The 57,671-nt window shown below is 27.9% G+C and carries 51 protein-coding genes (2 of these 51 cut by a window edge); 9 read left to right on the top strand and 42 right to left on the bottom strand.

Translation table 11 applies throughout. The features are described 5' to 3' along the window. The 8 genes from NG901_RS04090 to NG901_RS04130 all read right to left on the bottom strand — a co-directional run. A protein-coding gene (locus NG901_RS04090; protein WP_205449258.1) for an NAD(P)/FAD-dependent oxidoreductase crosses the window boundary here: on the bottom strand, positions 1-628 show its 5' portion. Its footprint begins 626 nt before the window's first position; the window shows 628 of its 1,254 coding nt (coding positions 1-628); it begins with the start codon at positions 626-628; the stop codon falls past the left edge of the window. A gap of 12 nt (positions 629-640) precedes the next feature. Further along, positions 641-2,071 (bottom strand): NAD(P)/FAD-dependent oxidoreductase, encoded by a 1,431-nt coding sequence (locus NG901_RS04095; protein WP_252212476.1) that lies wholly within the window; start codon positions 2,069-2,071, stop codon positions 641-643. Between the two features lie 150 nt (positions 2,072-2,221). Beyond that, positions 2,222-3,718, bottom strand: coding sequence for a glycerol kinase GlpK (gene glpK, locus NG901_RS04100; protein WP_252212477.1), 1,497 nt, complete (start codon positions 3,716-3,718; stop codon positions 2,222-2,224). Positions 3,719-3,817: 99 nt separating this feature from the next. Continuing rightward, complete coding sequence (locus NG901_RS04105; RefSeq protein WP_252212478.1) at positions 3,818-4,378, bottom strand: glycerol-3-phosphate responsive antiterminator; 561 nt, start codon at positions 4,376-4,378, stop codon at positions 3,818-3,820. 365 nt (positions 4,379-4,743) lie between these two features. Beyond that, the gene (locus NG901_RS04110; protein ID WP_252212479.1) at positions 4,744-6,045 is read right to left on the bottom strand and encodes a homoserine dehydrogenase; all 1,302 of its coding nucleotides are present in this window, start codon (positions 6,043-6,045) and stop codon (positions 4,744-4,746) included. A gap of 347 nt (positions 6,046-6,392) precedes the next feature. After that, positions 6,393-7,148 (bottom strand): metalloregulator ArsR/SmtB family transcription factor, encoded by a 756-nt coding sequence (locus NG901_RS17230; protein ID WP_309556219.1) that lies wholly within the window; start codon positions 7,146-7,148, stop codon positions 6,393-6,395. Between the two features lie 130 nt (positions 7,149-7,278). Next, positions 7,279-7,599: a rhodanese-like domain-containing protein gene (locus NG901_RS04125; RefSeq protein WP_252212480.1), complete on the bottom strand. Its 321-nt coding sequence runs from the start codon at positions 7,597-7,599 to the stop codon at positions 7,279-7,281. 167 nt (positions 7,600-7,766) lie between these two features. Further along, complete coding sequence (locus NG901_RS04130) at positions 7,767-8,465, bottom strand: DUF554 domain-containing protein (RefSeq protein WP_252212481.1); 699 nt, start codon at positions 8,463-8,465, stop codon at positions 7,767-7,769. Between the two features lie 182 nt (positions 8,466-8,647). Here NG901_RS04130 and NG901_RS04135 point away from each other — a divergent pair, with 182 nt between their 5' ends. Further along, positions 8,648-9,574, top strand: coding sequence for a phosphatase domain-containing putative toxin (locus NG901_RS04135; RefSeq protein ID WP_252212482.1), 927 nt, complete (start codon positions 8,648-8,650; stop codon positions 9,572-9,574). A gap of 78 nt (positions 9,575-9,652) precedes the next feature. On the opposite strand, the gene NG901_RS04140 is transcribed toward NG901_RS04135, so the two are convergent. From NG901_RS04140 to NG901_RS04235, 20 genes are all read right to left on the bottom strand, one after another. Further along, positions 9,653-10,606, bottom strand: coding sequence for a hypothetical protein (locus tag NG901_RS04140; RefSeq protein ID WP_252212483.1), 954 nt, complete (start codon positions 10,604-10,606; stop codon positions 9,653-9,655). 9 nt (positions 10,607-10,615) lie between these two features. Then, positions 10,616-12,106 (bottom strand): MBOAT family O-acyltransferase, encoded by a 1,491-nt coding sequence (locus NG901_RS04145; protein ID WP_252212484.1) that lies wholly within the window; start codon positions 12,104-12,106, stop codon positions 10,616-10,618. 160 nt (positions 12,107-12,266) lie between these two features. Then, the gene (aspS, locus tag NG901_RS04150) at positions 12,267-14,066 is read right to left on the bottom strand and encodes an aspartate--tRNA ligase (protein ID WP_252212485.1); all 1,800 of its coding nucleotides are present in this window, start codon (positions 14,064-14,066) and stop codon (positions 12,267-12,269) included. 225 nt (positions 14,067-14,291) lie between these two features. After that, positions 14,292-15,545 (bottom strand): histidine--tRNA ligase, encoded by a 1,254-nt coding sequence (gene hisS, locus NG901_RS04155; protein ID WP_252212486.1) that lies wholly within the window; start codon positions 15,543-15,545, stop codon positions 14,292-14,294. 40 nt (positions 15,546-15,585) lie between these two features. Next, positions 15,586-17,007, bottom strand: coding sequence for a coproporphyrinogen III oxidase (locus tag NG901_RS04160; RefSeq protein WP_252212487.1), 1,422 nt, complete (start codon positions 17,005-17,007; stop codon positions 15,586-15,588). A 9-nt stretch (positions 17,008-17,016) separates the two neighbouring features. Beyond that, positions 17,017-17,619 (bottom strand): MBL fold metallo-hydrolase, encoded by a 603-nt coding sequence (locus tag NG901_RS04165; protein ID WP_252212488.1) that lies wholly within the window; start codon positions 17,617-17,619, stop codon positions 17,017-17,019. 30 nt (positions 17,620-17,649) lie between these two features. Continuing rightward, a complete protein-coding gene (dtd, locus tag NG901_RS04170) occupies positions 17,650-18,099 on the bottom strand; it encodes a D-aminoacyl-tRNA deacylase (RefSeq protein WP_252212489.1) in 450 nt (149 codons plus the stop codon). A gap of 11 nt (positions 18,100-18,110) precedes the next feature. Then, complete coding sequence (locus tag NG901_RS04175; RefSeq protein WP_252212490.1) at positions 18,111-20,297, bottom strand: RelA/SpoT family protein; 2,187 nt, start codon at positions 20,295-20,297, stop codon at positions 18,111-18,113. 106 nt (positions 20,298-20,403) lie between these two features. Further along, positions 20,404-20,922, bottom strand: a complete 519-nt coding sequence (locus NG901_RS04180; RefSeq protein WP_252212491.1) for an adenine phosphoribosyltransferase — start codon at positions 20,920-20,922, stop codon at positions 20,404-20,406. Between the two features lie 40 nt (positions 20,923-20,962). Next, positions 20,963-21,826, bottom strand: coding sequence for a DHH family phosphoesterase (locus NG901_RS04185; protein ID WP_252212492.1), 864 nt, complete (start codon positions 21,824-21,826; stop codon positions 20,963-20,965). A 314-nt stretch (positions 21,827-22,140) separates the two neighbouring features. Then, the gene (gene secF, locus NG901_RS04190; protein ID WP_252212493.1) at positions 22,141-23,031 is read right to left on the bottom strand and encodes a protein translocase subunit SecF; all 891 of its coding nucleotides are present in this window, start codon (positions 23,029-23,031) and stop codon (positions 22,141-22,143) included. Continuing rightward, positions 23,024-24,280, bottom strand: a complete 1,257-nt coding sequence (secD, locus tag NG901_RS04195; protein ID WP_252212494.1) for a protein translocase subunit SecD — start codon at positions 24,278-24,280, stop codon at positions 23,024-23,026. The genes secF and secD overlap by 8 nt, the downstream gene beginning before the upstream one ends. A 234-nt stretch (positions 24,281-24,514) precedes the next feature. Further along, complete coding sequence (locus NG901_RS04200) at positions 24,515-24,889, bottom strand: TIGR04086 family membrane protein (RefSeq protein ID WP_252212495.1); 375 nt, start codon at positions 24,887-24,889, stop codon at positions 24,515-24,517. 61 nt (positions 24,890-24,950) lie between these two features. Continuing rightward, positions 24,951-25,226, bottom strand: a complete 276-nt coding sequence (gene yajC / locus NG901_RS04205) for a preprotein translocase subunit YajC (RefSeq protein ID WP_252212496.1) — start codon at positions 25,224-25,226, stop codon at positions 24,951-24,953. A gap of 107 nt (positions 25,227-25,333) precedes the next feature. Continuing rightward, entirely contained in the window at positions 25,334-26,473 is a 1,140-nt protein-coding gene (gene tgt / locus NG901_RS04210; protein ID WP_252212497.1) for a tRNA guanosine(34) transglycosylase Tgt, read from the bottom strand. A gap of 143 nt (positions 26,474-26,616) precedes the next feature. After that, entirely contained in the window at positions 26,617-27,642 is a 1,026-nt protein-coding gene (queA, locus tag NG901_RS04215) for a tRNA preQ1(34) S-adenosylmethionine ribosyltransferase-isomerase QueA (RefSeq protein WP_252212498.1), read from the bottom strand. An 18-nt stretch (positions 27,643-27,660) separates the two neighbouring features. Next, positions 27,661-28,695: a Holliday junction branch migration DNA helicase RuvB gene (gene ruvB / locus NG901_RS04220; RefSeq protein ID WP_252212499.1), complete on the bottom strand. Its 1,035-nt coding sequence runs from the start codon at positions 28,693-28,695 to the stop codon at positions 27,661-27,663. Positions 28,696-28,730: 35 nt separating this feature from the next. Next, positions 28,731-29,327, bottom strand: a complete 597-nt coding sequence (gene ruvA, locus NG901_RS04225; RefSeq protein ID WP_252212500.1) for a Holliday junction branch migration protein RuvA — start codon at positions 29,325-29,327, stop codon at positions 28,731-28,733. A 170-nt stretch (positions 29,328-29,497) separates the two neighbouring features. Further along, on the bottom strand, positions 29,498-30,079 hold the full coding sequence (locus tag NG901_RS04230) for a hypothetical protein (RefSeq protein ID WP_252212501.1): 582 nt from the start codon (positions 30,077-30,079) through the stop codon (positions 29,498-29,500). Between the two features lie 134 nt (positions 30,080-30,213). Further along, positions 30,214-31,083: a radical SAM/SPASM domain-containing protein gene (locus NG901_RS04235; protein ID WP_252212502.1), complete on the bottom strand. Its 870-nt coding sequence runs from the start codon at positions 31,081-31,083 to the stop codon at positions 30,214-30,216. Positions 31,084-31,308: 225 nt separating this feature from the next. Between NG901_RS04235 and NG901_RS04240 the strand changes: the two genes are divergently transcribed. Beyond that, the gene (locus NG901_RS04240) at positions 31,309-32,394 is read left to right on the top strand and encodes a glycerol dehydrogenase (RefSeq protein WP_252212503.1); all 1,086 of its coding nucleotides are present in this window, start codon (positions 31,309-31,311) and stop codon (positions 32,392-32,394) included. Between the two features lie 114 nt (positions 32,395-32,508). On the opposite strand, the gene speB is transcribed toward NG901_RS04240, so the two are convergent. The 6 genes from speB to speD form a co-directional block, all read right to left on the bottom strand. Next, positions 32,509-33,354 (bottom strand): agmatinase, encoded by an 846-nt coding sequence (gene speB / locus NG901_RS04245; RefSeq protein ID WP_252212504.1) that lies wholly within the window; start codon positions 33,352-33,354, stop codon positions 32,509-32,511. Positions 33,355-33,397: 43 nt separating this feature from the next. After that, entirely contained in the window at positions 33,398-34,537 is a 1,140-nt protein-coding gene (nspC, locus tag NG901_RS04250; RefSeq protein WP_252212505.1) for a carboxynorspermidine decarboxylase, read from the bottom strand. A gap of 235 nt (positions 34,538-34,772) precedes the next feature. Then, positions 34,773-35,972 (bottom strand): saccharopine dehydrogenase family protein, encoded by a 1,200-nt coding sequence (locus tag NG901_RS04255; protein ID WP_252212506.1) that lies wholly within the window; start codon positions 35,970-35,972, stop codon positions 34,773-34,775. A 54-nt stretch (positions 35,973-36,026) separates the two neighbouring features. After that, positions 36,027-36,890 (bottom strand): polyamine aminopropyltransferase, encoded by an 864-nt coding sequence (speE, locus tag NG901_RS04260; RefSeq protein ID WP_252212507.1) that lies wholly within the window; start codon positions 36,888-36,890, stop codon positions 36,027-36,029. Further along, on the bottom strand, positions 36,891-38,348 hold the full coding sequence (locus tag NG901_RS04265) for an aminotransferase class I/II-fold pyridoxal phosphate-dependent enzyme (RefSeq protein WP_252212508.1): 1,458 nt from the start codon (positions 38,346-38,348) through the stop codon (positions 36,891-36,893). A gap of 16 nt (positions 38,349-38,364) precedes the next feature. Next, on the bottom strand, positions 38,365-39,183 hold the full coding sequence (gene speD / locus NG901_RS04270; protein ID WP_252212509.1) for an adenosylmethionine decarboxylase: 819 nt from the start codon (positions 39,181-39,183) through the stop codon (positions 38,365-38,367). Positions 39,184-39,713: 530 nt separating this feature from the next. Between speD and NG901_RS04275 the strand changes: the two genes are divergently transcribed. Beyond that, positions 39,714-40,049: a hypothetical protein gene (locus NG901_RS04275; protein ID WP_252212510.1), complete on the top strand. Its 336-nt coding sequence runs from the start codon at positions 39,714-39,716 to the stop codon at positions 40,047-40,049. Between the two features lie 524 nt (positions 40,050-40,573). On the opposite strand, the gene NG901_RS04280 is transcribed toward NG901_RS04275, so the two are convergent. The 5 genes from NG901_RS04280 to hflX form a co-directional block, all read right to left on the bottom strand. Further along, positions 40,574-41,314, bottom strand: a complete 741-nt coding sequence (locus NG901_RS04280) for a YebC/PmpR family DNA-binding transcriptional regulator (RefSeq protein ID WP_252212511.1) — start codon at positions 41,312-41,314, stop codon at positions 40,574-40,576. Positions 41,315-41,736: 422 nt separating this feature from the next. Then, on the bottom strand, positions 41,737-42,384 hold the full coding sequence (locus NG901_RS04285; protein ID WP_252212512.1) for a YigZ family protein: 648 nt from the start codon (positions 42,382-42,384) through the stop codon (positions 41,737-41,739). Then, positions 42,372-43,799, bottom strand: a complete 1,428-nt coding sequence (locus NG901_RS04290; protein ID WP_252212513.1) for an aminotransferase-like domain-containing protein — start codon at positions 43,797-43,799, stop codon at positions 42,372-42,374. Before NG901_RS04290 ends, NG901_RS04285 begins: the two co-directional genes overlap by 13 nt. A 19-nt stretch (positions 43,800-43,818) precedes the next feature. Beyond that, positions 43,819-44,727 carry a nucleotidyltransferase domain-containing protein gene (locus tag NG901_RS04295; protein ID WP_252212514.1) on the bottom strand — a complete coding sequence of 303 codons (909 nt, stop codon included), beginning with the start codon at positions 44,725-44,727 and terminating at the stop codon, positions 43,819-43,821. Between the two features lie 232 nt (positions 44,728-44,959). Then, positions 44,960-46,777 carry a GTPase HflX gene (hflX, locus tag NG901_RS04300; protein ID WP_252212515.1) on the bottom strand — a complete coding sequence of 606 codons (1,818 nt, stop codon included), beginning with the start codon at positions 46,775-46,777 and terminating at the stop codon, positions 44,960-44,962. 547 nt (positions 46,778-47,324) lie between these two features. Here hflX and hpt point away from each other — a divergent pair. Continuing rightward, a complete protein-coding gene (gene hpt, locus NG901_RS04305) occupies positions 47,325-47,846 on the top strand; it encodes a hypoxanthine phosphoribosyltransferase (RefSeq protein WP_252212516.1) in 522 nt (173 codons plus the stop codon). Between the two features lie 74 nt (positions 47,847-47,920). On the opposite strand, the gene yunB is transcribed toward hpt, so the two are convergent. Beyond that, positions 47,921-48,568, bottom strand: coding sequence for a sporulation protein YunB (gene yunB, locus NG901_RS04310; protein WP_252212517.1), 648 nt, complete (start codon positions 48,566-48,568; stop codon positions 47,921-47,923). 101 nt (positions 48,569-48,669) lie between these two features. On the opposite strand from yunB, the gene NG901_RS04315 reads away from it, so the two are divergent. Then, the gene (locus NG901_RS04315; RefSeq protein ID WP_252212518.1) at positions 48,670-51,177 is read left to right on the top strand and encodes a transglycosylase domain-containing protein; all 2,508 of its coding nucleotides are present in this window, start codon (positions 48,670-48,672) and stop codon (positions 51,175-51,177) included. 282 nt (positions 51,178-51,459) lie between these two features. Continuing rightward, on the top strand, positions 51,460-52,860 hold the full coding sequence (locus NG901_RS04320; RefSeq protein ID WP_252212519.1) for an alanine/glycine:cation symporter family protein: 1,401 nt from the start codon (positions 51,460-51,462) through the stop codon (positions 52,858-52,860). Positions 52,861-52,950: 90 nt separating this feature from the next. Here the strand turns inward: NG901_RS04320 and NG901_RS04325 are convergent, their stop codons facing one another. Together NG901_RS04325 and NG901_RS04330 are read right to left on the bottom strand one after the other, a co-directional pair. Beyond that, positions 52,951-53,808 carry a hypothetical protein gene (locus NG901_RS04325; RefSeq protein ID WP_252212520.1) on the bottom strand — a complete coding sequence of 286 codons (858 nt, stop codon included), beginning with the start codon at positions 53,806-53,808 and terminating at the stop codon, positions 52,951-52,953. A gap of 71 nt (positions 53,809-53,879) precedes the next feature. After that, entirely contained in the window at positions 53,880-54,983 is a 1,104-nt protein-coding gene (locus NG901_RS04330; RefSeq protein WP_252212521.1) for a GNAT family N-acetyltransferase, read from the bottom strand. A gap of 368 nt (positions 54,984-55,351) precedes the next feature. Between NG901_RS04330 and NG901_RS04335 the strand changes: the two genes are divergently transcribed. The 3 genes in view from NG901_RS04335 to NG901_RS04345 are tightly spaced (at most 21 nt apart) and all read left to right on the top strand, a layout consistent with a single transcriptional unit that may run on beyond the window. Further along, positions 55,352-55,891 (top strand): helix-turn-helix domain-containing protein, encoded by a 540-nt coding sequence (locus NG901_RS04335; RefSeq protein ID WP_252212522.1) that lies wholly within the window; start codon positions 55,352-55,354, stop codon positions 55,889-55,891. A 21-nt stretch (positions 55,892-55,912) separates the two neighbouring features. After that, positions 55,913-56,965 carry a spermidine/putrescine ABC transporter ATP-binding protein gene (potA, locus tag NG901_RS04340; RefSeq protein ID WP_286673970.1) on the top strand — a complete coding sequence of 351 codons (1,053 nt, stop codon included), beginning with the start codon at positions 55,913-55,915 and terminating at the stop codon, positions 56,963-56,965. Beyond that, a protein-coding gene (locus NG901_RS04345; protein ID WP_252212523.1) for an ABC transporter permease crosses the window boundary here: on the top strand, positions 56,958-57,671 show its 5' portion. Its footprint extends 129 nt past the window's final position; the window shows 714 of its 843 coding nt (coding positions 1-714); its start codon is at positions 56,958-56,960; the stop codon falls past the right edge of the window. Before potA ends, NG901_RS04345 begins: the two co-directional genes overlap by 8 nt.

Raw genomic sequence — 57,671 nt, forward strand, 5'->3', positions numbered from 1 at the left:
ATAAGTATAGAGGAATATCATAATCATTTAAACATTGAACAATGTTTCTGTTTAATCCATTAGAATATGGACATAATTCAACAACAGCTTTAACCTTAGCACCTTCAAGTGTCATTCTTCTAGCCATTATTAATCCGATATCTCCAGATCCAAGTATTAATACTTCTTTACCTGGCATATATCCTTCCATGTTTATATATCTTTGAGCAGCACCTGCTGTGAATACACCTGCTGGTCTGTCTCCAGGAGTATTTATAGCTCCTCTAGTTCTTTCTCTACAACCCATTGCAAGAATTACTGCATTTGTTTTTAAAGTCATGTAGCCTTCTTCTGAATTCATTGCATGTACAGTTTTGTCTTCATCTATATTTAATACCATTGTATCTAATTTAACTTCTACATCTGTATCTTGTAACATATCAATAAATCTGCTTGCATATTCAGGACCTGTTAATTCTTCTTTGAAAGTGTGAAGCCCAAATCCATTATGTATGCATTGATTTAGGATTCCTCCAAGTTCTTTGTCTCTTTCTAATATTAATATCTTCTTGATTCCATTAGTATATGCTTCGTGTGCTGCTGCAAGTCCTGCTGGACCTCCACCAATTACTATTAATTCATAACTCATAATTAAAGCCTCCTACTTAGTTTTTCCTGTTAAAATGTAAGAACCGTCTTTTTCTTGTACTACTTCTTCTAATTTAACACCACATTCTCTTGCTATTATTTCTTGAACTCTTGGTCCACAGAATCCGCCTTGGCATCTTCCCATTCCTGGTCTACATCTTCTCTTAACACCGTCTAGAGAAAGTGTTCCAAATGATCTCTTTATAGAATCAACGATTTCACCTTCAGTGATGCTTTCACATCTACAGATCATTCTACCGTATTGTGGGTTTTTCTTAATCATTTCAGCTTTTTCTTCAGCTGATAATTCCATAAAGTGAACTTGATGTCTCTTAGCTATGAAGTTATCTTTCTTAGTTAATTTAAGACCTGCATTACCTAATATTTCAACTACTGCTTCAGCTACAGCTGGAGCTGAAGTTAATCCTGGTGATTTCATACCAGCAGCATCAACGAATCCTTTAACTTCATCATTTTCTTCAATTATGAAGTCTCCTGTACTTGGTGTTGCTCTTAAACCTGCAAAGTTTCTTATGCTTTCTCTGAAATTAATCTTTGTAGTAGTATGCATAGCAGATTCTCTTATAGCGTCTAATCCTTCACCATTTGTTCCTAAATCTTCTTTATCTTCGATATCTATAGCATCTGGTCCTATGATAAGGTTACCATGTATTGTTGGACTAACTAATATACCTTTACCCATTTTAGAAGGACAAGGGAATATTGTATGAGATACTATTTTACCTTGAGATTTATCCATTACATAATATTCACCAGTTCTTGGAGTAATATTAAATGTTTCTTTACAAATCATATTGTGTACTTTATCTGCATAAAGGCCAGCAGCATTTACTATATATTTAGCTTCTACTTTTTCTCCATCAGTAGTTTCTATTATAAATATTCCATTTTCTTTTTTGATTGAAGAAACTTCTTTTTTAAGTTTAATTTCTCCACCATTAGTTACACCGTTTTCACATAATGCAATTGTAAATTCAAACGGTCCAACTATTCCACCAGTTGGTGCATATAAAGCTCCATGAACTTCATCTGTAAGATTTGGTTCCATTTTTAATAATTCTTCTTTATCTATAACTCTTAGGTTTCTAACACCTATTTTAGTACCATTTTCACAAAGATCTCTTACTGTTTGCATTTCTTCTTCTGAATGAGCTACAACTAATGAACCATTTCTTTTAAACGGAACATCTAACTCTTTACAAAGATCTTCATACATTTCATTTCCTTTTACATTGTACTTAGCCATTAAAGTACCTATCTTTGGATCGAATCCAGCATGTACTATTGCTGAGTTAGCCTTTGAAGTACCCATTGATACATCCTTTTCTTTCTCTAAAACAGCTACTTTTAAGTTATATTTAGTTAATTCTCTAAATATAGAAGCTCCAATGACACCAGCTCCAATTATTGCTACATCATACATATTTTATCCTCCTTTTATATAACAAAAGAGCCAATCACAAACACAAATTACAAATAACAAGTAATCTGTCTTTGTGCTTGACTCTAATTCTCTAAGCACTTTTTATTTACTTTATATTTATATTATAACATAAATGTTTAGGTTTGTCTACTATTCTGCCCAACCTTTAACTCTTGAAACTGCATTTTTCCATCCTTTGTTTAGCTTTTCTCTCTTAGCACTTTCAAAAGTTGGTCCATAGCTCTTACTAACAGCCCATTTAGTTGCAATTTCTTCTTTAGATTCCCAGAATCCAACTGCAAGACCTGCTAAGTAAGCAGCTCCTAAAGCTGTAGTTTCAGTGATGATTGGTCTAAGAACTTGAGTATTTGAAATATCAGCTTGGAATTGCATTAATAAATCATTTCTACTAGCTCCTCCATCAACTCTAAGTGATGCTAATTTACATCCAGCATCTTCTGCCATAGCAGTTAATAAATCATTAGTTTGATAAGCTATTGATTCTAATGCTGCTCTAATTATATGATTTCTATTAGCTCCTCTAGTTAATCCAAAGATAGCTCCTCTAGCATACATATCCCAATATGGTGCTCCTAGTCCAACGAATGCTGGTACTACATAAACTCCACCATTATCTTCTACTTTTTTAGCAAAATATTCTGAATCTGCTGCATCATGGATGAATTGAAGTTCATCTCTTATCCATTGAATTACAGCTCCACCAACGAATACTGATCCTTCTAACGCATATTCAACTTTATCATTTATACCAACAGCAATTGTAGTTACAAGACCATTTTTGCTAAGAACCATATCTTCGCCTGTATTCATAAGTAAGAAACAACCAGTTCCGTAAGTGTTTTTAGCACTACCTTTTTCGAAACAAGTTTGTCCAAATAATGCACATTGTTGATCTCCAGCCATACCAGATATTGGAACTCTAACGCCACCAACGCCGCCAAGATTAGTATGACCATAAACTTCTGAAGAATTCTTAACTTCTGGTAACATAGAAGTTGGTATTCCTAGTTTATTGATGATTTTTTCATCCCATCTTAATTCTTTTATATTGTATAGCATAGTTCTAGAAGCATTAGTGTAGTCGGTTACATGAACCTTACCATTTGTTAACTTCCAAACTAACCATGTATCAACTGTACCAAATAATAAATCGCCTTTTTCAGCTTTTTCTCTTGCGCCTTCAACATTATCTAAAATCCATTTAATTTTAGTTCCTGAGAAGTAAGCATCTAATAATAATCCTGTATTTGCTTTTACATATTCAGCAAATTCTTCGTCTTTCTTTAATTCATCTACTATACCAGCAGTTCTTCTACATTGCCATACTATAGCATTGTAAACTGGTTCCCCAGTATTTTTATCCCATACAATTGTAGTTTCTCTTTGATTTGTTATACCTATAGCTGCTATTTCATCAGCCGTAATGTTAGTTTTTGCTAATACTTCTTGAAGTACTCCATATTGGCTTGACCATATTTCTAGCGGATTATGTTCTACCCAACCTTCATGTGGATATATTTGTGTAAACTCTTTTTGGCTTACACCTACAATATTTTGTTCCTTGTCGAAAATAATAGCTCTTGAACTTGTAGTTCCTTGATCTAACGCTACAACATATTTACCCATTTAATTCACCAATCCTCTCATCATAAATAAATAAATTTTATAAATAAAGCCAAATAAAACTTTTTTGCTTTATAAGACTATACTAACTAAATCTAAAGCCTACATATTCCATATTTTATTTTTAGTTGTTGAGACACATGTTGCACCTGAACTTAGCGCTAACATAACATCCTCTTTAGTTTCAATCAGACCGCCTGCAACAACCGGTTTATTTGATTTTTTTGATATAATTTCTATAACTTTTGGAATAACTCCTGGTAACACTTCTAATGCATCGCAATCTACTACTAAATGATTTTCTGCATTTTTTAATGATAACGTATCAAATATAAATACTCTTTGTATTGCTACTAACCCATAATTTTTTGCTATCTTTACTACTTGAGGTTTTGTACTAATAATTCCTTTAAATTTAGTTTCTTGTTTTAAGAATTTTATAACAACTTCTTTATTCGTAAAGCCTTCTACTAAATCAATGTGAATCACACCTACTTTACCTTTGGAAACTATTAATTCACTAATTTCTTTAATGTTCATTACGTCTCCAAATAGTACAAAAATTATTTCAGCTGAGGATTCTAATGCTACGTCTAATTGTTTCATATCTTTTACTGCTGCTATTATTGGATTTTCTTCTAATAATTCTTTAATATTATTCATTGTGCACCCTCTATACAAACGTTTTCTTTTGATGTTTTTATTATTACACACTTGTATAATCTTGTCAACATTGTTATTTTTTTAACTTTCTTGATATGACTCGTTATATATCTATTCTTATGCTTATTTACTCTCCTTTATTAATAAATTGTTAATTAATAAAATATTTTTTACAGGAATTCAGCTTTAAAATTTATAATAAGTATTATTTTTATCATTCTTTTATTTATATGTTCTTAAAACATGACCTTTATTTTAAAATAAAAAACCAGTCATATAATAAACTACTCCCTTTATAAAGAAAACAGTTTTATTATTTTAACTGTCTACTATAAAGAGAGCATATCATAAATCTATTTTTTAATCTACTCTTTAAAATCTTCTATTCTTATTATATTGTCTATTTTATTTACAGAACTTAAATTAGATATTTCATTGCAAGAGCTATATATTTGAGCTTGAGTTGTCTTATGTGTAACTAAAACTATTGTTACTTGACCCTCTTCATTTTCCTCACCTTTTTGAATAACTGATCTTAAACTAACATTATGTTTTCCTAAAATAGCAGTTATTTCACCTAAGACTCCTGATTCATCTAATACAGTTGCTCTAATATAAAACTTACTTTCAACATCTTTTATATCTGATATTTCTCTATCCCATAAATTATTTTTTACTACTGAATTATAATTTTCTAAATCAACATTGCTTCTAAGCATAGAAATAACATCACTAACTACAGCACTACCTGTTGGTAAATCTCCTGCTCCTCTACCATAAAACATTAAATCACCAACTGCATTTCCCTTTACAAACACAGCATTAAATGAATCATATACATTAGCTAGTGGATGTTTTTTAGGTATCATAGTTGGATGAACTCTTAATTCAAGTTTTCCCTTAACTTCTTTTACAATTGCAAGCAATTTAATAACCATTTTAAATTCTTTTGCATATTCCATATCTATAGGATTTATATTAGTTATTCCTTCCCTATAAACATTATCTACGTCAACCTTTGTTCCAAATGCCAATGATGAAAGTATTGCTAATTTATATTGAGCATCATAACCATCTATATCAGATGTAGGATCTGCTTCTGCATAACCTTTTTCTTGTGCTTCTTTTAAAGCTTGGTCAAATTCTAATCCATCACATTCCATTTTAGTTAAAATATAATTTGTAGTACCATTTATAATTCCATATAATTCTTTTATTTTATTTGCAGTCAAACTTTCATCTATTCCATTTATTATTGGAATTCCACCTGCAACACTTGCTTCATATTTAAACATAACATTGTTGCTATCAGCTTTTTCAAAAAGTTCATCTCCATGTGTTGCAATTAACATTTTATTTGCTGTTACAATATGTTTTCCTGCATTCATGCACTTTATCATATATTCCTTAGCCGGATCTATTCCTCCCATAATTTCAATAACTATTTTGATAGAATTATCATTTAATATTTCATCAAAACTTGTAGTTATAAGTTCTTCTGAAACTTCCACTCCTCTTGCTTTGCTTTTATCTCTTACAAGAATCTTAGCAATTTCAACTTCATAACCTGAACGTTTCATTATTTCTTCTTTATTAGAATTTAAAATCATACAAACACCACGACCAACATTCCCCAATCCTAGTAGTGCTATTCTAACTTTTTTCATTTTTATTCCCCCTTATTGCATATAATTGCTAATAATACTATTCTCTTTCATTATATTATAATGTTTCTGTGTAACTTTTACCATATGATTTTTATTTTTATATTATTAGGAAAAGCATACGGTTTAATATTCAACTTACTTAATTTGCATAAATATAATTTAGCACTTTATATGAAGTTAATAAATTATAACAGACAAAAAGAGTATTGATAATCCTATTTATCAATACTCCTTTTGTTATGAGTTAATCTGTAAATAAACAAATAAACCCTTGTCGTTTAGACTCTGCCCAGCTTTTCTTGTGCACATGTCAATATTGTACTGAAACAAATCAGTTTTTCATATTATTAATGACCACATCCATCATGGCTACATGTATGATTAGATGGGAATTCTGTTAATTCACCTTTTTTATATGCTTCTAAGTTTTTGTTAACATTTCCTTCTATTGCTTTAAAAACTTTAATTCCCATAGAATTAAGTTTTGTAATAGCACCACTTCCTATTCCACCTACTATTACTGCATCTACAATTTCACCTGATAATGCTTTTATTGGTTGGCATTTCCCATGTTCATGACCTAAATCACCATTGTTTAATGATTTAACTTCATTAGTTTCAGTATCACATATTATAAATAATGGTGCTGTTCCAAAGTGATTATATGGAATACTATTTACACCTTCATTTGATTTTACTGGAAAACATACTTTCATTGTCAATTCCTCCTTAATTAATTCTTTTTTAGAACATTTTTTGTTTTTGCAATTTGATAAACACATAAGAGATCCTACTTTATAATTCTTATCTTTAGAATTTAAGCTTAATGATATATTATCGCTATTAGTTATTAAATTTAAAAACTTAATAGCATCATTTATTCTCTCTTCATTTAAATCATAAATAATATAATATCCTATTTTATATCCTATTATAAGTTGCGATTCTTTCAATATCTTTATATGTTGAGAGACAGCTGCTTCACTTATTCTTAAGTGCTTTGCAATCCCTTTTGCGCACATATTTTTTTTAGATAGTAATATTAATATATTTACTCTTGTTTCATCAGCTATTGCTTTAAATAAATTTATAAAACTATTCATAAAGACCTCTTATATAATCTAATTAAGTATTTGCTTAATTAGATTATAATCCTATTGTAAATATTTTTCAAGTAATAAACAAAATAAGTTACCTCAATATTAAAAATTGAGATAACTTATTATTTAATAGCTAATCATTTAATTGATCTCCATCATAAGATATCATTCCACCATAAACATTTATAACATCAAATCCTTTTTCTCTTAGATCAATACACACGCTAGCTGTTCTTGCTCCCGATCTACATATCAAATAATATTCCTTGTTTTTATCTAAGTAATTATCTGCATTATCCAATAAATCATGCATTGGTATGTTTTTAGACGTCTTAAGACTTCCTACTCTATATTCAAAAGGCTCTCTTATGTCTATCAATTCTATCTTTCCTAATAATTCATCTATTTCACTTACATCTATAGTCGTTATTTTCTTATTAGTATTTTCATTCATTAAATCTAATCCTCCTTAGTATTTTGCTATGTTTAAAATATCATTGATATTATATATCAATATTCACTTAAAACAAAGCTAAGTATCTAAGTAACTCTAAATATTTACAATTAAGTTACCTAATGAAAATTATTATTACTTAATAATAATAATAATAATATGTAATCTCAAAAAATTCCAAATATTATTGGTATAAATATAGCTGGGATCATGTTTGCAACTTTAATTTTGCTTACCCCAAGTATATTTAATGCTAATCCAATAATTAAAATACTCCCAACAGAGGACATATTGGATATAATCACATCATTTAATATTGCAGAAAGACTATTTGCTAATACAGTTATTATTCCCTGATAAATAAAAACTACTACTGAAGATAACATTACACCTATACCTAATGATGAACTAAAAATAATTGATGATACTCCATCTAATACTGATTTAGCAAATAAAATTGTATGATCACCTCTCAAACCACTTTCCAAAGATCCTACTATAGCCATAGCGCCAACACAAAATAATAAACTTGCTGCAACAAATCCTTCTGCAATAGAAACTTCATTTTTAGTTTCTTTTTCATCTACATTTTTATAATTTAATCTATTTGCCATAATTTCTCCCAAATAATTCAATCTTTTGTCAATGTCAATAATTTCTCCTATAAGTGAGCCTATAGCAATACAAAGAATTATTTGTAAAGTATCTTCACCTTTTAAAGCTCCTGATATTCCGATATAAAGTGCACATAAAGCCAACCCACTCATTATTGTAGAACTAATTTTTTCAGTTAATTTTCCTTTTAGAAGTAATCCTATTAAACATCCACATATTATAGATATGGAATCTACTATAGTCCCAAACATATCCCTTCTCCCCTTACATTTTTAATAATTTATTCAAGTATTATACCATAAAATTGTATTTTAATCTTAAATTCACATTTGTATGTTTAACTACAATTACTAATCTTTTGAATATAAATTGTTTTTATTAGACATATTAAGCATATGTAATAAATTTAATTAACACAATGAGGTGATTTTTAATGTACAAAAAAGCAAAACTTAAATTATATATTCCACTGCTATTATTAATTACTATTTTTTCTTCATTCTTTTTAAACTTTAATATAGCTTTAGCATTTAATGAACCAAATAATAAAAGTGATGTAAATCTTATAGTTGATAGTTTAAAAAAAGATAAAATTCCCAATAATTTTAGAACTACTTCTAATCTAACAAATATACAAAACAAATCTTCTTTAAATTTAAAGGGATTAGAAACTTTAAATACATCCGGAAGTCAACAATTTTCTAAAGATAATTTAGATATTTTAACAAAATCTATAGAAAGTAAACTTCCTATATTAATTATTGATTTAAGACAAGAATCTCACGGATTTCTAAATGAATACCCCATTAGTTTTGCAAATGAGAAGAATGATTCTAACTTAGGTCTTAGCAAAGCAGCAGTTACATTTAAAGAAAAGAAAGATTTAAAAAGTATAAAATTAAATACTCCATTTAACTTTTATAATCATCCAGAAATAAGCGTAATTCCAAAAGAAGTTTTATCTGAAAAACAAATTACAAAAGCTCATTCTTTGAATTATTCAAGAGTTCCAGTAACAGATACAAAGCTACCTACAAATGAGATAATCGACTGTTTTATAAATATTGTAAAGGAATGTTCAAAAGATAATTGGATACATTTTCATTGCAAAGCAGGATTTGGTAGAACAACCACTTTTATGATTATGTACGATATGATGAAAAATTATAAAAATGCTACTTCTGATGAAATTGTAAAAAGACAATTGGCTTTAGCTAGTTTTAATGAAAAAGAAATATCTGAATTTTCATCAAATGACCGAGTTAATTTTTTAAATAAATTCTTCAATTATTGTAAAGATACTAATGGAAACTTTGATACAACTTGGAGTTCTTGGTTGAATAACTCTCAAAAGCATTGATAAATTAATCAATATACTTTAATAGGGATATTAGCAATTTAAAAATCTTTCTAATATCTCTATTTATTATCTATACTCTTATAATTTATAATTTTCTTTTAAAAATTTTGCTAAATCTAAACTCACTTTATCAGCTCCCCATATATTGGTATGACCTATGTTATTCATATCTTCTTTAAAATCAAAATTAATTTCACTCATTTTTTTTGACAAAGAATAATTTATAAATGGTATATTATTTTCTTTACTTATAATAGATACTTTATTAAACATAGCAGCATCATCTTTGTACCAGCCTTCAAAATCATTGCTTGAATAATCATAAGGAGCATTTGTAAATATAAGCTCAAATTCTTTTTCTTTTGATAGTTCAATGAATTTATATAAATATTCTTTAGATTTAGCTGGTATTTCTCCTATTATATCATTTTCTTGTATACCTTCTATACCGTATCCATACTTTTCACTTCCTGCCTCAAACCCATTTATATCAGAGTTGCCTGATATATTATACTTTGTATAATCGTACTCTGTTAATTCTCCCCATCTATTGTGATACTTAAAAATAGGAAATATATATGATATATAGTCTTTAGATGGTGTACAATTAAAAATCGCTTCTAACTTGTTATAAGAAAATTTCATATTATCTAAAACATTTCTAATATATGATTCTTCTCCATATTCATTTTCTAATCCTAAATAATATAAGTCTAGTATTACTATATCAACATTTTTTTGTGTCTTTAATGCTTCTTTTAATAAATAATAAGTAACGTCTATGGGTTGCCCTCCAGTGGCATAATTAAAACTAGTTATACCACATTCATTATATAAAACTTTAGGATCTATAGATCCATTCATATGACTAGATCCAAGTAATAATACCTCATACTGTTTCTCTTTATTATACAATCCTTCAGTTAATTTTTCTAAATGCCCTGGATACTTAAATATTGGAGATAATATATTTAATATAAAAGCAATTATAAAAATCAGTATAAATCCTTTTATTAAAAACTTTTTAATCATATTAACCTCCTAAAATTGAAAATATATAAATTGCTGTGCACTGTAACCTGAACCATAAACCCCGAATATGCAAATTATTATAATTGCAGAAATGTACATAGCCCCTCTAAAAACAAAATTTTGCGTAGAAAAAATTTCTATTAAATTCTCTTTTTCTTGTAAATTATCCATAAATATTACTATAACTATTCCTATAATAGCCATAATAAACTCATATGAACTTAATCCTAAATTATATAAACTTTGATCACTTAATACCCAAGGATTATATACAAATAAGTTATTTAATATTATCTTTATATCACTAAAAGAATTAGCTCTAAAAAATATCCATGCAAAATTAACCAGTATAAAGGTTATTAATATTTGTGATAATTTAAAGCTGAATATATCTGTTCTTATATTATATTTATGTATTATTTTATTTTTTATAGGCTTAATTATGTCACCTATAACTTGATAAATACCATGTAGTGTACCCCATATTACAAAATTCAGTGATGCTCCATGCCATAATCCGCTTGCTAAAAACACACTCATAATATTTAAATATGTTCTAAATTTACCTTTTCTATTCCCACCTAATGGTATATATAAATAATCTCTAAACCATGAACTTAAAGTTATATGCCACCTTCTCCAAAAGTCTTTTATAGATTTTGCTAAATATGGTTGCTTAAAATTTTCTGAAAGTTCAAATCCCATTACTTGCGCTGATCCTATTGCTATATCAGAATAAGATGAAAAATCACAGTATATTTCAAAAGTAAAAAATAAAGTTGCAATTATAAATTGAAATCCGAAATACTCATTTGGTGCATTATAAACCGTATTAACTAAAATAGCCAATCTATCTGCAATAAATATTTTCTTAAAAAATCCCCATAGCATTTTTATAAGACCATTTTTTACTCTGTAGTAATCAAATTCATACACTTCGTTAAACTGTGGAAGTAATTTTTTAGATTTCTCTATAGGACCTGCCACTAACTGTGGAAAAAACGATACAAACAACGCATATTTACCTAGATTTTTTTCTGCTTTAATATCCCCTCTATATACATCTACTGTATAACTTAAAGCTTGAAAAGTATAAAAAGATATTCCAACAGGTAAGAGTACATCAAAATTCGGAAATTTAATTATAAAATCAATAGTTGTTCCTAATCTAACTATAATGTTTGTAAAAAAATTATAATATTTAAATAAAAATAGTATTCCTAGGTTAATAACAAAACTTAATATAATCCACAACTTTTTTATATCTTTAGCTTTTTTTACATCTTTTACTGTATTATTTGTTCTTTCAATTAATATTCCACTTAAATATGTAACTATAGTTGATAATCCTATTAAAATTGCATATTTAGGATTCCAACACATGTAAAAATAATAACTAGAAAATAATAACCATATCCATCTTATCTTAAATGGAATAAGAAAATATAACATAGTTACTATAGGAAAAAACACTAAAAAGTGTATTGAATTAAATGACATATTCTATATCCCTCGCTTTATTAATCTCTATATATTATTATTTTTTCCTTAATACTAGCTTAATAAACAAAGTTTTTGAATTATATTTGCAATAAAAAAGCCTATCATAATAATTATTTTTATTATGATAGACTTTTGTTTTTTATTATTTTAAATTTTATTATTCTTGTTCTTGTTTTTCTTGTTTTGGAAGTATTCCAATTCCAAGCTCAGTTAATTGTTTTTCATCAGCTATATTTGGAGCTTCACTTAAGTAACAATATGCATTTTGATTTTTAGGGAATGCAATAACATCTTTGATGTTTTCTGTTCCAGCTAAGAACATTATCATTCTATCAAGACCAAATGCTAAACCGCCATGTGGTGGTGGACCAAATTTAAATGCTTGTAATAAGAATCCAAATCTTTCCCATGCTTGTTCTTCAGTAAATCCTAATGCTTTAAACATTCTTTGTTGAAGTTCCATCTCATGAATTCTTATAGAACCTCCACCTAATTCTTCACCATTTAATACTAAGTCATATGCCTTAGATCTTACTTTACCAGGATCTGATTCAAGGAATTCTAAATCTTCTTCCATTGGTGCTGTAAATGGATGATGGCAAGCTGTATATCTTTCCTCTTCTTCACTATATTCAAATAGTGGGAATTCAGTAATCCATGTGAAGTTAAATTCATTTTTATCTTTTATTAACTCAAATTGTTTAGCAAGCTCTAATCTTAAAGCTCCTAAGCTTTGGAATACTACAGATTCTTTATCTGCTACTATTAAAATAGCATCTCCAGTTTCTGCTCCCATAGTTTCTATAATTGAATTTGTAACATCGTCAGTTAAGAATTTAGCTATTGAAGATTTAACACCATCTTCTTTAAGTTGGATCCAAGCAAGGCCCTTAGCTTTATAAGTCTTAACAAATTCTCCAAGCTTATCAAGTGGTTTTCTACCTAGTGTAGCTCCACCCTTTAGGCATAATGCTCTAACACTTCCACCAGCTTCTATGGCAGATTTAAATACAACAAAATCCATATCTTTAACGTCTTCTGTTATATTAGTTATTTCCATACCAAATCTTAAATCTGGTTTATCTGAGCCGTATTTTTCCATAGCATCTTTAAATGTCATTCTCTTAATTGGAAGTTTAACATCTACTCCAGCTACTTCTTTAAATACGTGAGCTATTAAGCCTTCATTTAATGCCATTATATCATCTTGTTCTACAAAGCTTAATTCCATATCTACTTGAGTAAATTCTGGTTGCCTATTAGCTCTTAAATCTTCATCTCTAAAACATTTAACTATTTGATAATATTTATCGAATCCAGACACCATTAATAATTGTTTAAATATTTGTGGTGATTGTGGAAGAGCATAAAACATACCTGGATAGTTTCTTGAAGGTACTAAGTAATCTCTAGCTCCTTCTGGAGTACTCTTTGTAAGCATTGGAGTTTCTACATCTAAGAAATCATTTTTTTCTAAGTAATCACGAATAGACTTCGTAGTTTTACTTCTAATTTCAAAAATTCTATGCATATCTGGTCTTCTTAAATCTAAATATCTATATTTTAATCTAATATTTTCAGCTGCATCTAAGTTTTCTTTTATATATATTGGTGGTGTTTCTGATTCAGAAAGAATCTTTAATGATTCACATTTCAATTCAACAAAACCAGTAGGCATGTTTTCATTAACACTTTCTCTTTTTACAACTTCTCCAGTTACTGCAATGCAGTATTCTGGTCTAACGCCTTTTGCCTTTTCAAAAGCTTCAACATTTATTTCTTCACCAAAAACAACTTGCATGATACCTGTTTTATCTCTTAAATCAATAAAATCAAGACCTCCAAGTTTTCTATTTCTTTGAACCCATCCCATTAATGTAATCTTTTGACCTACATGTTCTTCTCTAGGTTCGCCGCACATCATCGTACGCTTTAAGCCATTTAAAGCTTCACCCATTTTCATTTCCTCCTAACACTTTTCCAATATACAATACATTAAATATAATTTATATATTGTATATAATCTTTTTGCACATATTTATTTTTGTGCATATATTTGTTATGAATCTAATTAAATATTATATTTAGGCTACATTCTAAGCAACTGAATATATTATAAATATCAAGTAATTTTATGCTTAATTGACACTTATAATATAATCAGAGTTTCAAAACATAGCAATTATTTAACTATTTTTTGTATTTCTTCTATATTATCTAATGAAAGAGTAAATATTTCTCCATCTTCCATTCTCTTTAAATTAATTTGATTATTTTGTAATTCATCTTCACCTAATATAGTAGTGAATTTAGATCCAATTTTATTAGCATATTTCATTTCTGCTTTTATACTTCTTCCCATATGATTAATTTCACATTTAACGCCTAAACTTCTTAAATCATGAGCTAACTTGAATGCATATTTTTTTTCTGCATCTCCTCTTGCTCCAATATATAAATCTACCATATTTTCATTAGGGATCTCAATACCTTCATTTTCAAGAGTCATTATTATTCTTTCTTCACCTATAGCAAAACCTACTGCTGGCATTTCAGGACCACCAAGTTCTTCTACAAGTTTATCATATCTTCCACCACCACATACTGTGAAATCATCATTTATTATTTCAAAAATTGTCTTTGTATAATAATCTAGACCTCTTACTATGCCTTGATCTACTACATAAGAAATTCCTAAAATATCTAAATGCTCTTTTACTTTATTAAAATGTGTTTCACATTCTTCACATACATAATCTAAAATTTGTGGAGCATTCTTTGTAATTTCATGACATTTTCTTTCCTTACAATCTAAAATTCTCATAGGATTTTTTTCAAATCTACTTTTACATGTGTCGCAAAGATTTTCATAATTTTCTTCTAAGAATTTTTTTAATGCTTCATTATATTTAGCTCTACAAGTTGGACATCCTAAATTATTAATATGTAAACTTAAGCTCTTTAAGCCTAATTTACTTAAAGTATCCATAGCGACCTTTATTGCTTCAACATCCATTGTAGGTTCTTTAGATCCAAATATTTCAATTCCACATTGATGAAATTGTCTAAGTCTTCCCTTTTGAACATTTTCATATCTGAAAGTTGGTGTTATATAAAATAATTTTGTAGGTTGAGCTTCGTTAAATAATCTATTTTCAATAAAAGCTCTAACTGCTGGTGCAGTTCCTTCTGGCTTTAAAGTTACACTTCTATTTCCTTTATCATTAAAAGTATACATTTCCTTTTGAACTATATCAGTAGTATCTCCAACCCCTCTTAAAAATAGTTCTGTATGCTCAAACATAGGTGTCCTAATTTCTCTTATTCCATAAGCCTTTACTATATCTCTAAATGTATTTTCTACATAATGCCACTTATAAGCATCTTGTGGTAACATGTCTTTAGTACCTTTCGGTGCTTGCATTTCCATTGCCATAATTCATCCTCCTTATTTAAACATAAAATTATTAATTCATCTAATATAGTGTATTTAATAATTTTATCTTCTTATCAATCATTTCATCTACTCTATTAACATATTCTCTAATGTCTTTTAGATTAGCAAATCTTTCAATTCTATCTTCATCTAGAAATATTATTTTACTAACAGCATCTGCTCCTAAAGCAATTACTGTTTGCTTTTCTTCAATCATTTCTATATTGTAGACACATTCTTTGCCCTTTTTAGCATATCCTACATTCTCCATATTTCCAATCATATTTTTTTGTCTGTACATATAATATGGTGAAATATCTAGATGTTTTGCTAAATTTCTACTTTCTTCATACATTTTTATTATCTCTTCTTGTTTCGGAATGTCAAGTCCCTTTTTCAAGATAAAGTTTTCATACATTCTAGAACCTCTTTTTAAACAAAGCCCATGAACGGTAATACTATCAGGATTTAATTTTATTAATTCATCCCTAGTTTTTATTAATTCTTCATGACCTTCACCTGGTAATCCTATTATTATATCCATGTTAATATCATCAAATCCAAGTTCTCTTGCCATCTTAAACTTTTCTTTTATATCATCTACAGTATGATTTCTACCTATTAATTTTAATGTCTCATCATTCATAGTTTGTGGATTTATACTTATTCTAGTAACATCATACTCTTTCATTGTTTGCAACTTATCTAAAGTTATAGTATCTGGCCTTCCACATTCAACAGTAAATTCTTTAATGTTTTTTTCTTTAACAAATCCATTATATATTTCAGTCATAACAGATTTGAATTGTTCATCATCTACTGAAGTTGGTGTTCCGCCACCAAAATAAACCGTTTCTATTTCTAAATTCTTTTCTTTTACATATGAACTAATACCTTTAATTTCTTTAATTAAAGCCTCTAAATAAGGTTCAACCATTTTTTTATTTCCAACTATAGAATTAGATGTAAATGAACAATATAAACATTTAGTTGGACAAAAAGCCATGCCTATATAAATAGAAATTTTATCTTGTTTCTTATTTACAAACTTCTCTTCTGATTTAGCAACTTCTAAACATATTTTCGCTTTATCTTCATATGCTAAATAATCATTTTTAAATATATCCATGATTTCTTCTTCATTTTTGCTTTCTTGTATTAGCTTTAATGCTATTTTAGATGGTCTAATTCCTATTAAAATTCCCCATGGATATTCATCTTTTGTTATTTCCTTTAAGCAAGAAAAAACGAACCTTCTAAGAGATTGTTTTATATTATCTCCTAAAGATTCTTCTTTCACATATTCCTCATGGGAAAATCTCATGATTTTATCATCAATATAAAAAGAATAATTGTATTCGTCATCTAAAAACTTAATCTCACTTAAAGGAAAATATATATTGAATAATTGGTATACATCATATCTATACTTTAAGTTATTTAAATTAATTTTAATTTCCATATCTTCTCCCTAGTATATTAAAAAACTATTTTTCCTTTTTTCATATCCTATTGTAGACACTGGTCCATGTCCTGGATAGACTTCTATATCATCTCCAAGTATTAATAGTTTTTCTTTTATACTCTTTATAATTTCCTCAAAATTGCCACCTGCAAAATCAGTTCTTCCAATTGAGCCTTGGAAAAGTGTATCTCCAGTAAATAATTTATCCTCAATGAAAAAACAAAGTCCACCTTTTGTATGGCCTGGTGTTTCAATAACTTTAAATTCTTTATCACCTAATTTTATTGTATCACCTTCTTGCAAGTACCCAGATGCCTTTGGTAATGTGCCAAAAACAAAGTTATCTTTTTCCATATACTCTTCATCTATTTTATTTATATAAAATGGAACTTTAAAAGCTTCACTTAATTCAACTACTCCACCTACATGATCCATATGTCCATGTGTTAATAAAATATACTTTACATCTACCTTTAAAGAATCAATTATACTTTTTAGTCTTTCAGCATCTCCGCCTGGATCAATTATCCCACATTCTTTTGTGTTCTCATCTATTACTAAGTAACAATTTGCTTCATACATTCCTGCTGGAATTGTTTTTATAATCAATATACACACCACCTAAAATAAAAATTTATTTTAAAAGTTTTTACTACTATCTAAAATTATTGTTACAGGGCCATCATTATTGATTTCAACTTTCATATCTGCTCCAAATTCTCCCGTTTCAACTTTTAGATTTGATTCTTTTAAAAGACTAAGAAATTCTTCATAAAGCTCTTTGGCCTCTTCTCCACCTTTAGCTTCCATAAAGTTAGGTCTTCTGCCTTTTCTACAATCTCCATACAATGTAAATTGAGAAATAATTAATAACTCGCCTTTTACATCTAATAAAGATAAATTCATTTTTTCTTTCTCATCTTCAAAAATTCTTAAATTAATAACCTTATCTCTTATGTATTTCAAATCCTCTAATGTATCACTTTTAGATATTCCTATCAATACATTGAGTCCTTTTCCTATTGAACCTACTATATTGCCATCAACTTTAACATTTGATGATGTTACCCTCTGTACTACTGCTCTCATATTACCCTTCCTTAACTATTCATTCTATATACATCTAGTATACCTTTTATACCTTTTATTTTTTTCATAAGATTTTTCAATTCATCAATAGAAGTAATTTTTATCTTTATATTTATAAATGCCACCCCATCTTTTGCTGGATTTGCATTTAATGCACTTAAATTTAATTTTAAATCAGTTATAACACTCATTATATCAGTTAAAATACCCATTTTATCATCTGACTTAACTTGAATTTCCGCAAAATATGCAGTACCTTTAGCTATTCCCCAAGCTACATCTACAACTTTATCTGCATCTGTTTGAATTAGATTTTTTAAATTACTACAATCAGTTCTATGAACTGAGACACCTCTACCTTTAGTTATATATCCAAGTATCTCATCTCCCGGAACCGGATTACAGCACTTAGCAAATCTAACCATAAGATTACTTTCACCTTTTACCGTAATACCATAATTATCAACTGATCTTTTTCTCTCAGTTTTTAATATATGCTCTTCTATTGTTTTACTCAATACATCTTGATTATCTTTATCTTTATGTGGTTCATTTTCTTCCTTCAGTCTTGAAACAAAAGAAGATGGAGAAATTCCTCCAACGCCTATTAATACATGTAAATCCTCAATAAAATGAATGTTATATCTTTTAATTAATCTATCATAGCTTTCACCTTTAGCTATATCTATAAAATTAACCCCTTGTTTTTTTAGTTCTTTTTCAAGAAGTTCTTTACCTTTTAATATATTTTCTTCTTTTTTAGCTTTTTTAAACCACTGTTTTATTTTACTTTTTGATTGATTACTTTTAGCAATGTTTAACCAATCCATATTAGGTCCTTTTGAATTAGATGATGTAAGTATCTCAACTATTTCACCAGTTTTTAATGTATAATCAAGTGGAACTATTCTTCCATTTACCTTAGCTCCTACACATTTATGTCCAATATCAGTATGTATTCTATAAGCAAAATCTATTGGAGTTGCTTTTGCACATAGATTTATTACAACACCTTTTGGAGTAAAAACAAAAACTTCATCAGAAAATAAATCTATTTTAAAACCCTCTATAAATTCTTCTGCATCCGATGTTTCTTTTTGCCATTCTAACATATCTCTAAGCCATACTAACTTTTTCTCAAAATCTTTTACTTTATCTTCTTCATTTTTGTCGCCCTCTTTATATTTCCAATGGGCTGCAATTCCGTATTCTGCTGTTTTATGCATTTCAAAAGTTCTTATTTGAATTTCAAAGGTCTTCCCTTGATTTCCAATTACTGTTGTATGTAGTGATTGATACATATTAGGCTTTGGCATAGCTATATAATCTTTAAATCTACCTGGTATTGGCTTATATATTGTATGAACTATTCCCAAAACTCCATAACAATCTTTAACTGAATTCACCAATATTCTAATAGCTGTTAGATCAAAAATTTGTTCTATACTCTTATTTTTATTTATCATTTTTTTATAGATGCTATAAAAATGTTTTGGTCTACCTTCAATATCCGAGTCTATTCCAGATTCATCTAATTTCTCTTTTAAATAGCAAACCACTTCGTTTATGTATGTTTCTCTTTCTACCCTTTTTTCTGCTATTTGCTCTACTAATTGATAATATTCATCTTCATGTAAATATCTAAAAGAGAGATCTTCAAGTTCCCATTTTATTTTAGACATACCAAGTCTATGAGCTAAAGGAGCATAAATATCTAATGTTTCCTTTGCTTTTAATTTTTGTTTTCCTTTTGGCATGAATTTAAGTGTTCTCATATTATGAAGTCTATCTGCTAATTTTATAATTATTACACGTATATCCTTAGCCATAGCAAGTAACATTTTTCTAACATTATCAGCTTGCTGCTCTTCTTTTGTTTTATATTGTATTTTTCCAAGCTTAGTTACTCCATTAACTAAATTTGCTATTTCTTCATTAAAAATAGTTTTCATACTCTCATAAGAACATGTTGTATCCTCAATAACATCATGAAGTAAGCCAGCTGCAATTGTACTTGTATCCATTCCAAGTTCTGCAAGAATTTCTGCTACATCTATTGGATGAATTATATATGGCTCTCCCGATTCCCTTTTTTGCTCCTTATGTGCATCTTCTGCAAAGAAATATGCTTTTTTTATCATTTCTACATCAACATTATGACAATTGGTATGAATCTTTTTCAATAATTTATCAATCATAAGGATAGCTCTCTCCTTTTGCTAAATTTCTGTAAATTCAAAGGCTGGTTATGTAACCAGCCTTTTCTTCTAATTATATATTATTTTATCAGTATTTTCAATAAATTTAAATGTCATATTGAGTTAATGATATTACATCATACTCACCTAATTTATCTCTTCCTTTAAGATCTATTAATTCTATTAAAAATGCAAGTGAAATTACTTCTCCACCAGCTTGTTCAACTAATTTAGCAACACCTTCTACAGTTCCGCCAGTTGCTAATAAATCATCTACAATAGCAACTCTTTGACCTTTTTTAATAGAATCCTTATGAATTTGAAGTGAATCACTACCATATTCCAAATCATACTTAACAGAGATAGTTTCTCCTGGTAATTTACCTGGCTTTCTAACCGGAACAAATCCTGCACCTAATGCATATGCAACTGGAACACCAAATATAAATCCTCTTGCTTCTGGTCCAACAATTAAATCAATATCTTTATCTTTTAAATATTCTACAAACATATCAATTGAAGCTTTTAGTCCCTCACCGTCTCCTATTAATGTAGTTATATCTTTAAAGCTTATTCCTTCTTTAGGAAATCCGTCAATTATTCTTATTTTTTCTTTTAAATCCATGTTTACTCCTCCAAAAATGTTATTTTAGATTCAATAACTTTTATTTTAAAAGCTCATTTTTCTTTGAACTATACAGATATTTAACAATCTGATCTGCCCTATCTTTGTCATCAGTAGTTAACAATTCTAGTACTATTCTTGCATTGTCCATAATTCCAACAGGTCCTATTGTAGGCGTAATAAATTCTATCATGCTATCCATTGCATGACAATCAAACTCCATTATGCTATTAAACTCTATTACCGATCTCAACCCATTATTATTTGTATTAAATAGAAACTTGTTTCCCTCTTTAATAAATACCTCATTTTCCCCTTTTATTGGAGTATCTGTAAATTTTACTCCCATAAGAATTAAATCCAAATATTTATTAATACTTTTCATATTATAATATATAGCTATTGATTGCATTAACTTAAACGTTAAAGCACTTATAGATAAATCCTTATACCTATATTGACAGCCTTTTTGATTTGGATTAATGTATATGTATTCATCTATAAACTTACTCTCTTTATTTTCAAGAACAATTAAATTTATACCTAATTTTTTACATAAATTTATTTCTTCTTGCGATTTTAACCCTAAGCCTAAAGTTATTAACAGTTCAGCACCCAAAAAATCCACATTATTCTTTATGTCTTTAGAATTAAGTTTATCTCCACCATTTTCTTCATCATATATCAGATATTCAACATCTGCGTTTAAATACTTTAATACAAGTATTAGAGAAGCAGTGGCACAAATACCATCAACATTCGAAGTACCATAAACAATTATTTTCTTTCTATTATTCACAGCAGAGACTACTCTCTCTAATGCTTTGTTCATACCTTTAAGTATAAATGGGTTATATCCAGTAATATAATTTGGACAATAAATACTTTCCCAGAACTTACGCATTGCTTACTCCTCCATAAAATTAGAAAACATTTATATTATAATGTATAAAACGAATTTTTACAAATATTTTATAAAAAAATTAATAAACCTCCATATTTTTGTCTACGGAGGTTTAGGCACATCCCAAAAATAATATACCGATATTATTGTCTATTTTATGTCATATCTCGTTAGCAAATTCAGCTAATAGATCAGCTCACACTATTAACTGAACTTGCCTCCTTGTCTGACACAAAATATACGATCCATTTTTGGTCTATTATTTTCTTTCATGTGCCTTAAATTAAAAGTCATATTTAATTTTATATAAATGTTTAAACTCTTTGTAGTTTCTTATTATTTGCTTTAATTTTGCCATTTCCAAGTTTATTTTTAAGATAAACCCATACTGGAGAAGCTACAAATATTGAAGAATAAGCACCTGCAACTATTCCTATAATAAGTGGAACAGTAAATTCTCTAACTGTTGGTACAAATATATTCACAGCAATTATTGTAAATAACGTTGTAAGGGTTGTATTTATAGATCTTGTCATAGTTTCTGTTAAGCTTGTATTAGCTATTTCTATTGAATTTGCTCTTCTCATAATCTTAGAATTTTCTCTTATTCTATCAAATATTACTATTGTATCATTCATAGAATAACCTATTATAGTAAGAATTGCTGCAATAAAAGAAGTATTTACTGGTATTCCAAAAATAGCATATACACTTACTGTTATTAATACATCATGTATTGTTGCTATTAAAGCTGCAACACCAAACTTAAATTCAAATCTTATTGCTATATATATAAGCATAACTATACATGCAACAAATAATGCTATCAATGAATTTTTTGTTAATTCCTTACCTATTGAAGCACCTATTTCTTGTTGATTAAGTAGTGCATCATCAGATAAATCATACTTTTCTTTTAATTCAGTCATTATAGATGATACTTTTTCACTATTTAAATCTCCTGATTTTACTTCATATTGATTATCATTTATTGTATTTGTGACAGCATCTGCTGCATAAGTTTTTATTGTATTATCTACATCTTGTTTATCTATACCATCTTTTAATTGAATTGTTAATTGAGTACCACCCTTAAAATCTATTCCAAAGTTTAAGCCTTTAGTAAACAAAAATCCACATCCAATTAAAATTATAATTAGAGAAATTGAAAGCCATATCTTTGATTTTTCTATTATTTTAAACATGTTCTTCCTCCCTCTTAACTCCAAAATGAGGTAATTTTTTTAGCAATCCTATATCAACTGATAAATTGACAAGTAATTTTGTTACAAATAATGATGTGAATAAACTTACAACTATACCTATCATTAAAGTAACTGCAAAACCTTTAACAGTTCCTGATCCAATGAAATATAAAATTAATCCTGCTAAAATTGTTGTTACATTTGAATCTACTATTGAAGAAAGAGCATTTTCAAATCCTTTTTTTACTGATGTCTTTATTGATATACCTTTTTTCAATTCTTCTTTTATTCTTTCAAAAATAAGCACATTTGCATCAACTGCCATACCTATTGTAAGAAGTAATGCTGCTATTCCTGGAAGTGTTAAAGTTACTCCAATTTCAGAGAATATTAATAATGTAATAGTGATATATAATGTTAACGCTATACTAGCTAATATTCCTGGAACTCTGTAATATAAAATCATAAATAAGAATACTAACCCTATTCCTATTGCTCCTGCCTTTAAAGCATTTGGAAGCGCTGTAGCTCCAAGTTGTGCTCCAACATTTTGTACTGAAGCAGCTTTAACAGTAACAGGTAATGCTCCTGAATTTATTATTCCAGCTAATTTCTTAGCATCTTCTAAACTAGTGCTTCCTGTTATTATTGCACTACCATCTGTAATTTGAGTTTGTACTGTAGGACTAGTTAAAAGCTCATCATCCATATAAACTGAAATTTTTTGTCCTACATATTTTCCTGTTGCTTCAGCAAATGCTTTTTGACCATCGTCATTTAGTTCTAATGATACAACTGGATTTCCATCTTGTTGATTAAGAATTGCTGATGCTTTTTTAACATCTTTACCAGTAAGAATTTCTTCACCTTCTGGACTTTTAAAAACCAAGTTTCCTGATTTACTTAAACTCTCTACAATTTCTTGAGAATCAAAGGCACCTGGAATATCAACCCTTATTCTTCTTTCTCCTTCTGTCGTTACAATAGTTTCAGCTACACCCATCTTATTAACTCTTAAAGAGATGTGCTCTTTTGTACTGTCTAATTGTTCCTTTGTAACTTTATCTTCTTGAATTTCCATTAACACAGAAACTCCACCTTGTAAGTCGAGACCTTTTTTTATAACATCATTAAAAGATTTAATTTCCCATCCGCCTACTACAAATCCTTTAAATCCTGAAAAAGCTAAAAAAAGTGTTACAAGAACCATTACCACGAATAATGCTGAACTTTTTCCTTTTTTCTTCATTTTAATCCCCCTCTGCTAAATAAACAGCTATTATAGTTTTATAAATTAAACTTCACTTAGTTTTTTATTATGTAAAACTACTATTTTAAATATAAGTCTTGGCTAGTAAATTGAAGATACATTTATCCTCATATTAAACCAAAACTTATACTTTTCTCTAAAATTGATTGTTCAATATATTTCCAACCAAAATGATTATATCACATTAAAAATTCTTAATAAAGATTTTTATATTTATAAATTTATACCTAGCATGCCTGCTAAGAATCCAATCCCCATAGAAATTGCAAATTTAGCTAAATCAAAAATTTTAAATGTTATTGCTCCGCTTATGTAACTTGAAATTATAAATAAAGCCATATAGTATATTATGCCTATTCCAAGTCCTACTAACCATCCTTTAGACTTATTAGCTTTAGCCCCAATTATAGAACCAATAGCTAAACTTATTAAGGATATTATTACATACAGCATACTAAATATACTTGGTGTAAATTCCACTATCTTCATAAGTAAAGATAAGACAACTGCACCAACAAAACTTAATATTACTGCTCCAATGGAGCCTTTGCAAACAGATCTCAAATAATTATTATTGTTATTTTGCATTTTAAAACAACACCTCCTAATACTTCATTTTATGAAGCATCAAGAGGCATTATGATTGATTTTATTTATTTAACTTATATGATATTCCACTTTTTGAAAGCTTTATTCTAGTTTTTGCTGCACTTGTTTCAATAACTATATTTTCATCATCAATATTTACTATTTTGCCGATGATTCCACCTCTTGTCATAATTTCATCTTTAACTTTCAATTCACTTATCATATTACCATATTGTTTTTTCTTCTTCTTTTCTGGTAAAATAAGTAAGAAATAAAATACAACGAAAACAACCAAAAATGGTAGTACATTCATAAGTATTGCACCTATATTATTCATCTTTTACCTCCATAAATTTATCAATAAAACATAGTATTATTGATTTTTTGTGATTTATTCCATGATAGATAGTTTACATTTTTTTAGATATATTGTCAATTAAACTATCATTTTCTTTCTTCCCATGCTTGTATTTTCTTATTTTTAAATTCCTTGAAATATCCGCCATCAATGGCATCTCTTACTTCTTGCATTAAGTTGTTATAGAAATATAAGTTATGTAATACACATAATCTCATAGCTAACATTTCTTTTGCTTTAAATAGATGTCTTATATATGCTCTTGTATAATGCTTGCATGCTGGACATTGACATCCTTCTTCTATAGGCTTTGCATCTAATTCATGCTTTGCATTCATTAAATTAAGCTTACCTTCGTTAGTATACACATTGCCATGTCTACCATTTCTTGCTGGAAGTACGCAATCAAAGAAATCAACGCCTCTATCAATAGCCTCTAATATATTGCTTGGTGTTCCAACTCCCATCAAATATATAGGTTTATCTTCTGGAAGATATGGTGCAACAGCATCTATAATTCTATACATATCTTCATGGCTCTCTCCAACAGCAAGCCCTCCAATTGCATACCCATCTAAATCCATTTTAACAATTTCTTTAGCATGTGCTATTCTTATGTCTTCATATGTTCCACCTTGATTTATTCCAAATAACATTTGTTCATTATTTATTGTATTTGGAAGTGAATTTAATCTATCCATTTCATTTTTACATCTTTCAAGCCATCTTGTAGTTCTTGCTACTGATCTTTCAACATATTCTCTTGTTGAAGGATTTGGTATACATTCATCAAAAGCCATTGCAATAGTAGATGCTAAATTACTTTGAATTTGCATTGATTCTTCTGGTCCCATGAAGATTTTTCTTCCATCTATATGAGAATTAAAGTAAACACCTTCTTCTTTTATTTTTCTCATAGCTGAAAGTGAAAAAACTTGGAATCCACCTGAATCAGTAAGTATTGGTCTATCCCAATTCATAAATTTGTGTAATCCGCCCAACTTATTAACAACCTTATCTGTAGGTCTTAAATGTAGATGGTATGTATTAGATAATTCAACTTGACATCCAATTTCTTTTAAATCCATACTTGATACTGCACCTTTTATAGCTGCTAATGTACCTACATTCATAAATACTGGGGTTTGTATAGTCCCATGAGGAGTTACAAATTCTCCTCTTCTAGCTTTTCCATCCTTTTTTAATAAAGTATATCTTTTACTCACAAGCGTCACCTCTTAATTATAATTTTTAGAAATCTTCCTTAATAGTATTAGGAAAATTAATTAGAGCTATTTATTTTTTAGCTCTTTATTTATAATTGAGACACTTGACTATGTCACCTCATCAATGTACTCAAAAATTATTATTATTTTATAAACATAGCATCTCCAAAAGAGAAAAATCTATATCTTTCTTTTACAGCTTCTTCATATGCATTCATTACATGTTCTTTTCCTGCTAAAGTTGAAACAAGCATTATTAATGTAGATTCTGGTAAGTGGAAATTAGTTATTAACCTATCAACTACTTTAAATTTATATCCTGGATATATAAAGATATTAGTCCACCCACTTGTTTCTTTTACATTACCATTTTCATCTGCTATTGTTTCTAAAGTTCTAGTAGATGTTGTACCTACTGAAATAACCCTATTGCCTCTTTTTTTAGTTGCATTTATTATTTCAGCATCTTCTTTTGAAAGATGATAATATTCTGAATGCATTTCATGATCTTCTATAGTTTCTACTTTAACTGGTCTAAATGTTCCAAGACCAACATGTAAAGTTACATAAGCAATATTAATACCTTTATCTCTTATTTTCCCTAATAATTCTTCAGTAAAATGAAGACCTGCCGTTGGTGCTGCTGCTGATCCATTTTCTTTAGAATATACTGTTTGATATCTTTCTCTATCTTCTAATCTTTCGTGAATATAAGGTGGTAATGGCATTTCTCCTAAAGAATCTAATACTTCTTCAAATATACCATCATAATAGAATTCTACTATTCTATTTCCATCTTCTTTAACTTCTACTACTTCAGCTTTTAATTTTCCTTCACCAAAAGTAAATCTTTTTCCTACCCTTGCTGATTTTCCTGGCTTAGCTAAGCATTCCCATCTATCTTTTTCTACTCTTTTTAATAGTAAAAATTCTATTTTTCCACCAGTTCCTTCTTTTTCACCAATTAATCTAGCTGGCATTACTCTTGTATTATTTAATACTAAAGTATCACCTTCATTTAAATAATCTATAATGTCATAAAAATTCTTATGAGATATTTCCCCTGTTTCTTTATCCAAAACCATAAGTCTTGAAGTATCTCTTTTTTCTAAAGGATGTTGAGCTATCAATTCCTCTGGTAAATAAAAATCGAAGTCTTTTACGTTCATTGTTATCGCGTCTCCTAACTATTTAAAAAAACTTGTTTGTCCTTTATTTGAATTGTTATTTTTATTATTAACTCTTCCTAAATGTTTATAAGCTTTATCACTTGCAATTCTTCCTCTTGGAGTTCTTACTATAAACCCTTTTTGAAGTAAATAAGGTTCATAAACATCCTCAATCGTACCTAATTCTTCACCTATAAAATAAGATAAAGTTTCTATTCCAACTGGTCCACCATTAAAGTTATCTATAATTGCTTCTAATATTTTATTATCAACCTTATCAAACCCTTGATTATCTACTTCTAGTAATTCTAATGCATCTCTTGCTTCTTTTAAAGAAATTACTTTATTAGATTTTACTTCTGAGTAATCTCTAACTCTTTTTAATAATCTATTAGCTATTCTAGGAGTTCCTCTAGATCTACTTGCAATTTCTAAAGCTCCCTCTTCAGTAATTTTACATCCAAATACAGCCGCACTTCTTATTACAATTTCCTTTAATTGAATTTCATCATAATATTCCATTGCACAAAGTACACCAAATCTATCTCTTAATGGAGATGTTAGCATTCCGATTCTAGTAGTTGCACCTATCAATGTAAATTTTGGTAAATCAAGTCTTATAGATTTAGCAGCCGCACCTTTACCTATAACAATGTCTAATGCATAATCTTCCATAGCAGGATATAAAATTTCTTCAACACTTCTATTTAATCTATGTATTTCATCAATAAATAAAACATCATAATCTTTTAATGTCGTTAATATAGCTGCTAAATCTCCTGCCCTCTCTATTGCTGGACCTGATGTTATTTTTAAATCTCCAGTCATTTCCTTGGCAATAATATTAGCTAAAGTAGTCTTTCCAAGTCCAGGTGGACCATATAAAAGCACATGGTCAAGGGCTTCTTTTCTATTTCTAGCGGCCTTTATAAATATATTTAATCTTTCTTTTACTTTATCTTGACCTATATATTCATTTATTTTTTGAGGTCTTAAGCTAAGTTCAGAATTTCCATCTTCAAACATTTCAGCTGGAGTTACTATTCTTTCCATAAATACACCCCCATTTACATACTAAATACTTTATTTTAACCCATTAACTTAACTAATGCACTTTTTATTATATTTTCAACACTTTCAGATTTATCCACTTCTTTAAGAGCTTTTTCCGCTTCTTTTTCTGTATATCCTAAAGAAATTAACGCACTCAATGCTTCTGAAATAGCAAGTGAATTATCTACAGTTACATCATCAAATTCATCTATACAATTCAATAACTCATCTGGTTTCAACTTATCTTTTAATTCTAGTATAATTCTAGCTGCAGTCTTTTTTCCTATCCCAACACCTCTGCAAAGATGTTTTTCATCACCAGTAATTATTGCATATTTTAAATTATTTAAACGACTTATAGATAATAATGATAAAGCAGCCTTAGCTCCAACACCATTTATACTAAGTAATAGTTTAAACATATCTAATTCTTCTAAAGATTCAAAACCATATAATCCTATAAAGTCTTCTCTTACAATTTGTTCAATATATAATTTTATTTTTTCACCACAGCATGGCATTGAAGACATAGTTGCACCTGAAGTAAATATCTTATATCCTATTCCATTATTTTCAACAACGATATAATCTTTATTTATTCCCATATATTCACCTTTTATATATTCATACATCCAAAACAATCCCCCTATAGTTTAAAATAAAAAAATCGTCAAGACGACTTTGAAACCTAACTTATACTTTACCATTTTATAAGAAATCTTTCAATTAAAAATACAACCAAAAAAGTTATACTATTGCTAATATAAATTCAACAATGGCATAACTCTTTAAAACATAAACATTATGATATTAATTCAGATACACTTTCTTCGGCTTCATCTTTTGTATTGTATTTAAGTTCAAAATTCTTTATTTTAGACTTATCTACATCACGTAAATTTTCTATTGGTTTATTATCTAAAAAAACATCTTCACTATTTTTTATAGATGCATTCCCTTTTTCATCTGTCTGATATATAGCTAAATATCCATCTTTTTCACCAATGTAATATTTATTAGGTTCTAATGCATTTGAAGTATCTCTCTTAAACATAATTTGACTATTGGATGTAAGATCTAGCGCATAACCACTATTTTTTAATATTTTTATTAATTCCTCTTTAGTTAGATCACCATCTATGTTTAACTGTTGTTTTATTTGAGCAACAGTCATATCACTCTCTTTTTTATCGCCAGCAAATAGTGCTACCTTAACACTATCTTCTAGTTTATTTATCTCAGCATCTGTATTAACTTTTTCTTGTGAAGTTTGAAGTAAATTTTTATTATTAACAGATTTATCTACTAAATAATAAGTTAAAGAAAATATAATTGCTAACATTAAAATACATATAACAGATAATTTTTTCTTGTTGTATTTCATATTCATCACTCCTTACTAGGAGCATTGACCAAATTTATCATATTTATTCATATTATTACTATTTTAGTAATTGTTTGGTGCACTTTGCTTATACACATATAAACAACATATTAAAAACACAAATTCCTTGTATATTATCTTACTCTATTTATAAAGCCACACTTTTTACATAACTCTTCTACTGCAACTCTTCTTGAAAAGCCATCATACATATCTTTAGCTCGTTTAGAATTTAAAATTTCTTCTAAATCACTTTCGAATATATTACCAAGTGGTATATTACCTTCACTATCTAGACAGCATGGTACAACTGTTCCATCTACTAATATCCCTATTTGATCTCTTAATCCATAGCAAAAAGCTCTTTCTCCTAACTCTTCACTATTAATTGATGGCCATTTAAATTTTTCCCCCATGCTTAAATATACATTTTTAGAAAGTTTAACACTATTTTTTTCCCTTAATATATCTTTTAAGTTATAGTCTAATTTAAATCTTTCTTCAAGAACACTATATATGTCTATATTCATATCATTACTTGCTTTATATCTTGTATCTAAATTCCACAATCTTAATGAACAAATTATATTACTTTTTTCTGTAGCTTCTTCACAAAAACTTACTATATTTTCTATATATTCTTCAAATTTTATTTCCTTATTATTAGCTTCAAAACTATGAAGTGAAATATTTACTTGTCTTAATGCTGGTGATTTAATCAATATATCCTTCACATCATTTATTAATGTTCCATTTGTAGTAATATTAGCTTTTATTTTATACTTATTACTTAAATCTAAAAACTTTTCAAGATTAGAATTTAAAAATGGCTCACCCATTAAATGAAAATAAACATAATCACTATATGGTTTTACAGATTTTAAAACATGTTCAAAAGATTCCTCATCCATAAATTTTAATTTTCTACTTGTCTTGGGGCAAAAATTGCATTCTAAATTGCAAATATTAGTTATTTCTATATATACTCTTTTAAATTTTCTCATTAATTTTATTCACCTTTTCAATCGTTTTAATAATGATATTATACTAAATTTATTATATAACTTTCTATAAATAATCACAAAAAACGCACTAAACTAAAAAGAAATAAGTTGAAAGTATATACACAATACTTTTTAAATTATTAAAATTTGTAACATAAACCATATTCTGAATTATATATGCTATACTAGAGTTATATTATTTTATATATTTTAGGAGGGATAATCATGGCAAATATTATCATTTCACCAGGTAAATATGTTCAAGGAAATGGCGAACTTGAAAATATAGCAACACACACTAATAATTTAGGAGATAACTTTTTTGTAATCATTAGTACCTCTGGAATGAAGAGGGTATCTAATACTATAAAGAATAGTTTTTCTAATAGCGATGAAAATTTAACATTTGAAATATTTAATGGAGAATGCTCAGAAACTGAAATAATGAGATTACAAAAATCATTTAAAGAAAATAATTGTAATGTTGTTATAGGAATAGGTGGAGGTAAAATTTTAGACACTGCTAAAGCTGTAGCATATTATGAAGATGTTCCTGTAGTAATAGCTCCAACTATTGCTTCTACAGATGCTCCTTGTAGTGCATTGTCTGTTATTTATAAAGATAACGGTATTTTTGATAAATACTTACTATTAAAGAAAAATCCTGACGTTGTATTAGTAGATACAAAAATTATAGTTAATGCTCCTTCAAGATTGTTAATTTCTGGCATGGGAGATGCACTAGCAACTTATTTTGAGGTGAGAGCTTGCAAAAGAGCCAATAGTTTAAATTTATGTGGAGGACATATAACTCTTGCTGCTGAAACTCTTGCTTATTCATGTTACAAAACATTATTATCAGAAGGATATAAAGCTAAGCTTGCTGTTAGTAACAATGTTGTTACTAAATCAGTTGAAAATATTGTAGAGGCAAACACATTATTAAGTGGTTTAGGTTTCGAAAGTGGTGGTTTATCTGCTGCACATGCAATCCATAATGGGTTTACAATTTTAAAAGAATGTCATGATTTATACCATGGTGAAAAAGTTGCCTTTGGTACAATAACACAATTAGTATTAGAAAATGCTCCTATTGAAGAAATTAGAGAAGTTATAAACTTCTGTAAATCACTTGGTCTTCCAACTAATTTATCTGAGATGGGAATTAAAAATATTGATAAAGATGATATAATGAGAGTTGCCGAAGCTTGCTGTGCTGAAGGTGAAACTATTCACAATATGCCATTTGAAGTTACCCCTTATGATGTATATGCTGCTATTTTAACAGCTAATAAATTAGGACGAGCTTAATAATAATTAAGCATTAAGTTTTATATAAAACATAAGCAAAAAAGTGCAGATTAACGAAATAAAATTCATTATTCTACACTTTTTCATTTTAAGTTACTATAAATTAAAAATTTGTTAATATATACTAAGTAACAATTCTCTTAATACTTTGCAAGCTAATGCTGTTGAACTTCCACTTTTATCATATATAGGACAAAGTTCATTTATATCCATTCCTACAATATTTAACTTACTTATCTTTAATATTGCTTTTAACAAATCCATAAAAGTAACCCCACCAGCTTCTGGAGTTCCTGTTCCCGGAAATACTGATGGATCTAATACATCTAAATCTAATGTAAAATAGACTGGCTTTCCTTTTAATTTATCAACAATCTCTGCAAGTTGATTAAAATTAAATTTATTCGTAAAAACATGATCTCTTCCCCAATAAATTTCTTGTTTTTCTCCTGATCTTATTCCAAATTGAAATATTTTATTATCTCCAACTATATCCCACACTCTATGCATAACTGTTGCATGAGATAATTTTTGTCCTAGATAATCATTTCTTAAGTCTGCATGAGCATCAAAATGTATAACATGGACATCAGGATATTTTTTGTTTATAGCTTTAAATGCACCTAAGGTTACTAAATGTTCCCCACCAATCATGCATGGTATTTTATTGTCATTAACTATTTTAGATGTAAATTTTTCAATATCATTTAATGCATTTTCTGGATTTCCAAAACTAAGTTCTAAATCTCCTCCATCAAAAACACATATATCTTCTAAATCCTTATCTTGATATGTACTATAAGTTTCAATTCCAAAAGACTCACTTCTCATTGCTTTACTAGCAAATCTTGTTCCTGGTCTAAATGATGTTGTTGAATCAAATGGTGCTCCAAAAATAACTATTTTTGATTCATCGTAATTATTGTCACATCCTATAAAAGTCTCTACATTCTTATTCATAATTCTCTAAATCCTTTCTAGCATAAAATGTAATTTAATTTTTTTATAATCGTGATTTAAAATCTTCATATCCAAATTTTTTTATAACTTCTATTCCTTTTTCTTCACTATATTTAACTATTGAAGGTAAGTTTATTCCATTAAAAGTATTATTTTTAACCATTGAATAAATAGCCATATCACAAAACACTAGCTTATCCCCTACTTTCAAGGGCTTTTTAAAAGAATAATCTCCTATTATATCTCCTGCAAGACAAGTTGGAGCACCTAACCTATATGTATGTTCATACTGATTTGGCATACCTGAATTTATAATATGAGGTCTATATGGCATTTCAAGTACATCTGGCATATGGCAAGCTGCTGATGTATCTACTATTGCAATATTCATTCCGTTTTTTATTACATCTAAAATAGTACATACTAGAAATCCACTGTTTAAAGCTACTGCTTCACCAGGTTCTAAATAAATATCAATTTCATATTTATTTTTCATATATAAAATTGTTTCTATTAGAGTCTCAATATCATAATCTTCTCTTGTTATATGGTGTCCACCACCAAAATTCAACCATTTCATATTTTTAATGTACTTACCGAATTTTTCATCAACAACTTTAATGGTACGAGCTAAAGTATCTGAATTTTGTTCACACATAGTATGAAAATGTAATCCATCTATTCCTTCAAGTTCTTCTGGTTCAAAATTTTCTAAAGTAACTCCCATTCTGGAATTTTCAAAACAAGGATTATATATATCTGTTTCTATCTCTGAATACTCTGGATTTATACGAATTCCACATTCTATTCTCTTATCCTTATATTTTTTTACTTTATCCTTATAAAGTCTCCATTGATTGAAAGAATTAAATACTATATGATCACAATACTTCATTATTTCATCAAATTCATCTTCTCTGTATGCTGGAGAAAATATATGTACTTGTCTTCCCATCTCCTCATATCCAAGTCTAGCTTCAAAAAGCGAACTTGAAGTAACCCCTTTTAAGTATTTACCTATTAAAGGGAATGTAGAATACATAGAAAAGGCTTTTGTTGCAAGAATAATATTAGCACCTGTCTCCTTTTGAACATAATCTAGTTTTTCTAAATTCTTTTTTAAAAGTCTTTCATCAATCAAATAACATGGTGATGGCAATTTATTTAAATCTATATCATTCATAAAATATATTCCTCCTAATTTTAAATTTACGCTATGTTTTAGTAAAATTTTGATGGACTAAGTAGTTGAATTTAATAATATTAAATTAACCAAATATTATTTTGTTTTTTATATTAAGAATGATGAAGAAAATTTATCTCTTCATCATTCTTAAAATGTATATCTATACAAACTATATTGTTCTTAATTAAGATTACTAAAGTTTAAATATATCAAAACTCTACTAAAACATAACTTACTTAATTAAAGTTGGATTAAAATCTTCTTGCCATGGTAATCCCCATTTATTTAATTCCTCCATAAATGGATCTGGATTAAATTCTTCTATATTGTGAACACCTGGTTTATTCCATAACCCTCTTAATATCATACTTGCGCCAATCATAGCTGGAACTCCTGTTGTATAAGAAATAGCTTGCGATCCAACTTCCTTATAACATTCTTCATGATCACATACATTATATATATAGTAAGTTTTTTCTACTCCATCCTTAACGCCTTGGAATATACATCCTATATTAGTTTTTCCTTTAGTTCTTGGACCTAATGATGCTGGATCTGGTAAAACAGCTTTTAAAAATTGTAATGGAACTATTTTTTGTCCTTCAAATTCAATTGGTTCAATAGATGTCATACCAACATTTTCAAGTACTTTTAAATGAGTTATATATTTTTCTGAGAAAGTCATCCAAAATCTAATTTTCTTTATTCCTTTAATGTTAATAGCTAAAGATTCTAATTCTTCATGATGTAATAAATACATATCCTTTGGTCCTATTTCTGGAAAATTATAAACTTCTTTTAATTCAAGAGGTTCTGTTTCTACCCAATTACCATTTTCCCAATAGCTTCCATTAGCTGTAATTTCTCTAATATTAATTTCCGGATTAAAATTAGTTGCAAAAGGATACCCATGATCTCCTGCATTAGCATCTAAAATATCAATATAGTTTATTTCATCAAAATAGTGTTTTTGAGCATAAGCACTGAATACGCCTGTAACTCCTGGATCAAAGCCACTACCAAGTAAAGCTATTATTCCTGCTTCTTCAAATTTCTTTTTATACGCCCATTGCCATTTATATTCAAATTTAGCTGTATCAAGTGGCTCATAATTAGCTGTATCTACATAATGAGTTTTTGTTGCTAAACATGCATCCATAATAGTTAAATCTTGATATGGAAGTGCAAGATTTATTACAACATCTGGTTTAAACTTTTCTATAAGAGAGATAAGTTCATCTACATTATCAGCATCAACCTTTGCTGTTTGTATCTTAGTCTTTCCACCCTCTAATTTAGTTTTTAATGCATCACATTTTGATAATGTTCTACTTGCAATACATATTTCTTCAAAAACATCTGAATTTTGACAACACTTATGAATTGCTACACTAGCAACTCCTCCAGCGCCAATAATTAAAGCTCTTCCCATTTTTAATTCCTCCAATTCATTCATGTAAATATAGTTTTCTCTTTTTATTTTTTTCTATTCCTTATCTTCATTATATTCATTAAGTAGTTCCTCTACATAAGTAGGTAACGCAAAACATCCCACATGAAGATCTGTATTATAATATTTTGTTTTTATTCCTAATTTATTCCATAACTCTGCATCAAGATCTTCAATTGGATCATATTTTTTAGAAGCAAATCCAAATAACCAATGTCCTGATGGGTAAGTTGGGATATGCGCTTGATAAACTTTGTTTACTTTAAATAATCCTTGTATTTTTTCATGGGCATCTTTCATTGATTTTGCATAATATTCATAATATGGACTTTCATGTTGATTAACTAATATTCCATCTTTACCTAATGCTTTATAACAATTCCCATAAAATTCTTTAGTAAATAGTCCTTCTCCTGGTCCAAATGGATCAGTTGAATCTACTATTATCAAATCATATTCATTTTCTTTATTACGAACAAATCTTAAACCATCTTCGTATACAATATTAACTCTCTCTTCATCAAGCTTGCACGCTGTTTTAGGTAAATACTTTTTACATACCTCAACAACTCTTTCATCTATTTCAACCATATCTATTTTTTCTATGGTTTTATATCTTGTAAGCTCTCTTATAGTTCCTCCATCACCTGCACCGATAACCAAAACATTTTTTATATTAGGATTAGTTGCCATAGGAACATGAACTATCATATCATGATATATGAATTCATCCTTTTCAGTTACCATCATTAAGCCATCTAATGTAAAAATTCTTCCAAATTCCCTTGATTCTAAAATATCAATTCTTTGAAAATCACTTTGTTCACTATATAATTCTCTATCAACTCTAATTGAAAATTTTACATCTTCTGTATGCTTTTCTGTATACCATAATTCCATTTATTCTGCCTCCACTACATTAATCTTTTCAATTTTTGAATCTTCTGTTCCGGTTAAAAAACATCCCTTTTCTTTTGCATAATTTATATAGTCTAAAATTTCTTTAGTTATTTTTTCACCTGGCGCAAGAATAGGAATTCCTGGTGGATAACACATCACAAATTCAGCGCATACTTTACCAACACTTTCATTCATAGGTATAGAATTTTTTGAAGAATAAAATGCTTCTTGAGGCGTAAGTATAACTTCTGGATTTATATATTCATGGTCAAACATACCTGCTTTATCTTTCGAATGTAACCTCTTGATTTCTGATAATGCTGAGATTAGTCTTTCTATGGTTAAAGCTCCATCTCCAACAGATATAATGGCAAGTATATTGGCAATATCTCCAAACTCTATTTGTATTCCATATTCATCTCTTAAAATATCGTATACTTCTATACCAGCAAGTCCTATATCCCTAGTAAATATAGATAACTTAGTTCTATCAAAATCAAAAACAGTATCATTATCTATAAGTTCTTCTGAAAAAGCATAATATCCATCTATTTTGTTTATTTCATCTCTAGCATACTGAGCAAGATTTTTTACCTTGTTAAAAATTTCTTTTCCATTAAGCACAAGATCTCTTCTTGCTAAATCTAAAGATGACATTAAAAGATATGAACCACTTGTTGTTTGAGTTAAATTAATTATTTGTCTTACATATCCAATACGTAAATCACAATTTAAAAGTAAAAATGAACTTTGTGTTAATGAACCACCCGTCTTATGCATACTAACAGCAGCCATATCTGCCCCAGCATCTATTGCTGATACAGGCATATCTTCTCCAAAATAAAAATGAGTTCCATGTGCTTCATCTACTAAAACATACATTCCATGTTCATGAGCTAATTTAGTAATCTCTCTTAAATTAGAACAAATACCATAGTAAGTTGGATTATTTACAAGTACAGCCTTTGCATCTGGATTTTCTTTAATTGCTCTTTTTACATCTTCAACAGACATCCCAAGAGGTATGCCTAATTTTTTATTAACACCTGGATTTATATAAACAGGTATAGCACCACTAATTACCAAAGAATTTATAGCACTTCTATGAACATTACGAGGCATTATAACCTTTTCGCCTCTCTTACAAACACTCATAACCATTGCTTGTACTGCTGATGTAGTTCCATTCACCATAAAAAAAGCATGTTTGGCGCCAAAAGCATCAGCTGCAAGTTTCTCTGCCTCTTTTATAACTGATACTGGATGACAAAGATTATCCAATGGTTTCATTGAATTTACATCAACAGAAAGACACTGTTCGCCTAAAAATTCTTTTAACATAGGATTTCCTCGTCCTTGCTTATGTCCTGGTACATCAAAAGGTACAACTCTTGCTTTTTTATACTTCATCAAAGCTTCATAAATAGGAGACTTTGAGTGAGATTCCTTATCTTTCATTTTCCAATCCCCCTCATTAATATATATTAGTTCCACTGAAAATCTCTATCATCTCTTTACGCAAATTGTTTTCAATTTCAAGCCTTTGTTTTGGCTTGATTTCATAAACATCCCTATTAAAAAGATAATTTTGAAGTTCAATTTCTTTAATTAACATTTTTGTATGAAATATGTTTGATTGATATACATTTATATCCATCGCATCATATTTATTTAAAGTGCTTTCATCAATATAATCTTGTATTGATGTTATCTTATGATCTATAAATAGCTTTTTTCCATCAACATCTCGAGTAAAACCTCTAACACGATAATCAATTGTTATAATATCTGAATCAAAGCTTCCAATAAGATAATTTAATGCATTTAATGGAGAAACTTCTCCACAAGTAGATACATCAATATCTACACGAAAAGTAGCAATTGAATTATCTGGGTGATATTCTGGATAAGTATGTACTGTTACATGACTTTTATCTAAATGACCTACAACAGTATCTCTAGTCTTTAAAATATCAATTTGTCCAAGATTACATGATTTATCTATTTCCTTTACTGCAAGTGTTTCTTCTGATATTAATATTGTTACACTTGCTCCTTGAGGATCATAATCTTGTTTTGAAATATTAAGTACATGAGCACCTATCATATCAGTTACATCACACAAAATATTTGTAAGTCTTTCTGAATTGTATTGCTCATCAATATAAGCAATATAGTCCTTTTGCTCTCGCTCACTTTTTGCATAGCATACATCATAGATGTTAAAGCTAAGTGTTTTTGTGAGGTTGTTAAAGCCGTATAATTTCAGCTTGTTTTCCAACCCTAACATCACAACCTTTCTCTATAAAAATAACACTTTATTGTTTAATTAATATATACTTATTTTTTCAGTAAGCATATGTAAAAATGCTACAAAATTATTCTATAATCTGCATGTTTTTTAGAAATTCTTACAAATACTTAACTTTTAGTTTAGCTATTCTTAATCTTTTATCTTGTACATTTTACTATATTTTAATTTTAATTACTACTGTTTTTTAAATTTTTTCCCACTTTTTTTTTAATAACTTGTAATAAGTTCAAGATTTTCAAAAATAATTTATTATTTTAATTGTTAATTAATCATGTAAACTTCTTCATCCTGCAAATCTTGTCAAGAACAAAATCGTCAAGGTGACTTTAGAGCCGTCGATTTTTTTTAGTCATGCACCCTTTCCAAATGCAATGCAAGAATAATGGTGCAGCATATAATTATTTTTTATTTATAATTCATATAGTGTTTATAATATTATATCAACACTATATGATATAATATATTATGTGTTTATAAAAATATAAATAATAAAAAGGGGGTAAATTTATATGAATAAAGATTATATTAATGCATTAGATGCTGCTAAAGAATATAATTTATATTTAAAAGTAGTTACATCAGTAAAATCTTTTGATACATACAATAGCTTTTTCAATATATTTGATCAATATGATGATGCTTGTAGACGAATTGTAGTATTAACAAAATATGAAAACTTAGAAGAAATTTATGAAGAAGATCCAACTCAAGAAGTTGATTCTAGTAAAATAATAGATGGATGCATATATCTTAAAAGTGCGTCATTACTTACAAGACCTGATAAAATTGATTGTAGTAACATGGTAGTAGCTAAAAATTTAGTAGAAGATTTAGTAAATAGTTGATATTTTATTCTAAAATATCAACATTATTTCAACAAGTATCTATTATTTTCTTATTTCTCAGAAATCATATTTATTATTTGTTTATATATGATCGCATATAATCTTTGCAACCCTATTTATTTCATAATAATTTAAGAATCTAGATTGTCATTAATATTATAAGCATAAGATTCAAAATTATCCTATCCTATATAAATATTAGAATAATCGACCAATTCACTATAATATATATCAGAACTATTAAGCTTTTAGATTAAAATTAAAAGTATTATTTTTTACACAAAATTGACATTATGTTGTAACAATTGATCTATATAATAATCAATATAAAGAAATTACTAATTAAATACCCCTTTTATAATCATAACTTTCAATTTTCAGAGTAACTTGCCATCCCCATTAGCAAGTTACTTTTTAATTTAAAACATAGCCTTAATTTTATGCAAAAAAGCACCTTTAATATCAATGTGAATTCTCATTGATATTAAAGGTGTTCTTATTTCAATGTAATGTTACTTAGCTTTTTATTCTTCCCATCCTTCTGGGAACTCAGCATTGTGGTAAACTTCTTGAACATCATCATCATCATCAAGTAAGTCTAACATCTTTTGGAACTTCTTAGCATCATCTTCATTAATTGCTGTGTATGTATCTGGAATCATTTTAACATCAGCTTCTAAGAACTCAATTCCAGCTGCTTCTAATGCTTCTCTTACTGTTCCAAAATCTTCTGGAGTTGTTGTAACTACAAATACTTCTTCTTCATCAGCGTTGAAATCTTCTGCTCCAGCATCTAATGCAAGCATCATCATTTCGTCTTCGTCTTTATCAGCTCTTTCAATTACAAGTTCGCCTTTTTCTTGGAACATGAATCCTACACATCCTAATGTACCCATGTTTCCGCCACCTTTTGTGAAAGCGCTTCTTACATTACCAGCTGATCTATTTTTATTATCAGTAAGTGTTTCAACAATTACAGCTACTCCACTAGGGCCATAACCTTCATAAACTATATTTTCAAAATTAACTTCTCCTAACTCACCTGATGCTTTTTTAATTGATCTTGTTATAGTATCATTAGGCATATTAGCAGCTTTTGCTTTTGCAATAACATCTCTTAATCTATTGTTTATTTCTGGACTAGGTCCACCATTTTTAACAGCTACCATTAATTCTTTACCTATTTTGGTAAAAATTTTACCTCTTTTTGCATCTGTTTTGCCCTTCTTAGCTTGAATATTATGCCACTTTGAGTGTCCTGACATATTGTTTTCCTCCTTACTTTAATTTAAGGCTATGTTTTAGCAGAGTGTTGATATATGCATAAGAAAAGTGAGCGAAGTAATTGAACTTAGGAATGCTAAAATGAGTATAGTCCCATTTTAGCTTGTTCCAATGTAAAATTGAGACAAGCAGTAAATGTGACAATACTCATTGAGAATTCTCAAATTCCAATTACAATGCCACTTTACCTATTGCATATATCAACACACACTTAAAACAGAGCCTAATTTAAATATATAAATTGCATTACTAAATCTAAATAAAAAAATAATATTAATATAGATTTTCAATTACAATAATATAATTAATTCACCATTATTTTAATATATACTTTAATATAAAAATCACCAAAAATTATATCATAACAACGATTGCTATTCAAGTAATTGCTATTATATGTAAATTAAATACACTTATATAATCTATTTTCTTCTTTAAAATATATTTCTTCATCGCTCTTAGATATTATTATTTTCCCACTGCTACATTCAATCATTTCTTTTTCCATATTTTCTATAATATCTTTTTCAGCTAAAATATGAACAATAACTTTATCTGTATATTCAGTATCTTCTATATGCCATAAATTTTGTGCACATATATATTGAACTTTTCCAAATAAATCATAATCCATTTCTAAACTTAATTTTAACCCAACAACTTTTTCAACAATTCCTGCACATTTTATTGATATACTTGCACCTTTAGTATAAGCCCTAGTAAGTCCCCCTGTTCCAAGTAAAACTCCACCAAAATATCTTGTTACTACTACAGCACAATCAGTTATACCGCTCTTTTTCATAACTTCTAATATAGGTATTCCTGCTGTCCCCTGAGGTTCACCATCATCAGAATATCTTTGAATATTCATATTTTCACCTATAACATATGCCCAGCAGTTATGTCTTGCTTGTTTATGCATATTTTTTATTTCACTAACAAAGGCTTTAGCTTCTTCTTCGCTTTCCACACGTTTTGCATATCCTATAAATTCAGATTTCTTTTCTTCAAATCTGTCTTCACCAAAATTTCTTATAGTTATATATGGCATTCAATTAACTCCTCTCTTAAGATATTGAGTCCCTTTATAATTTTACTTTCATCAGTTTGATAAAATCCTATTCTAAATGTATTTTTCCCATCATTATGAGATGTAAAAAACATTATTCCTGGAGTTATATATACTCCTTTTTTTCTTAATCTTAAAAATAATTCTTTAGAATTTATTTTACTATCCTTTAATGTTAGATAAAAATTCAATCCTCCTTTAGGATCAATATAACTTACCAAATCTTTAAAATCATTGTCTAATATTTTTTGCATCATCTTATATCTTTTACTGTATTCAATATTCAAAGCTTTAATGTTTTCTTTCCACTTACTTTCGTATATATATAAATCTAAAGCTCTTTGCATCAAACTTGAAGTAGTTATGTCTGTATTAAATTTCGAATTTTGAAGACTTTCTCTAAAAATTTCAGGTGCAACTAAATACCCAAGTCTTATTCCTGGTAAAAATATTTTAGAAAAACTTTTTATATAGATAACTCTTTCATTTCTGTCTAGCCATTTAAAAGGAATGTATTCTATTGATTTTTCATATATAAGTTCTGATAAATAGTCATCTTCTATTATATAAAAATCATATATTTCTGCTAATTCTAAAATTCTTTTTTTCTTTTCTAGACTGTAACTAACTCCTGTTGGATTTTGAAAATAGCTCATAGTATAAAAACATCTTATATTATTTTTTTGAAGTATTTTTTCAAACTTATCTAAATCTATTCCATCTTCTTTTATTGGTACTTCAAAAATATTAGCTTTTTTCCACTTAAATACAGATAATGCACCTCCATAAGTAGGTTTTTCTACTACTACATTATCATTTATATTTAAAATTCCTTTTGAAACTATATCTATACCTTGTTGAGCACCAGATACAACAAGTATATCTTCTTCATTTAATTGATCATTCCAAAAAACATTATTTATTGTTGATATTAGATTCTTATAACCATATGAATTATTAGATATAAGTGCATTTGCACCATCTCTATCTAAAACCTTATCTATAATTTCCTTCAAATCTTCTATTGGAAATAACACTTCTGTATTGGTTTCACCTGTAAAATCAACTATATTAGGTAATTCATCTATTCTTAATTTTTTTAATGTATTTGAATATTCTCTTCTAAATATATTAGGTAATTCTTTTACTTTTGCATATGTTCCACTACCGACTTTTTGATACGCATATCCTTCAGCTTTTAATCTTTTATATGCATTAACAATGGTAACTGAATTAACGCCTAAAACTTTAGACAGCTCTCTTATTGTAGGCAATTTTGCTTTATCCTTTATTATTTTCTTCTCTATTAAACCTTTTGTAAAATTAGATATTTGTATATACTTAGGTATCTCTTCTTCAAACTCTATTTCTTTATATAATTTAATATATTCACCCATTATTTAAACCCTCTATAACCTAAAAATTATAATTTTTGCATGAATATACATTTTCATTGATTAACTTTTTATTATCTTCTATATCTAATTTTCTTATATCTTTTTTCACTAAATTTCTTTTTAAAAGCTCTTTTAATATATCTTCTATTTTTATATCAAACTCTTTAAATCTCACATCATTTTTTATTTCATATGAACTTAAAAAAGTTCTTTTTTCATTTAGAAATTCTATTAGAGCTTTAGTTGATGCAACTATGTTCAGCTCTAAAAATCTTTCAATGTACATTAATGTATTTTCTATATTTTCTTTTGACATTGGCTTATAAAATAAATCATTTATAATATTATTAAAATTATCATTTAAATTTGTTGCCATTCTAACAGCATCTTTGCTTACTGTATACCCATTTAAATTTAAATATAATTTTGAAAAGCTATCTAGAGCTCTTATCAAAATTTCATATGAAGTAAATACGCTACCATTATGTAAATATTTTTTAGTCACTCTAAGATCCTTTATAAGCTTACCTAAATAAACTAAATTCCATTTTTCAATATGTTTATCTAAACTATATTTTGCCTCATCAAAAGTTAATGTAATTTCTTCATCTCTTGAAAATACAATTTTAGAAGATAATAATATATTTCTTGCAAAGCCTTTTTTTCCATCACTTTTATATAAATTTAAAAAGCTCTCTTTGCTTAATAATTTCATATGAACATCTATTCCTAATATTTCCGAATATACATCCCTAATTTCATCGAAATTATCTTTATATAAAACAAATAAATCTATATCAGATTCATCCCAGAGATCTCCACTTATTATACTTCCAAAAGCAAATATAGCTAAAACTTTTCTATTAACTTTTAAATCATTTATTAACTTTTGAAATGATTTTTGATATTCTAATATTGATTTTAACATTATATCGCTCCCTTTCCCCATCTAACTATTATAACTTAATTAAATAATCATTTAAAGAATTGTTGTATTTTATAGTTTCTTAAAAAATAAAAAATTCTTAGTTTTAAAATGGAATCTTTGTATAAAACACTTTAAAATAGACCTATTATTTTTTATATCTATTTTTAGATTCCATTCTATTTTATCTAAGAATTTTTTAATAAATTATTTCTTAAATTTTATAAATTATTTATTAGCTTAGTACATTTAATACATATTCTTTAGTTTTGTTGTATACTTCATCATCAACTTCAACAATCATAAATGTTCCATCTTCTCTATATTCTTCTTCTAAAACTCTGCCATTTCTGTGTAAAAATGATTGTATATTACTTTTATCATATGGGATTAAGAACTCTGCTTTTTTATAATTATATGGAAGTTTTTCTTCTATTAATGCTAAAAACTCTTCTAAATTTATTCCTTGTTTAGCTGATATTCTTATAATTACTTGTTCCTTGTTAATTTCATCATTTTCTATAAATTTAATAAAATCACTTATTTGTTCTTCAGTTGCTTTATCTATCTTGTTTAAAACTAATATTGTTTCTTTATCAATTGCCTCTAATTCTGTTAATACTTCATTTACTGCTTTATACTGTTCTATTGCAGTTTCTGATGATACATCAACTACATGACATAAGATATCAGAAAATATTACTTCTTCTAATGTTGACTTAAATGCTTCAACTAAATCATGTGGTAATTTTCTAACAAACCCAACTGTATCTGTTAATGTAATTAACCCCTTATTTTTTAATGTTAAAGCTCTTGTTGTAGTATCTAGTGTTGCGAACAGCATATCTGCTTCAAATACTTTTTCTTTTCCTACAGTATCTTTTCTTGCTGATAAATCACAAAGAACATTTCTTAAAGTTGATTTTCCTGCATTAGTATAACCTGCAAGTGATACCTTAGGAATACTTTCTTTATTTCTTTTTTCTCTTTGTACTTCTCTCGTCTTCTTTATTCTTTTTAGTTCTTTTCTTAAATCATAGATAGTTTCCATTATGTGTCTTCTATCTGTTTCTAATTTCTTTTCCCCAGGCCCTCTAGTTCCAATACCTCCTCCAGTTCTTGAAAGTATTGTACCTAAGCCTTGTAATCTACTTAATCTATATTTAAGTTGTGCAAGTTCAACTTGAATCTTAGCTTCTTTGCTCTTAGCCCTTGTTGCAAATATTTCAAGAATTAATGTAGTTCTATCTATAACTTTTGCTCCTAAAGCTGCTTCTAAATTTCTAACTTGTGATCCTGTTAATTCATCATCAAATATTATTACATTAGCTCTTTCTATTTGTCTAATAGAAGCTATTTCTAATACCTTTCCTCTTCCTATAAAGAATGAAGGATCAATTTTATTTCTGCTTTGAAATACCGTTTGTAAAACTGGAATATTGCAAGCTTTAGTAAGTTCCTCTAGTTCTTCTAAACTTTCTTTTGTATCAGAACCTACAAGTATTGCCTTTTCACCTGTTTCTTCTATTACATCATTAACTTTTATTAGATTTTCTATAAACTTAATCTTATCTAATATATTTACAGATGTAATTTCTTCTAAAGATAAATTCATATTTTCATCATATTCTAGCTTATTGTTATAAAGTCTAAGAAGCCCTAATGAAAAATCTTTTATTTTTCCTTCTTCTGTTATAGCAACTGATACAATAGCATCTAGTTTTAATTTTAAAAGTGCAGTTACATCTAAAGCTGAAAGATTACAATATCCATTAGGATGAGTATGTATAACTCTAACCCCCGATAGTCTCTTTTCACTTATATCTATTAAAGGCACTTCAACTGATGTTGAATCTCCAATAGCAACTGACGTAACATTACCCTTTCTATTTATTGCTACGCTTACTTCTCTTTCAATATTTGCTGATACCTTAGCAATTATATCTAAAATTTCTACATTACATACTTCATCTTTAGAAGTTCTAATTGAATATATTCTTTCTAATTCATTTAAAATAGAATTTCTAATTCCATCAATATTTCCCTCTATCATTGTAAATCACCTCAAATTTAATTCTTACAAAAGTTCTAAAAATTACTATACTTCTTTAATTTATCAACCCAATTTTTAATAAACATGATAAAAACTAGTTAATATATTTTTTTACTTCTTAATTAGTGTCCACATTATCATTCTAACTTATCACATATACTAGTTATCATCAAATTAATTTTATAAATAATAATTTAGTCTTATCTTAAGAACTTTCATATAATTTTATACTATTAATATTTCCTTGTAAGTGCTCTTGTATTATCTGACTCCCTTTGATTTTCAATAAATTCATAAGTGTATTGTATCATACTTCTATTGAAAACATACAATTTCAGTAAAAGTTAAACTAAGATGGTATTGGGCCACCTTAAATTTTATGTTTCATATTTTACTAAAGAATAAAATAATGAGACATCCTCCTTGACAATATTACTAATATTTTATACTATTAAAATACTTTAAAGAAACTTAAATGAGATATATTAGAGGAGGTGACCTGTTGTTAAATCTTTATTATGATTTTAGATTTTAACAGCAGAATTGCATGGATAATAAAAAGCGTAACATACTTTTTTCTAAAGAAAAAATTGATGCTAGAATAGAAGAACTAGGTAAAGTTATCACTGAAGATTATAAAGATAAAAACCTTTATGTTTTATCTTTATTAAGAGGTAGCTTTATATATGCAGCTGATTTAGTTAGATCAATAGATACAAAAGCTAAAATAGGCTTTATGACTACTTCAAGCTACGGTCATGATGAAGTATCTTCAGGAAAAGTTAAAGTAATTAATGATATTCCTGATAATATTGAAGGATATGACGTTCTTATTGTCGATGATATTATCGATACTGGTATAACAATGGATTTTGTTGTCAATCACGTAAAAAGTTTAGGTGCTGCATCAGTTAAAACTTGTGTTTTACTTGATAAACCATCAAGAAGAAAAGTTGAAATTGAACCTAACTACTGCTGCTTTACAATTGAAGATCTTTTTGTAGTTGGTTATGGATTAAATTATGGAGATCATTATAGAAATATTCCTTATGTATTTAACTGGGAATAATTTATAATCCATTTTATATATTAAAATATTATAATCTAAAAAAGAAGCCTTATTTAAAAGTAGAGGCTTCTTTTTTAATTGCCAGGTTTAAAATCAATTGCTGTTTGTGGTATTTTTCCTACTATAATTGTATCTGATACTGGTACTTTAGTTGCTATTTCAACTTCATTAGTTTTAAATGGTAAAATCACTCTAACTTTTGATTCAACATTAAGATATATTCTATGCCTAGTTTGATTAATTCCCGCACTTTCAAATTCTGATTCATAATTTGCATTTATATTCCCTATATCTTCAACTCTAATAGTTATTTGTGGTCCTACATTATAATAAATACTATTTTCAGTAAACCATCCTAATGGTATTTTTATTTTTATATCTTCAAGATTCTGCAATTCTTCATTACATTGTATAGATAACTTAGATGCTAAATAATTTAATTTTACAGTATCTGCTTGAATAAGAGTTATATTTCCTTCATTATCTTTTTCTATTTTTATCATTTCATTATAATTAAATTCATCTGCAAAAAGCTTAATACTGTTACTATTAATTATGTTAAGAATTCTTGATCTTACAGTCATTTCTGCTACTCTATCCAATGCTGGCATAACTTTATTATCCAAAAATACTGCCATTGAATTAAAGATAATAACAAGGGCTATACTAATTACTATAATTGGAATATATTTTCGTTTTTTACGCTTTGTATAATATTTCATTTCACTACCTTTATAATGAGTTATTAGTTTACTCTTATTATAAGTATGCTATAATAATAAAGAATATTATTTAATCATTAACGTAATTTTAGGAGGATAGAATGTCGACTGAAAAAACTCCAAATAAAACAAAAAAAAGTACTAATAAAAACAGTAATAATAAAAGAAAAAAAAAGAAAAAGAAAAAAAATAAATTAACCGCCTCTACTATCTTAAAAAGAACAGGTATTGGTTTTTTGACTTTGATATTAATGTTATCTGTCATAGGTGCAGGATACTTACTTGCAATTATAAAAACTACCCCTCCATTAAATGTTGAAGATGTTTTATCATTGAATCAGCCTTCAAGTTTATATGATAGCAGCGAAGAATTTATGGATAATTTACATACAGATGAAGAACGATATGTAATAACTTCTGACAAAATCCCAGATAATCTTAAAAATGCCTTTATATCAATTGAAGATGAACGTTTTTTTAAACATAGAGGAATAGATGTTCAAAGAATATTAGGTGCTGCTTTAACAGATGTAAAGAAAATTTTAACTGGGCAAAAAGGACTACATGGTGCTTCTACCATAACTCAACAACTTATCAAAAACACAGTTCTTACTAATGAAGTATCTGTAAAAAGAAAAGTAAAAGAAATTTACTTATCTCTAGATCTTGAGGATCAGTTAAGTAAAGATCAAATAATTACTGCATATTTAAATACAATACCTCTTGGCGGTCAAGTATATGGTGTTGAGGCTGCTTCATTATTATACTTTAGTAAAAGTACATCAGATTTAAGTTTAATTGAATGTGCTTACTTAGCAGGTATAACCCAAGCCCCTAGTTATTACAGTGCTTATAATGAAAATAGCCAAAAAGATCCATCCAGATATATTAATAGAACTCTAACTGTTTTAGCTAAAATGAATGAATTAGGTTATATTTCACAAAGTGAATATAATCAAGGTGTTCAAGACATTAATGATGGCAAACTAGTATTTAAATCAAGTAAAAAAGATTTTCGCTTAAATTATGAATGGTTTGTTTATCCTGCTGTGTCTCAAGTTAAGAGAGACTTAAAAGAAAAATATAAATATACAGATGAAGAAGTATCTAAGTTAATGGTTAATGGTGGTCTGAAAATCTATACTACTATGGATAGGAAGTTACAGGATTTTACACAAAAAACTTTAGACAATTATCGTAATTTAAATGTTGGAAATTCAGAAGCTTATGATGAAAATAAAGTTCCATTATTACAAGCTTCAGCAACAATAACAGACTATAAACATGGTAAAGTTCTTGCTATGGTTGGCGGAAGAGGTAAACAACTTCCTCAATCAAATAATAGAGCATATAATGATTTAAGATCAATAGGTTCTACTACTAAGCCACTTACTGTATACGGGCCTGGTATAGATCAAAAGATAATAACTGCTGCAACATCAATAGATGATGCTCCATTATCACCAGAATTAACAAAAAAATATCCTGCATATGCTCCACCTAATATCCTTAGAAATTCACCTGATGAATACTTAGGTCTTATATCTCCGCGTGAAGGAATAATGTATTCTAAAAACACTGCTTCTGTTATAACAGCAGACACTATTGGTTTAAAAACAGGAATATCTTATGGAGAAAATTTAGGTCTTGTATTTAACAGCGCATCTAAAACTTCTATAGCTACTGTTGCATTGGGTCAATATAACAATAATCCTAATGATAGAGATGGTGGTAATACTTATAAATTAGCTGCTGCATTCGGAAGCTTTGGTAATAATGGTATGTACGTGGAACCTTTGCTTTATACAAAGGTAATTGATGCCAAAGGTAATACCATATTAGACGGAAAACCTAAAGAAAAACAAGTATTTTCACCACAAACAGCATATATAATGTATGACTTACTGAAAGGACCTGTTAACTTTTATGGTGGCGCTCCCGCTAAATGGGGTGATATGCCTGTTGCTGGTAAGACTGGTACTACTACAGATGCTAAAGACTTATGGTTTGCAGGCCTTTCTCCTTATCTATCTGGATCAGTTTGGGTTGGCTATGATAACCCTAAAACTGTCTTCGGAGGATCTGGAACAGTATGTGCTAATTTATGGGGAAAAATAATGGCTAAAGCACATAAAGGACTTGAAGTTAAAGATTTAGAAGAACCTAAAGGAATTGTTCATGTTGCTGTATGTAAAGATTCAGGTAAGCTACCATCAAATTTATGTAGCAGTGATCCTAGAGGAAATAGAATTACAGAAGAATTATTTATCGAAGGAACCGAACCACATGAAACATGTAATACTCATATTAGTGGACGTATAAATAGACTTAATAATAAATTAGCAGGTGCTAATACCCCTACATTGTTAACTCAAGAAAGAGTTTTTGTAAGCAAAAAATATCCTAACCCATTAACTAGGGATTATATATACGTACTTCCATATTCACAAGATAATTATATCGAACAACAACCTACCCCTGAACTTTCTCCTCCAAATATAAATGAGGAAAATGAAGTAGAAATACCAAATAATAATGAATCTGCTCAGGAAAATCCTACTGTACCTCCTGAGACTGCTCAAAATAATTCTGTATTAAAACCAAATTAACTTCAAAAAGCGATACATTAAATTCTTAATGTATCGCTTTTTCTTATTAAAATAAATAGAAATTTAAATGTTTTTATTGCAAAATGAATAAACGATAACCAATCCCTGCATTTTCTATTTTTTATGTAATCTCAGCGTTTACAAACCCTACTAAAATTAATATTTTCCATAATATCAATATATTAATTTTGCATTTTTTGCTCTTTGTTCTTGCATTTTTTACTTTTACAATATAAAATTATATTTATCGACATATTTTTTTCTAATGTAGGAGGCATAAATTTGGATATTTTAAATAATTTACTTGTAAAATTCAATGATTTTTTGTATACATATATACTTATAGCTTTATTAATAATTTTAGGTCTTTACTTTTCTTATAAAACTAAATTTGTTCAATTTAGATTTATAAAAGAAATGTTTAGGTTATTAGGTGATGGTGTTACATCGGAACGAAAAAAAGGAAGTGTATCATCATTCCAAGCCTTTTGTATAAGTACAGCATCAAGAGTCGGAACCGGTAATCTAGCTGGTATTGCCATCGCTATATCTATAGGTGGACCTGGTGCAATATTTTGGATGTGGGTTATAGCTTTAATAGGAGCTGGTTCAAGCTTTGTTGAATCTACTTTAGCTCAAATATACAAAATTAAAGATAAAAATGGTCACTTTAGAGGTGGTCCTGCTTATTATATTGAAAAAGGTCTAAATAAAAAATGGATGGGCGTTTTATTCTCAATATTAATAACAGTCTCTTTTGGACTAGTATTCAACTCTGTTCAATCTAATACTATTTCTCTAGCTATGAATGAAGCTTTTGGAGTGAATCAAATTACTGTAGGAATTATCTTGACTGTTTTAACTTTAGTAGTTATTTTTGGTGGAGTTCATAGAGTTGCTAAAGTATCTGAAATAATTGTTCCTATAATGGCAGTTGCTTATATATTTGTATCATTATTTGTAGTATTTAAGAATTTCAATCATATCCCTAGAGTGTTTGCATTAATTATTGAAAATGCTTTTGGTTTAAATCAAGCTATCGGAGGAACTTTAGGTGGAACTATGCTTATTGGAATAAAGAGAGGTTTATTCTCTAATGAAGCTGGTATGGGTAGTGCTCCAAATGCCGCTGCAACTGCTGATGTAACTCATCCAGTTAAACAAGGTTTAATTCAAACTCTTGGAGTTTTCACAGATACAATAATTATTTGTAGTTGCACTGCTTTTATAATATTACTTTCAGATATAGATTTATCTGGTGGGTTAACAGGTATTCAATTAACACAAAATGCTTTAACTTATCAAATAGGAGGCTTTGGAAGTATATTTGTAGCTATCTGTATATTATTATTTGCATTTAGCTCTATAGTTGGTAACTACTACTATGGAGAATCTAATATTGAATTTTTAAACAAAAAAAAGATATATTTAATTATTTATAGAATAGCAGTTGCTTCTATGGTATTCTTTGGTTCTATAGCTAATTTAAATATAGTTTGGAACTTAGCAGATACATTTATGGGTTTTATGGCTATAATAAACTTGATTGCAATTACTTTACTTAGTAAATTTGCATTTAAAGCATTAGCTGATTATAAAGCTCAAAAGAAAGCAGGAATAAAAGAACCTGTATTTAAGGCTTCATCTATACCTGAATTAACAAATGTTGATGAATGGGAATAGCTTTAATTAGAATATAGACATAAAAAAATGTAATGATTAATTAATCATTACATTTTTTATTTGCTCTTGTTTCAAATGAATACTTCTTATTTAATCAGTCACTACTGAATTTTCTGTTCCATATTTTATATCATTAATCACTTCTTTAGATTCTGTAGTTATAAAAAATTTGTTCGTAAATTCTGCATCATTTTTATCTTTGCCTTTTACTGTAACAACATAACAAAGTTCAGAACTTAAATTTTTTTCACATTTTGCTTTTCTTTCAGCATAAGCTAGTTCAGTTGGATAAACAACTTCCCCATTGTCATTTAATTTATCAAATAAATTTAATGCTTCTTTTTCTGCTTCTTCTTGCGATATATTTATTACAAAATCTTTACATTCTTTTTGAATTGACGAATTAGTGTAATTTTCTAACAAACCATTAGACTTATTTATGCATATTATTATTTCATCAGAATATATTGGATAACCATTTTTACATTTCAAATATACAAAAGAATAATAAGGAAGCTTGTCTGTATCTTTTTCATTTTTTATTCCCCTAAAAGTTAACTCTTCAGTGCATATATTCTCTAGATATTTTTTTGACTTTTCTTTAGCTTCATAATATGATATTTCATATTTATCCTTTTTAATATCTTTATTAGCAAAACCTATAACATTATAATTTTTATCTAAATCTATTCCAAAGGAATTAGCTGTTATAGTTTTATAGATTAACTTATTCTTATTGCCTAGTGTTTTTACTCGTTTATATTTTATATTTTTTAAATCCTCATCATCATCAATTGCATTTATTGCATGTAATCTCTCTATAAAACTTTTAGCAGATTTAATATCTTTAGATCCACTTCCTATAAATTTATGCATTACAAATATTACAGTTATACTAAGAATCGCCAAAACAATTACACTAATCATCTTAGTTTTTTTAGAGCTCATTTACATCAATCCTTTATAATAAGCTTTTTTATAATTGTACAATATTAGTAAAATTTAATCAAACTTCTACTTTAATATATATACTTGATTCCCAATTTATCCTCTATTTGCTTTACTAAATCTTTTCCTACAACTTTAAATATTATGGCTAAAATCATTTCTATAGTCCCCATTAGATTAGATGAAATCATTACTTTTCCATTATCCACAAAATTTTTATTAACTATCTTCATCTTATTTAAATTTTCAGATTTTATTAACTTATTTAAATTTTCAATATGAGGAATAGACATACCCGTTAAAGATTTTATTTGTTCTAATATTACTATTGAATTCCCTATAGCGCATATATAATTACATTGATTATATACTTCTGCTATACTTTTTATAATATTTTCATTTTGAATTATATTTTCTATACTTATTGAATCTGGTAAAATTATAATATTTGAATCTGAAATGCTAAAATTTGATGAATTTAACTCCAACTTTAAATTATTACTGTAATTAGTCCTATCAGTTAATGATATTACTTCAAAATTAAACATTTTCTTATTTGATAATATATTTACTTCATTAAATATATCCCAAATTAAAGTATAATTTGCTATATTTATATTTTCATATACAATAAATGAAACATTTTTTACATTCAAATCTTTAAAATAAAAAAAATTACTTTTAGCAAGTTTAAATGTTGTTTCCTTTTGATAAGTTCCACTTTCTTGAAAACCTAATTTATTTGCAAATGATCGTGCATATTCATTTCCTACTTTATCTAATATCATTTCTCCAGCAAAATCAAAGAAGTAATACTCAAGCATCAATCTCATAGCTTCTTCACCAAATCCCATATTTCTATATTTATGATGAATTTTTATATTAGATCGAGCTATTTTTGTTGTAGGGTCATATCCATGAAAACTTACTTCTCCAATAGGTTCATCTTCAACTGTATATATAAGGCAATAAAAATTTCTTCCATCCGTTGGAGATACCATTTTTTTATAAAAACTCTCCCACTTACTTTCCGTAAATTTATATACTCCCCCAATATCCTTCATTGTTTCTTCATCATCCCATAATTTTGATGTAAAAGCTAATTCTTCATATTCAGGTTGCTTTATATATACTAATTTACCATTTCTTCTATACAGTTGATATTCTGTTTGCATAAAATCACCTAATAATTTCTTTATTATATTATTTTAAATATCTCACATTTTCTTCTTTTTATCAATATTTATAATTCAAATAAATGTTAAAATCATTTATATAATTTTTATTTTTTAATTTTTATATAAAAAAGTAAAAATTTTTTTCTACACCTTAGTATATGTATACTTAAATTTACATAATACTAAACACATTCTTTAATAATAAGTAAAATAAATGGTTAAAAGAATAAATATTTTCTTTTTTTACTAAAAAAATGTTGATTTTTACCTCTAAAATTTATATAATATCATTGTTTGTTTAGTAATTTTAAACTTAAGGTTTAGTAAAAGTGAGTATATTATATATTCGACGGTAGGTGTATATTGTGCAAATTGGAGAAAAGATTCGTGTATTAAGAATGGAAAAACAATTAACCCAGGAAGAATTGGCAAATAGGTGTGAGTTATCTAAGGGATTTATATCTCAACTTGAAAATGATTTAACTTCTCCCTCAATTGCTACTTTAATGGACATATTAGAAATTTTAGGAACGAATTTAAATGAGTTTTTTAGTGAAACAAAAGAAGAACAAGTTATATTTAGCAATGATGATATGTTTAAAACAGATGATGAAGAGTTAAAATATTCGTTAATGTGGCTAGTCCCTAATGCTCAAAAGAATGCTATGGAACCAATTATGATTGCTATTGAGCCAGGTGGACAATATATTGAGGAAGAACCACATGACGGTGAAGAATTTGGCTATGTATTATCTGGAAGTATTTATCTACATTTGGGAAAAAGAAAACTAAAAGTTAAAAAGAATGAAAGCTTTTACTTTAAACCAAAGGTTAATCATTATATTTCTAACGCTGGTAGAACACCAGCAAAAGTTATTTGGATAAGTACTCCACCATCATTTTAAATTTTAGAGAGAGGTGCTTTTTTGGTGAGCGATAATATAATTAAATTAAATAACATAAGTAAATCTTACGGTGAACAAAAAATATTAGATAATTTATCTTTGACTATTAGAAAAAATGAATTTTTAACATTATTAGGACCTAGCGGTTGTGGTAAAACAACTACCCTAAAAATAATTGCTGGTTTTGAAACAGCGGATACTGGAGAAGTCTTATTTAAAAATGAAGATATATCTAATCTTCCACCTTACAAAAGACAAGTAAATACCGTATTCCAAAAGTATGCATTATTTCCTCATATGAATGTATACGAAAATATCGCTTTTGGGCTTAAATTAAAAAAACTCCCTAAAGATCAAATAAGAAAAAGTGTTAAAGAGATCCTTGAGCTTGTTGCATTAAAAGGATTTGAAAAAAGAAGTATTACTTCATTAAGTGGTGGACAACAACAAAGAGTTGCAATAGCAAGAGCTTTAGTTAACAAACCTGAAGTATTACTTCTTGATGAACCTTTAGGTGCATTGGATTTAAAACTGAGAAAAGAAATGCAAATAGAATTAAAGAAAATACAACAAGAAGTTGGTATTACATTTATCTTCGTAACTCATGATCAAGAAGAGGCCTTAACTATGTCTGATACTATAATTGTTATGAATAAAGGTGTTATTCAACAAATGGGCAGTCCTGAGGATATTTATAACGAACCTGCTAATGCTTTTGTTGCAGATTTCATTGGTGAAAGTAATATCTTAACCGGAATCATGATTGATGATTTTAAAGTTGAATTTTGCAACAAGAGATTTGACTGCGTTGACAAAGGTTTTGAAAAAATAGAAAGTATTGATGTAGTAATAAGACCTGAAGATATAAAAATAGTTGAAGCTGAAAAAGGAATGCTTAAAGGTATTGTAAAATCTATAATGTTCAAAGGAGTTCATTATGAAATGCAAGTGGACGTAGATGATTTTACATTCATTCTTCACAACACAAAATCTGTAGATGTTGATAATGAAATTGGATTAGACATACATCCTGAAGATATACATATTATGAAAAAGAGTGATGACAATGCGTAAAAAAAATACTTCAATCTTAGCATATCCTTATTTTGTATGGAGTGCACTATTTATAGTTGTTCCTTTAATTATAGTTTTATTTTTTAGCTTTACTACAAAAAACAACTCAGGTTATTCATTTTCTTTGGAAAATTATAATAATTTATTTAATTCTCAATACTTATATATATTTAAACAGTCTATAATATTGGCCTTTGAATCAACTATAGCTTGTTTAATTATTGGATACCCTGTTTCATATATAATTTCAAAAATAAATTTAGATAAAAGAAATTTTTTAATAATGTTATTTATTTTGCCCATGTGGATGAATTTTTTATTAAGAACTTATGCTTGGGTACCTATCTTAGGAAAAACAGGTTTAATAAATCTTTTGCTTAGTAAACTAGGTATAGGACCTATTTCTTTTCTTTATAATGATGGTGCTGTTTTACTAGGAATGATTTATAACTTCTTACCATTTATGGTTCTTCCTATTTATACAATATTAATAAAGATGGATCAGGATTTAATAAATGCTGCACATGATTTAGGTGCAAATAGATTTAAAGTTTTTACAAAAGTTGTGTTACCACTTAGCATGCCTGGAATAATTTCTGGGGTCACTATGGTATTTATGCCTGCTGTTTCTACCTTTGTAATCTCAAGATTATTAGGTGGAGGTCAATATATGTTGATTGGAAACGTCATTGAGCAACAATTTACA

Source organism: Clostridium sp. CMCC3677 (genome assembly GCF_023845585.1).
GTDB classification, from domain to species: Bacteria; Bacillota; Clostridia; order Clostridiales; family Clostridiaceae; genus Clostridium; species Clostridium aquiflavi.

What these genes read in the sequence shown, in the direction of transcription:
- NG901_RS04095 (WP_252212476.1), bottom strand. Translation starts at nt 2,071, where the DNA reads ATGTATGATGTAGCAATAATTGGAGCTGGTGTCATTGGAGCTTCTATA.
- glpK (WP_252212477.1), bottom strand. Translation starts at nt 3,718, where the DNA reads ATGGGTAAATATGTTGTAGCGTTAGATCAAGGAACTACAAGTTCAAGA.
- NG901_RS04105 (WP_252212478.1), bottom strand. Translation starts at nt 4,378, where the DNA reads ATGAATAATATTAAAGAATTATTAGAAGAAAATCCAATAATAGCAGCA.
- NG901_RS04110 (WP_252212479.1), bottom strand. Translation starts at nt 6,045, where the DNA reads ATGAAAAAAGTTAGAATAGCACTACTAGGATTGGGGAATGTTGGTCGT.
- NG901_RS17230 (WP_309556219.1), bottom strand. Translation starts at nt 7,148, where the DNA reads ATGAATAGTTTTATAAATTTATTTAAAGCAATAGCTGATGAAACAAGA.
- NG901_RS04125 (WP_252212480.1), bottom strand. Translation starts at nt 7,599, where the DNA reads ATGAATGAAAATACTAATAAGAAAATAACGACTATAGATGTAAGTGAA.
- NG901_RS04130 (WP_252212481.1), bottom strand. Translation starts at nt 8,465, where the DNA reads ATGTTTGGGACTATAGTAGATTCCATATCTATAATATGTGGATGTTTA.
- NG901_RS04135 (WP_252212482.1), top strand. Translation starts at nt 8,648, where the DNA reads ATGTACAAAAAAGCAAAACTTAAATTATATATTCCACTGCTATTATTA.
- NG901_RS04140 (WP_252212483.1), bottom strand. Translation starts at nt 10,606, where the DNA reads ATGATTAAAAAGTTTTTAATAAAAGGATTTATACTGATTTTTATAATT.
- NG901_RS04145 (WP_252212484.1), bottom strand. Translation starts at nt 12,106, where the DNA reads ATGTCATTTAATTCAATACACTTTTTAGTGTTTTTTCCTATAGTAACT.
- aspS (WP_252212485.1), bottom strand. Translation starts at nt 14,066, where the DNA reads ATGGGTGAAGCTTTAAATGGCTTAAAGCGTACGATGATGTGCGGCGAA.
- hisS (WP_252212486.1), bottom strand. Translation starts at nt 15,545, where the DNA reads ATGGCAATGGAAATGCAAGCACCGAAAGGTACTAAAGACATGTTACCA.
- NG901_RS04160 (WP_252212487.1), bottom strand. Translation starts at nt 17,007, where the DNA reads ATGGAAATTAAAATTAATTTAAATAACTTAAAGTATAGATATGATGTA.
- dtd (WP_252212489.1), bottom strand. Translation starts at nt 18,099, where the DNA reads ATGAGAGCAGTAGTACAGAGGGTAACATCATCAAATGTTAAAGTTGAT.
- NG901_RS04175 (WP_252212490.1), bottom strand. Translation starts at nt 20,297, where the DNA reads ATGATTGATAAATTATTGAAAAAGATTCATACCAATTGTCATAATGTT.
- NG901_RS04180 (WP_252212491.1), bottom strand. Translation starts at nt 20,922, where the DNA reads ATGGATTTAAAAGAAAAAATAAGAATAATTGACGGATTTCCTAAAGAA.
- NG901_RS04185 (WP_252212492.1), bottom strand. Translation starts at nt 21,826, where the DNA reads ATGCGTAAGTTCTGGGAAAGTATTTATTGTCCAAATTATATTACTGGA.
- secF (WP_252212493.1), bottom strand. Translation starts at nt 23,031, where the DNA reads ATGTTTAAAATAATAGAAAAATCAAAGATATGGCTTTCAATTTCTCTA.
- secD (WP_252212494.1), bottom strand. Translation starts at nt 24,280, where the DNA reads ATGAAGAAAAAAGGAAAAAGTTCAGCATTATTCGTGGTAATGGTTCTT.
- NG901_RS04200 (WP_252212495.1), bottom strand. Translation starts at nt 24,889, where the DNA reads ATGCAAAATAACAATAATAATTATTTGAGATCTGTTTGCAAAGGCTCC.
- yajC (WP_252212496.1), bottom strand. Translation starts at nt 25,226, where the DNA reads ATGAATAATATAGGTGCAATACTTATGAATGTACTACCATTTTTGGTT.
- queA (WP_252212498.1), bottom strand. Translation starts at nt 27,642, where the DNA reads ATGAACGTAAAAGACTTCGATTTTTATTTACCAGAGGAATTGATAGCT.
- ruvB (WP_252212499.1), bottom strand. Translation starts at nt 28,695, where the DNA reads ATGGAAAGAATAGTAACTCCAGCTGAAATGTTTGAAGATGGAAATTCT.
- ruvA (WP_252212500.1), bottom strand. Translation starts at nt 29,327, where the DNA reads ATGTATGAATATATAAAAGGTGAATATATGGGAATAAATAAAGATTAT.
- NG901_RS04230 (WP_252212501.1), bottom strand. Translation starts at nt 30,079, where the DNA reads ATGAAATACAACAAGAAAAAATTATCTGTTATATGTATTTTAATGTTA.
- NG901_RS04235 (WP_252212502.1), bottom strand. Translation starts at nt 31,083, where the DNA reads ATGAGAAAATTTAAAAGAGTATATATAGAAATAACTAATATTTGCAAT.
- NG901_RS04240 (WP_252212503.1), top strand. Translation starts at nt 31,309, where the DNA reads ATGGCAAATATTATCATTTCACCAGGTAAATATGTTCAAGGAAATGGC.
- speB (WP_252212504.1), bottom strand. Translation starts at nt 33,354, where the DNA reads ATGAATAAGAATGTAGAGACTTTTATAGGATGTGACAATAATTACGAT.
- nspC (WP_252212505.1), bottom strand. Translation starts at nt 34,537, where the DNA reads ATGAATGATATAGATTTAAATAAATTGCCATCACCATGTTATTTGATT.
- NG901_RS04255 (WP_252212506.1), bottom strand. Translation starts at nt 35,972, where the DNA reads ATGGGAAGAGCTTTAATTATTGGCGCTGGAGGAGTTGCTAGTGTAGCA.
- speE (WP_252212507.1), bottom strand. Translation starts at nt 36,890, where the DNA reads ATGGAATTATGGTATACAGAAAAGCATACAGAAGATGTAAAATTTTCA.
- NG901_RS04265 (WP_252212508.1), bottom strand. Translation starts at nt 38,348, where the DNA reads ATGAAAGATAAGGAATCTCACTCAAAGTCTCCTATTTATGAAGCTTTG.
- NG901_RS04275 (WP_252212510.1), top strand. Translation starts at nt 39,714, where the DNA reads ATGAATAAAGATTATATTAATGCATTAGATGCTGCTAAAGAATATAAT.
- NG901_RS04280 (WP_252212511.1), bottom strand. Translation starts at nt 41,314, where the DNA reads ATGTCAGGACACTCAAAGTGGCATAATATTCAAGCTAAGAAGGGCAAA.
- NG901_RS04285 (WP_252212512.1), bottom strand. Translation starts at nt 42,384, where the DNA reads ATGCCATATATAACTATAAGAAATTTTGGTGAAGACAGATTTGAAGAA.
- NG901_RS04290 (WP_252212513.1), bottom strand. Translation starts at nt 43,799, where the DNA reads ATGGGTGAATATATTAAATTATATAAAGAAATAGAGTTTGAAGAAGAG.
- NG901_RS04295 (WP_252212514.1), bottom strand. Translation starts at nt 44,727, where the DNA reads ATGTTAAAATCAATATTAGAATATCAAAAATCATTTCAAAAGTTAATA.
- hflX (WP_252212515.1), bottom strand. Translation starts at nt 46,777, where the DNA reads ATGATAGAGGGAAATATTGATGGAATTAGAAATTCTATTTTAAATGAA.
- hpt (WP_252212516.1), top strand. Translation starts at nt 47,325, where the DNA reads ATGGATAATAAAAAGCGTAACATACTTTTTTCTAAAGAAAAAATTGAT.
- yunB (WP_252212517.1), bottom strand. Translation starts at nt 48,568, where the DNA reads ATGAAATATTATACAAAGCGTAAAAAACGAAAATATATTCCAATTATA.
- NG901_RS04315 (WP_252212518.1), top strand. Translation starts at nt 48,670, where the DNA reads ATGTCGACTGAAAAAACTCCAAATAAAACAAAAAAAAGTACTAATAAA.
- NG901_RS04325 (WP_252212520.1), bottom strand. Translation starts at nt 53,808, where the DNA reads ATGAGCTCTAAAAAAACTAAGATGATTAGTGTAATTGTTTTGGCGATT.
- NG901_RS04330 (WP_252212521.1), bottom strand. Translation starts at nt 54,983, where the DNA reads ATGCAAACAGAATATCAACTGTATAGAAGAAATGGTAAATTAGTATAT.